The 46,363-nt window shown below is 60.4% G+C and carries 35 protein-coding genes and 3 pseudogenes; 24 read left to right on the forward strand and 14 right to left on the reverse strand.

Translation table 11 applies throughout. The features are described 5' to 3' along the window. Both GIW69_RS22795 and glnA read right to left on the reverse strand, forming a co-directional pair. Window positions 1-153 (reverse strand): DUF4124 domain-containing protein (locus GIW69_RS22795; protein ID WP_236485055.1); only part of this gene is annotated, 153 nt, incomplete at its 3' end. Window positions 154-379: 226 nt separating this feature from the next. Beyond that, window positions 380-1,786, reverse strand: a complete 1,407-nt coding sequence (gene glnA / locus GIW69_RS22800; protein ID WP_236485024.1) for a glutamate--ammonia ligase — start codon at window positions 1,784-1,786, stop codon at window positions 380-382. 327 nt (window positions 1,787-2,113) lie between these two features. Here glnA and thiI point away from each other — a divergent pair, with 327 nt between their 5' ends. Next, window positions 2,114-3,568, forward strand: a complete 1,455-nt coding sequence (gene thiI / locus GIW69_RS22805) for a tRNA uracil 4-sulfurtransferase ThiI (RefSeq protein ID WP_236485025.1) — start codon at window positions 2,114-2,116, stop codon at window positions 3,566-3,568. Between the two features lie 142 nt (window positions 3,569-3,710). Then, window positions 3,711-5,531 carry a translational GTPase TypA gene (typA, locus tag GIW69_RS22810; RefSeq protein WP_236485026.1) on the forward strand — a complete coding sequence of 607 codons (1,821 nt, stop codon included), beginning with the start codon at window positions 3,711-3,713 and terminating at the stop codon, window positions 5,529-5,531. A gap of 219 nt (window positions 5,532-5,750) precedes the next feature. On the opposite strand, the gene GIW69_RS22815 is transcribed toward typA, so the two are convergent. Continuing rightward, a complete protein-coding gene (locus tag GIW69_RS22815; protein ID WP_236485027.1) occupies window positions 5,751-6,188 on the reverse strand; it encodes a YkgJ family cysteine cluster protein in 438 nt (145 codons plus the stop codon). A gap of 258 nt (window positions 6,189-6,446) precedes the next feature. Between GIW69_RS22815 and GIW69_RS22820 the strand changes: the two genes are divergently transcribed. From GIW69_RS22820 to GIW69_RS22840, 5 genes and pseudogenes are all read left to right on the forward strand, one after another. Further along, entirely contained in the window at window positions 6,447-8,897 is a 2,451-nt protein-coding gene (locus tag GIW69_RS22820) for a glycogen/starch/alpha-glucan phosphorylase (RefSeq protein WP_236485028.1), read from the forward strand. A gap of 245 nt (window positions 8,898-9,142) precedes the next feature. Then, window positions 9,143-12,346: a DUF2339 domain-containing protein gene (locus GIW69_RS22825; protein WP_236485029.1), complete on the forward strand. Its 3,204-nt coding sequence runs from the start codon at window positions 9,143-9,145 to the stop codon at window positions 12,344-12,346. Further along, window positions 12,343-13,716, forward strand: coding sequence for a DUF3999 domain-containing protein (locus GIW69_RS22830; protein WP_236485030.1), 1,374 nt, complete (start codon window positions 12,343-12,345; stop codon window positions 13,714-13,716). The genes GIW69_RS22825 and GIW69_RS22830 overlap by 4 nt, the downstream gene beginning before the upstream one ends. A 306-nt stretch (window positions 13,717-14,022) precedes the next feature. After that, entirely contained in the window at window positions 14,023-15,033 is a 1,011-nt protein-coding gene (locus GIW69_RS22835) for a class 1 fructose-bisphosphatase (protein ID WP_236485031.1), read from the forward strand. Window positions 15,034-15,036: 3 nt separating this feature from the next. Then, window positions 15,037-15,639: pseudogene (locus tag GIW69_RS22840) on the forward strand (DUF924 family protein). Between the two features lie 132 nt (window positions 15,640-15,771). Here the strand turns inward: GIW69_RS22840 and GIW69_RS26465 are convergent. Both GIW69_RS26465 and GIW69_RS26470 read right to left on the reverse strand, forming a co-directional pair. Further along, complete coding sequence (locus tag GIW69_RS26465) at window positions 15,772-16,536, reverse strand: methyl-accepting chemotaxis protein (RefSeq protein WP_496570949.1); 765 nt, start codon at window positions 16,534-16,536, stop codon at window positions 15,772-15,774. Between the two features lie 93 nt (window positions 16,537-16,629). After that, a pseudogene (locus tag GIW69_RS26470) lies at window positions 16,630-17,826 on the reverse strand (HAMP domain-containing protein); the annotation flags it as partial. A 123-nt stretch (window positions 17,827-17,949) separates the two neighbouring features. On the opposite strand from GIW69_RS26470, the gene GIW69_RS22850 reads away from it, so the two are divergent. Both GIW69_RS22850 and GIW69_RS22855 read left to right on the forward strand, forming a co-directional pair. Beyond that, window positions 17,950-18,204: an outer membrane protein assembly factor BamE gene (locus GIW69_RS22850; RefSeq protein WP_236485033.1), complete on the forward strand. Its 255-nt coding sequence runs from the start codon at window positions 17,950-17,952 to the stop codon at window positions 18,202-18,204. Window positions 18,205-18,233: 29 nt separating this feature from the next. After that, window positions 18,234-18,803 carry a lipocalin family protein gene (locus GIW69_RS22855; protein WP_236485034.1) on the forward strand — a complete coding sequence of 190 codons (570 nt, stop codon included), beginning with the start codon at window positions 18,234-18,236 and terminating at the stop codon, window positions 18,801-18,803. A 48-nt stretch (window positions 18,804-18,851) separates the two neighbouring features. Here GIW69_RS22855 and GIW69_RS22860 read toward each other — a convergent pair whose 3' ends face one another. Beyond that, window positions 18,852-20,216 carry a formimidoylglutamate deiminase gene (locus GIW69_RS22860; RefSeq protein WP_236485035.1) on the reverse strand — a complete coding sequence of 455 codons (1,365 nt, stop codon included), beginning with the start codon at window positions 20,214-20,216 and terminating at the stop codon, window positions 18,852-18,854. A 146-nt stretch (window positions 20,217-20,362) separates the two neighbouring features. Between GIW69_RS22860 and hutC the strand changes: the two genes are divergently transcribed. From hutC to mdoH, 15 genes are all read left to right on the forward strand, one after another. Continuing rightward, on the forward strand, window positions 20,363-21,073 hold the full coding sequence (hutC, locus tag GIW69_RS22865) for a histidine utilization transcriptional repressor HutC (RefSeq protein WP_236485056.1): 711 nt from the start codon (window positions 20,363-20,365) through the stop codon (window positions 21,071-21,073). Continuing rightward, window positions 21,070-21,639, forward strand: a complete 570-nt coding sequence (locus GIW69_RS22870) for a HutD family protein (protein ID WP_236485036.1) — start codon at window positions 21,070-21,072, stop codon at window positions 21,637-21,639. The genes hutC and GIW69_RS22870 overlap by 4 nt, the downstream gene beginning before the upstream one ends. Before the next feature lie 448 nt (window positions 21,640-22,087). Next, on the forward strand, window positions 22,088-23,773 hold the full coding sequence (gene hutU / locus GIW69_RS22875; protein ID WP_236485037.1) for a urocanate hydratase: 1,686 nt from the start codon (window positions 22,088-22,090) through the stop codon (window positions 23,771-23,773). Window positions 23,774-23,924: 151 nt separating this feature from the next. Further along, entirely contained in the window at window positions 23,925-25,397 is a 1,473-nt protein-coding gene (locus GIW69_RS22880) for a purine-cytosine permease family protein (RefSeq protein ID WP_236485038.1), read from the forward strand. A 69-nt stretch (window positions 25,398-25,466) separates the two neighbouring features. Beyond that, window positions 25,467-26,435, forward strand: a complete 969-nt coding sequence (locus GIW69_RS22885; RefSeq protein WP_236485039.1) for an ABC transporter substrate-binding protein — start codon at window positions 25,467-25,469, stop codon at window positions 26,433-26,435. An 85-nt stretch (window positions 26,436-26,520) separates the two neighbouring features. Continuing rightward, entirely contained in the window at window positions 26,521-27,372 is an 852-nt protein-coding gene (locus GIW69_RS22890; protein WP_236485040.1) for an ABC transporter permease, read from the forward strand. Next, a complete protein-coding gene (locus GIW69_RS22895) occupies window positions 27,369-28,199 on the forward strand; it encodes a quaternary amine ABC transporter ATP-binding protein (protein WP_236485041.1) in 831 nt (276 codons plus the stop codon). The genes GIW69_RS22890 and GIW69_RS22895 overlap by 4 nt, the downstream gene beginning before the upstream one ends. A gap of 199 nt (window positions 28,200-28,398) precedes the next feature. Further along, a complete protein-coding gene (gene hutH, locus GIW69_RS22900; protein ID WP_236485042.1) occupies window positions 28,399-29,922 on the forward strand; it encodes a histidine ammonia-lyase in 1,524 nt (507 codons plus the stop codon). 114 nt (window positions 29,923-30,036) lie between these two features. Beyond that, a complete protein-coding gene (hutH, locus tag GIW69_RS22905) occupies window positions 30,037-31,569 on the forward strand; it encodes a histidine ammonia-lyase (protein WP_236485043.1) in 1,533 nt (510 codons plus the stop codon). 100 nt (window positions 31,570-31,669) lie between these two features. After that, entirely contained in the window at window positions 31,670-32,875 is a 1,206-nt protein-coding gene (gene hutI / locus GIW69_RS22910; protein WP_236485044.1) for an imidazolonepropionase, read from the forward strand. 10 nt (window positions 32,876-32,885) lie between these two features. Then, a complete protein-coding gene (gene hutG, locus GIW69_RS22915; RefSeq protein WP_236485045.1) occupies window positions 32,886-33,689 on the forward strand; it encodes an N-formylglutamate deformylase in 804 nt (267 codons plus the stop codon). A gap of 215 nt (window positions 33,690-33,904) precedes the next feature. Further along, window positions 33,905-34,876 carry a prolyl aminopeptidase gene (pip, locus tag GIW69_RS22920; RefSeq protein WP_236485046.1) on the forward strand — a complete coding sequence of 324 codons (972 nt, stop codon included), beginning with the start codon at window positions 33,905-33,907 and terminating at the stop codon, window positions 34,874-34,876. Next, window positions 34,873-35,310 (forward strand): D-aminoacyl-tRNA deacylase, encoded by a 438-nt coding sequence (gene dtd / locus GIW69_RS22925; RefSeq protein ID WP_236485047.1) that lies wholly within the window; start codon window positions 34,873-34,875, stop codon window positions 35,308-35,310. The genes pip and dtd overlap by 4 nt, the downstream gene beginning before the upstream one ends. A gap of 321 nt (window positions 35,311-35,631) precedes the next feature. After that, window positions 35,632-37,461, forward strand: coding sequence for a glucan biosynthesis protein G (locus GIW69_RS22930; protein WP_236485048.1), 1,830 nt, complete (start codon window positions 35,632-35,634; stop codon window positions 37,459-37,461). Further along, complete coding sequence (mdoH, locus tag GIW69_RS22935) at window positions 37,454-40,024, forward strand: glucans biosynthesis glucosyltransferase MdoH (RefSeq protein WP_236485049.1); 2,571 nt, start codon at window positions 37,454-37,456, stop codon at window positions 40,022-40,024. Before GIW69_RS22930 ends, mdoH begins: the two co-directional genes overlap by 8 nt. A 206-nt stretch (window positions 40,025-40,230) precedes the next feature. Here mdoH and GIW69_RS22940 read toward each other — a convergent pair whose 3' ends face one another. From GIW69_RS22940 to GIW69_RS22975, 8 genes and pseudogenes are all read right to left on the reverse strand, one after another. Then, window positions 40,231-42,147, reverse strand: coding sequence for a methyl-accepting chemotaxis protein (locus tag GIW69_RS22940; RefSeq protein WP_236485050.1), 1,917 nt, complete (start codon window positions 42,145-42,147; stop codon window positions 40,231-40,233). 145 nt (window positions 42,148-42,292) lie between these two features. After that, window positions 42,293-43,000 carry a 16S rRNA (uracil(1498)-N(3))-methyltransferase gene (locus tag GIW69_RS22945; RefSeq protein WP_236485051.1) on the reverse strand — a complete coding sequence of 236 codons (708 nt, stop codon included), beginning with the start codon at window positions 42,998-43,000 and terminating at the stop codon, window positions 42,293-42,295. Next, entirely contained in the window at window positions 42,997-43,791 is a 795-nt protein-coding gene (tatC, locus tag GIW69_RS22950; protein WP_236485052.1) for a twin-arginine translocase subunit TatC, read from the reverse strand. The genes GIW69_RS22945 and tatC overlap by 4 nt, the downstream gene beginning before the upstream one ends. Window positions 43,792-44,046: 255 nt before the next feature. Next, window positions 44,047-44,508 (reverse strand): Sec-independent protein translocase protein TatB, encoded by a 462-nt coding sequence (tatB, locus tag GIW69_RS22955; protein WP_236485053.1) that lies wholly within the window; start codon window positions 44,506-44,508, stop codon window positions 44,047-44,049. Window positions 44,509-44,518: 10 nt separating this feature from the next. Beyond that, window positions 44,519-44,797 (reverse strand): twin-arginine translocase TatA/TatE family subunit, encoded by a 279-nt coding sequence (locus GIW69_RS22960; protein ID WP_085683998.1) that lies wholly within the window; start codon window positions 44,795-44,797, stop codon window positions 44,519-44,521. Window positions 44,798-44,822: 25 nt separating this feature from the next. After that, window positions 44,823-45,155 (reverse strand): phosphoribosyl-ATP diphosphatase, encoded by a 333-nt coding sequence (locus GIW69_RS22965; RefSeq protein ID WP_003220849.1) that lies wholly within the window; start codon window positions 45,153-45,155, stop codon window positions 44,823-44,825. Continuing rightward, window positions 45,148-45,549, reverse strand: a complete 402-nt coding sequence (gene hisI / locus GIW69_RS22970) for a phosphoribosyl-AMP cyclohydrolase (RefSeq protein WP_236485054.1) — start codon at window positions 45,547-45,549, stop codon at window positions 45,148-45,150. Before hisI ends, GIW69_RS22965 begins: the two co-directional genes overlap by 8 nt. 118 nt (window positions 45,550-45,667) lie before the next feature. Then, window positions 45,668-46,363: pseudogene (locus tag GIW69_RS22975) on the reverse strand (ubiquinone biosynthesis regulatory protein kinase UbiB); the annotation flags it as partial.

Genomic DNA, 46,363 nt, shown 5'->3' on the forward strand with positions numbered 1-46,363 from the left:
GTTGAGGGGGGGGAGATCCACGGGTTGCGCGGGTACACCGTCAGGCGCGTGATCGCTGTAGACCGTGTTGCCGCTGGCATCGATGTATTTGTAGATCTGCGCGGCGGTGGGCAGGGCGATCAATAGCAGCAGGAATAAAAAACCACGACCCATGGATTCGACCGATAACGATGAGATTGGATACCAGCATAGGTCAGTCGCAGCGTCAGGCAAAAAGCAAAGTCAAAAGATCACAGCCTTCGGCAGCGCCTGCATGAGCATGCGATCACCCCATGGGAGCTGCCAAAGGCTGCGATCCTTTGATCTTTAGCGTGCGCAAAAAAAAGACCTCCCGAAGGAGGCCTCTTTTTGTCACGCCGCATGACGCGGCGCTACCGGATCAGCAGCTGTAGTACAGCTCATATTCCAGTGGGTGTACGAAGGTACGAACCTTGATTTCTTCTTCGGATTTCAGCGCGATGTAAGCGTCGATGAAGTCGTCGGAGAACACGCCGCCCTTGGTCAGGAACGCACGGCCCTTGTCCAGCTCTTCCAGGGCTTCTTTCAGGCTGCCGCAAACTTGTGGGATCTCTTTCGCCTCTTCAGGCGGCAGGTCGTACAGGTTTTTGTCGGCAGCATCGCCTGGGTGGATCTTGTTCTGGATGCCGTCCAGGCCAGCCATCAACAGTGCAGCGAACGCCAGGTACGGGTTGGCAGCCGGATCCGGGAAACGTGCTTCGATACGACGGCCTTTAGGGCTGTTGACGTAAGGAATGCGGATCGAAGCGGAACGGTTGCGAGCCGAGTAGGCCAGCATCACCGGGGCTTCGAAACCTGGCACCAGACGCTTGTAGGAGTTGGTGGCCGGGTTGGTGAAGCCGTTCAGGGCCTTACCGTGCTTGATGATACCGCCGATGAAGTACAGCGCGGTTTCGGACAGGCCGGCATAACCTTCGCCAGCGAAGGTGTTCTTGCCATCTTTGGAGATGGACATGTGGACGTGCATGCCCGAACCGTTGTCGCCGTACAGAGGCTTAGGCATGAAGGTCGCGGTGCGGCCGTAGGCATCAGCCACGTTGTGGACAACGTACTTCAGGGTTTGAACTTCGTCGGCCTTCTTCACCAGGGTGTTGAACTTGACGCCGATTTCGTTCTGGCCGGCAGTCGCCACTTCGTGGTGGTGAACTTCAACGGTCTGACCCATTTCTTCCAGTGCGTTGCACATGGAGGTACGGATTTCGTGGTCATGGTCGAACGGCGGAACCGGGAAATAACCACCTTTTACGCCTGGACGGTGGCCGCGGTTGCCGCCTTCCACGTCCTGGTCGGACATCCACGAACCTTGCTCGGAGTAGATCTTGAACATGGAGCCGGAGATGTCGGACTTGAATTTCACTTCGTCGAAGATGAAGAATTCTGGCTCTGGGCCTGCGAAGACGGTGTCACCGATACCGGTGGTCTTCAGGTATTCCTCGGCGCGGTGAGCGATGGCGCGCGGGTCGCGATCGTAACCTTGCATGGTCGACGGTTCGATGATGTCGCAGACCAGGATCAGGGTCGGCTCTTCGGTGAACGGGTCGAGAACGGCGGTTTCGTCGTCCGGCAGCAGGATCATGTCGGAGGCTTCGATGCCTTTCCAGCCAGCGATGGAGGAGCCGTCGAACATCTTGCCGACTTCGAAGAAGTCGTCTTCCAGCGCATCGCGAGCCGGCATGGTCACGTGGTGCTGAGTGCCTTTGGTGTCCGTGAAGCGCAGATCAATCCACTTGACGTCATGATCTTTGATGAGTTGAACCGACTTCGACATAGTGTCCTCCGGGTGAATTAGGGCGGGTAGTGGATGCCCTTAATAATGGTGATGCCGGCGCGAATACTCTGCCAAGGCAACCTGCCTCACAAGGGAGCAAATTGCATGCCAGTGCCCCAGCATGGGTTTTTTGCCCCAAATTCACGCTTATAAGGCGGCGAAATGGTTAAAGGAAGTAAATCCCGCCCTCTAATGTAGCGTCCCGAATCAAAAGTGACCTTTTTTGGTGCGTGCAAAACCTTCTGCATATTAACTGGTTAAACCTTGAGCAATTTCCGCTATAATCCGCGCCCCCCTTTTTCGGCTGGCCCAGCGCGCGCTGTTTTCATGAAACTAATCGTAAAAGTCTTCCCCGAGATCACCATTAAAAGCCGACCTGTCCGGATGCGTTTCATCCGTCAGCTGGCCAAGAACATCCGTGCCGTGCTCCGCGATCTGGATCCGGCTGTGGTGGTGAACGGCGTGTGGGACAACCTCGAGCTGGAAACCCGCGTTGAAGACCCCAAGGCCCTGAAAGAGATGGGCGAGCGCCTTAGTTGCATGCCGGGCATCGCGCACTTCCTGCAGATCGACGAATACCCGTTGGGCGACTTCGACGACATCGTCGAGAAGTGCAAGCAGCACTATGGCGATGCGCTGGCCGGGAAGATTTTTTCGGTGCGCTGCAAGCGTGCGGGCAAACACCCGTTCAGCTCGATGGACGTCGAAAAATACGTCGGCAGCAAGCTGCGTCGCGAGTGCGGTGCAGCCGGAATTGACCTTAAAGCGCCGGAAATCGAAGTCCGTTTCGAAATTCGCGACCAACGGTTGTTTGTGATCCACAGCCAGCACAACGGCATCGGCGGCTACCCGCTCGGCGCCCTCGAACAAACCCTGGTGCTGATGTCCGGCGGCTTTGACTCGACGGTTGCGGCTTACCAGATCATGCGCCGTGGCCTGATGGCGCATTTCTGCTTCTTCAATCTGGGCGGGCGTGCGCATGAATTGGGCGTGATGGAAGTCGCGCACTTCATCTGGAAGAAGTACGGAAGCTCGCAACGCGTGCTATTTGTCAGTGTGCCGTTCGAAGAAGTGCTGGGTGAAATTCTCGGCAAAGTCGATAACGGTCATATGGGCGTCGTATTGAAGCGTATGATGTTGCGCGCTTCGTCCGCCATCGCCGACCGGCTGCACATCGATGCACTGGTCACCGGCGAAGCGATCTCGCAGGTGTCGAGCCAGACGTTGCCGAACCTGTCGGTGATCGACTGCGTGACCGACAAACTGGTGCTGCGTCCGCTGATCGTCGCGCACAAGCAGGACATCATCGACACGGCCAACGAGATCGGCACCGCCGACTTCGCCAAGCATATGCCGGAATACTGCGGGGTCATCTCGGTCAACCCCAAGACCGCTGCCAAACGCTATCGCGTGGAGCACGAAGAGAAAGAATTCGACATGGCGGTGCTCGAGCGTGCGCTCGAAAACGCCAAACTGGTGCCGATCGATCGCGTGATCGACGAGTTGGGCCAGGATTTGCAGATTGAAGAGGTCGGCGAAGCATTGGCCGGTCAGATCGTGATCGACATCCGTCACCCGGATGCCGCCGAGGATGACCCGCTGGAGCTGGCCGGCGTAGAAATACAGACGATGCCGTTCTACGCAGTGAACGCTCGTTTCAAGGAACTGGACCCTACTCGCCAGTACCTGCTGTATTGCGACAAAGGCGTGATGAGTCGCCTGCATGCCCACCATTTGCTCAGTGAGGGACATGCCAATGTGCGCGTTTATCGACCGAGCTAAGTGCCCGGGGCTGTTTGCCTGTGGCTTGCGTCACCGGCCCCCCGACGCCGCCGTCAAGCTGTAACGGCAAGGCCTGACTCTACTGTTAATCGCTGCAACCCGTTGTTGTCAGCACACCGAATCCTCTGATCGAGATACACAAGTGATCGAAAATCTACGCAACATCGCCATCATTGCTCACGTTGACCATGGTAAAACCACCCTGGTAGACAAACTCCTGCGTCAATCCGGCACTCTGGAGCGCAACGAGCTCAACGACGAGCGCGTGATGGACTCCAACGACCAGGAAAAAGAACGCGGTATTACCATTCTGGCGAAAAACACCGCCATCAACTGGAACGGCTACCACATCAACATCGTGGACACCCCGGGCCACGCCGACTTCGGCGGCGAAGTTGAGCGCGTAATGTCCATGGTTGACTCCGTGCTGCTGCTGGTCGACGCCCAAGACGGCCCTATGCCGCAAACCCGTTTCGTGACCAAGAAGGCTTTCGAAGCCGGCCTGCGTCCGATCGTGTGCATCAACAAGGTTGACCGTCCAGGCGCGCGTCCGGACTGGGTTCTGGATCAGATCTTCGACCTGTTCGACAACCTGGGTGCCACCGAAGAACAGCTGGACTTCAAAGTCGTCTACGCCTCGGCCCTGAACGGTATTGCCGGTCTGGACCACAACGACATGGCTGAAGACATGACCCCGCTGTACCAGTCGATCGTCGACAACGTACCTGCGCCGTCCGTTGACCGCGATGGTCCGTTCCAGATGCAGATCTCCGCTCTGGACTACAACAGCTTCCTGGGTGTTATCGGCGTTGGCCGTATCGCTCGCGGTACTGTCAAGCCAAACACGCCGGTTGTTGCTATCGGTGCCGACGGCAAGAAGCGTAACGGCCGTATCCTGAAGCTGATGGGTCACCACGGTCTGCACCGTGTAGACGTTGAAGAAGCGGCTGCCGGCGACATCGTCTGCATCAGCGGTATGGACTCGCTGTTCATCTCCGACACCCTGTGCCACCCGGACACCGTCGAGGCGATGAAGCCTCTGACCGTTGACGAGCCAACCGTTTCCATGACCTTCCAGGTCAACGACTCGCCATTCTGCGGTAAAGAAGGCAAGTTCGTGACGTCCCGTAACATCAAGGAACGTCTGGACAAAGAGCTGCTGTACAACGTTGCACTGCGCGTTGAAGAAGGCGACTCGGCTGACAAGTTCAAGGTTTCCGGTCGTGGTGAGCTGCACCTCTCGGTACTGATCGAAACCATGCGTCGCGAAGGCTTCGAAATGGCTGTAGGCCGTCCGGAAGTGATCATCCGTCTGGTTGACGGCGTGAAGCACGAACCGTTCGAAAACGTCACCATCGACCTGCCGGAAGAATCCCAGGGCAAGGTGATGGAAGAGATGGGTCTGCGTAAAGGCGACCTGACCAACATGGTGCCGGATGGCAAAGGCCGTGTGCGTCTGGAATACAACATCCCTGCTCGTGGTCTGATCGGTTTCCGTAACCAGTTCCTGACCCTGACCAACGGTGCTGGCATCCTGACCTCGATCTTCGACCGTTACGACGTGATGAAGTCGGGCGACATGTCCGGCCGTCAGAACGGCGTTCTGGTTTCGGTTGAGACCGGCAAGGCGCTGACCTACTCGCTGGAAACCCTGCAGGCTCGTGGCAAGCTGTTCGTAGAACACGGCCAGGAGATCTACAACGGTCAAATCGTTGGCCTGAACAGCCGCGACAACGACCTGGGCGTCAACCCTACCAAGGGCAAGAAGCTCGACAACATGCGTGCTTCGGGTAAAGACGAAACCATCGCTCTGGTTCCACCTGTTCGCTTCACCCTGGAACAGGCTCTGGAATTCATCCAGGACGATGAATTGTGCGAAGTGACTCCTAAGTCCATCCGTCTTCGCAAGAAGATCCTGGACGAAAGCGAGCGTACCCGCGCCGCCAAGAAAGCCAAGGCATAAGCTTTAGCCCGGCTTGAAAAAAAACGCCCCCGGTCGAGAGACCGGGGGCGTTTTTGTTTGTCTGGCGTTTATACGGTGTTTTTGCTGGCGCCTTCGCTGGCAAGCCAGCTCCCCACAGTGATTGTTGTCGTACACAAATTTCGTGTGCGACCGAAAAAACAGTGGGAGCTGGCTTGCCAGCGAAAGCGGCCGATCAGCCGCCGAAGACTTCAGAAATGATCAAAACTTCTCAATCGCGCGGAAATTCTGCTCGCGCACCACTTCTTTCGGCTTGTACGCGCAATACCCCGGGCGCGGCCCGATCTTCGGGTGGTTGCGGCAGGTATCCGGGCGCTTGTCATAGATGGTGCACAGGCGGCTCTTGCGATCCAGGTAATAGCAATCGTTGTTGCTCATACGCTGCAGGGTGAAGATCCCCGACTTCTGATTGAACCGCTCGACCAGACCGTCCTTTTGCAGGCGCTTGGCGATGTTCTTCGGCGGGTCGCCCAGTTCGAATTCGTCGACCACACCGATACGCACCAGATCCTTGATCTTCACCTCGACCGGCAACGTACAGCAACTCGACACGCAGGAGCCGCACATCGGCGCCGAATATTTCGCCCAGGTGTCGAGACGGTCGATCTCGGCAGCGGCAATCAGGTTGGGCTTCATCATCGGGTGTGTACCAGGCAGGATCATCAGGGCGCGCGATCATACCGGGACTGGTGGATTTTTGAACAACCTTTCGCCAGATTTTTTCCTGGCCGGTGCAAATCGCCGCAAACTCCGGCACGGCCCCTGCATTCATTAGGCCATGCGCCAAGGCAATGTCGCGCCATCTCACAGTCTCAGGAAATACTGCCGAACCAGAGCCCCGACCATCGGTCACACCGTCTAGGCTCTGACAATTCCCGCTCGCTCGAGGTCCTATTGATGACTCAAGAACCACTAGTTCGCGAAGCAGAGGTGGCCGCATTCCGCGATGCCGTCCTGACCAAGCTCACCTACGCGGTGGGCAAAGACCCGGATCACGCCTTCGACCATGACTGGTTCGAAGCCATTGCGCTGGCTGCGCGCGATCATATGGTCGAACACTGGATGGATCACACCCGGCAGATTTATCGCAAAGGCCAGAAGCGGGTGTATTACCTCTCGCTGGAATTCCTTATCGGCCGGTTGCTCTACGACAGCCTGAGCAACCTTGGCCTGCTCGACGTGGCCCGTGAAGCGCTGACTGAACTCGGTGTCGATCTGGAACGCATCCGCTTGCTGGAACCCGACGCGGCGCTCGGCAACGGTGGCCTCGGACGCCTGGCGGCGTGCTTCATGGAAAGCATGTCGACCCTCGGCATCGCCGGCCATGGTTACGGCATTCGTTATGAGCACGGTCTGTTCCGGCAGGCCATCGTCGACGGCTGGCAACAGGAGCAGACCGAGCACTGGCTGGACTTCGGTAACCCGTGGGAATTCGAACGGCCGGAAGTGGTGTATTCGATCGGCTTCGGCGGCAGCGTCGAAACCGTCACTGACCCCTCAGGCAAAACCAAACAAGTCTGGTCGCCAGCCGAAACGGTTCGCGCGATTGCCTACGACACACCAGTGGTCGGCTGGCGCGGGGCGAGCGTCAACACGCTGCGTCTGTGGCGTGCCCGCGCCATGGAAGATCTGCACCTGGAACGTTTCAACGCCGGTGACCACTTGGGCGCTGTGGCCGAAGTCGCCCGCGCTGAAAGTATTTCCCGCGTCTTGTATCCGGCGGACAGCACCGAAGCGGGGCAAGAGCTGCGTCTGCGTCAGGAATACTTTTTCGTCGCCGCGTCATTGCAGGATCTGTTGCGTCGCCACCGCAACATGCACACCTCGGTGCTGACCCTGGGCGACCACGCGGCGATCCAGCTCAACGACACGCACCCGTCGATTGCCGTCGCCGAACTGATGCGGCAACTGGTCGACGTCTACGACGTGGCGTGGGACGCCGCTTGGCAGGTCACGGTCGACACGCTGTCGTACACCAACCACACGCTCTTGCCGGAAGCACTGGAAACCTGGCCGGTCGGTTTGATGGAGCGCATGTTGCCCCGGCACATGCAGATCATTTACCTGATCAACGCCCAGCACATCGATTCGCTGCGGGCCAAAGGCATTCACGATTTCGACGTGCTGCGCGCAGTGTCGCTGATCGAAGAAGACAACGGCCGCCGCGTGCGCATGGGCAATCTGGCGTTCCTCGGTTCGCACAGTGTCAACGGTGTGTCCGGGCTGCACACGCAGCTGATGCGCAGCACGGTGTTCTCCGAACTGCACAAGCTCTATCCGCAGCGGATCAACAACAAAACCAACGGCATCACGTTCCGCCGCTGGTTGTACCAGGCCAACCCGGAGCTGACCTCGATGCTGGTCGATGCCTTGGGCGCGGACTTGCTCGACAACCCTGAAGAGCGTCTGCCCGACCTCGAACCGTTCGCCGAGAAAGCCGATTTCCGCAAGGCCTTCGCCGAACAACGCTTGCACAGTAAAAAGGCATTGGCCTATCTGATTCACGAACGCCTCGGGATTGCCGTGAACCCGGCGGCGATGTTCGACGTGCAGGTCAAGCGGATCCACGAGTACAAACGCCAGTTGCTCAACCTGATGCACACGGTCGCGCTGTATCAGGCGATTCGTGCCGAGCCGGAAGTCGACTGGGTGCCTCGGGTAAAAATCTTCGCGGGCAAAGCGGCCGCGAGTTATCACCAGGCCAAGTTGATCATCAAACTGACCAACGACATCGCCCGGGTGGTGAACAACGACCCGACCGTGCGCGGCTTGCTCAAAGTGGTGTTTCTGCCCAACTACAACGTCAGCCTGGCGGAAAGCATTATTCCGGCGGCGGACTTGTCCGAGCAGATTTCCACCGCCGGTTTCGAAGCCTCGGGCACCAGTAACATGAAATTCGGCCTCAACGGCGCGCTGACCATCGGCACCCTCGATGGCGCCAACGTGGAAATGTGCGAGCGCATCGGCGCCGAGCACATGTTCATCTTCGGTCTCAGTGCCCAGCAGGTCGAAGCGCGCAAGCAGAATCACGAGTTCAGCGCTGCGCCGGATATTGCCGCGTCCAGTCGCCTGAACGATGTGTTGCAAGCGATTCGTGGCGGGGTGTTCTCCCCGGATGACACGTCGCGCTACACCGGTTTCATCGATTCGCTGGTGGACTACGACCGTTTCCTGGTCTGCGCCGACTTCGACTCGTATTGGGAAGCGCAACGCCGCGTCGAGGCCCACTGGCACGACAGCAAGGCCTGGTGGCGTTCGGCGGTGCTCAACAGTGCGCGGATGGGCTGGTTCTCCTCCGACCGGACGATCCGTGAATACGCCACGGAAATCTGGAAGGCGCTGGAGTAAGTCCGCGCCCTACTCGATATACTGGCGCGCCGGAAAAGATCGCAGCCTTCGGCAGCCCCTGGAAATCAGGGGTTGCCGGCATTACCACTGTGGGAGCGAGCCTGCTCGCGAAGACGTCGTACCAGTCGATTGAAACGTTGACTGACACGATGCCTTCGCGAGCAGGCTCGTTCCCACACGTTTGTGCCTAGACTGACTGAATCACCGGATTCGCCCCGCTGCGGGGCCGCTCAGGGATATCGACCATGCAATGGATGTTCATGTTGATTGGGCTGCTGCTCGGTTGGCTGCTCGACGAGTCGTTCAGCGATGCGCTGCTCGGCGCATTGTTGGGGCTGGGCGTTGGCCAGGCGATCCGCATCGCTCGCCTCGGCGCGCAGGCGGCGGAGCAACAACGGCAGATTGACGCGGCCACGGTCGCCTTGCAGTTGGTTGAGCAGCGTTTGTTCTTGCTCGAAGGAGCCGGCGTGCAAACTCCGCCGTCAGCGGCGGACATCGTTCCTGTCAGCGAATCACCGGCAGTTGTTGAAAAAACACCCGCCACGGACCTGGTCTGGGAGTTGCCCCCCGAACTTCAATCGCCGCCGCCCCTGGCCGCTGAATCCAGCCAATCGCTGCCGGCGGATGTATGGCGTGCAGAACCGGTCAGCCGCGAACCAAAAAAACCTGCCGAACCCCATACGCCAAACTTCATCGAACGCGGCATCAGCGCCGCGCGCAACTGGCTGCTCGGCGGCAATACCGTGTTGCGGGTCGGTGTGGTGCTGCTGTTTTTCGGTCTGGCGTTCCTGCTGCGCTATGCCACCGAAGGCGTGGTCGTGCCGATCGAGTTGCGTTACGCCGGGGTGGCCGCCGCCGCGTTGGGCTTGCTGGCGCTGGGCTGGTGGTTGCGTCGGCGCAACAGCAACTATGCGTTGATCCTGCAAGGCACCGGCATTGGCGTGCTGTACCTGACGGTGTTTACGGCGATGCGGTTGCATCCATTACTCGAACCATCCGCCGCGCTCGGTTTGCTGGTGGTGGTGACGATTTTTTCGGCGGTCCTCGCCATCAAACAAGACGCTCTGGCTCTGGCCGCCGCCGCCGCGCTCGGCGGTTTTGCCGCGCCGATCCTGACGTCGACGGGCGCCGGCAGTCATGTCGCGCTGTTCAGTTACTTCGCGCTGCTCAATGCTGGCATTTTTGCCATCGCCTGGTTCAAGGCGTGGCGCCTGCTCAACGTGATCGGTTTTGTCGGCACGTTCGGCATCGGTTTCGCCTGGGGGATTCGTTCGTATACGCCCGAGATGTTGTGGAGTACCGAACCCTTCCTGATGCTGTTCTTCCTCATGTACTTGGCCATCGGCTTGCTGTTCGCCCGACGCAGGCTGCGTGACCTGCCGGATGCGCCGACGGACGACAGTCGCAAAGCGCTGTTGCACTGGTCGGCGCGCAAGGGCGACTACGTCGACGGTACGCTGCTGTTCGGCCCGCCGATCGTGGGTTTCGGTTTGCAATTCGCCTTGGTGCAACATCTGGAACTCGCCGCCGCATTCAGCGCTCTCGCACTGGGCATGATTTACATGGGCCTGGCCAAAGTGTTGATGGCCGGCCGGACCATGTTGCTGGGGGAAACCTGCCTGGCGCTGGGGGTGATTTTCGCCAGCCTGGCGATTCCGCTTGGGCTCGATGCGCATTGGACGTCGGCGGCGTGGGCGGTGGAGGGCGCGGGGATTTTCTGGCTCGGCCTGCGTCAGCATCGACCGTTCGCCCGCGCCTTCGCTCTGCTTCTGCAATTGGGCTCGGCGCTGGCGTTTCTCAGTGAACTGCGCGGCGGCGAGAGTAGCCTGCTTGATGGCGCACCGTTGGGCGCACTGATGCTCGGCGCCGCGCTGCTGTTCAGCTTTGTGCAATTGCGCAACGCCTCGGCCGAGCAGGCATCGGTTTGGGAGCGTCAGGGGCTGCCGGTGCTCGCCTGTCTGGGACTGACGTTTATCTATCTGCTGGCGCCGCTGTTTTTCTTCTCCCATGGCACGGCAATCAGTTGGGCGCTGGCGGGCGTGGTGACGGTTCTTGTCGGCGTGTATCTGCAATCGCGGACATTCCTGTTCACCGCGTTTGCCGTGCAGTTGCTCGGCGGGCTGGTGTTCATCCTGGCCGGGCCACTGGCCAGCGATGGCGCGACACCGTTGGCCCATGGCGGATTCTGGACGCCGCTGGTGCTCGGTCTGGCCGGGCTGATCGGTGCCTGGCGCTTGCAACGTGCCAATCATCTGTTCGACGGGCTTGATGTGCAGCGCCTGTCCGACGTCTTGCTGGTATGGGGCGCCGCCTGGTGGACGCTGGCGTGGGTCATCGAGGTGCTGCGTTTTGCCCCGGTGCAGCTGCAAGCCACATTGCTGCTGGCGGTGGCGGCGTTGAGTGTCGCGTTGTCGGCAGTGTTGGCTTTGCGCCTGAAATGGCCGTCGCTCGGTTTGCTGAGCACAGTGCTGACACCGGCGGCAGGGTGGGTGCTGCTGGGGGCGTGGCATTCGCGTTATCACCCGGCGGCGGATGTCGGCTGGCTGGCGTGGCTCGCGGTGTTTGCCGTGCACTTTGTCACCCTGCGACGTCTGGCGCCGATGTTGCCGGCACGGGCCTTGAGCGCTGCACACGTGCTCGGTTGCTGGCTGCTGATCGGCGTGCTGGCGCTGGAATTGCGTTATGGCTTGCTGATGCTGTCCGAGCGATACAACGCCTGGCGCTGGTTGGGTTGGGCGATTCTGCCGAGTGCGTATTTGCTGATGATGGCTGCGCCGCGCAACTGGCCGTGGCCAGTTTCGGCGTTCCATCGGGAATACCGTGTGTACGCCGCCGCGCCGCTGGCCGTGTTGATGCTCGGCTGGTTCTGGCTGGCGAACGCGTTCAGCGATGGCAGTGCCGATCCGTTGCCGTACGTGCCGTTGATCAACCCGTTGGAGTTGGGACTGTTGTTCGCGCTGTTCGGCGTTTATGTGTGGTCGCGCAGCGCGATAACGCAGCTGTCGATCCGCGCGGATTACGCCGACCATGGCGCCCGACTGATCGCCGGGGTTTCGCTGTTCGCGTTCTTCACGGCGCTGGTGATGCGCGCCGCCTACCACTGGGCTGGCGTGCCGTTCGAACTCGATCAACTGCTCGGTTCGATGTTGGTGCAGGCTGGGTTATCCATTGTGTGGACGTTGATGGCGCTGAGTTTGATGATCGGCGGTCATCTGCGCCATCGCCGCGAGGTGTGGCTGATCGGCGCGGCGCTGATTGCGCTGGTGGTGGCCAAACTGTTTTTTGTCGAACTGAGCAACCGTGGCGGCCTCGCCCGGATCGTCTCGTTTATTGGCGTCGGTGTGTTGCTGCTGGTGGTGGGTTATTTCGCGCCGCTGCCGACCAAACGTGCTGAAGCTTCACCGGAGGCGGAAAACCCGGCCCCGGAACCCGAAGGAGTGTCATCTTGAGTCGCACGTTGAACCTGGGTTGGTGGGGGTTGTTGGTGCTGAGCGTTGTCGGCACCGTGAGTGCTCAGGAAGAACCGGAGGACTTCGCCGCGCAAGTGCCGTTGTCGGTTTCGGGCAACGGCCCGTGGTATCGCCTCGAATTGCCGTTGAGCGTGCAATTGCAGGCACGCCAGACCGATCTGAGTGACTTGCGCGTGTTCAACGCCGCCGGTGAGCCCCAGGCCTACGCATTGGCCTGGGAATCGGCGCAGACCCGCGATGACGGTCAACTCAATGACGTGAAATGGTTTCCGCTGTACAACGCCGCCGATGCCACCGAGCGTGCGCCGAGTGTGCGTGTGCAGTCGAACGCCAACGGCACGCTGGTCGAAGTGCAGCCGTCCGACGAACTCGAGGCGGGGGAAGAAGTGCTGCGAGGCTGGTTGCTCGATGCCAGCGCTATCAAGGCGCCGTTGCAGCAATTGATCCTCGACTGGACCAGCGAGCGCGACGGCTTTCAGCGTTTCAGCATTGAGGCCAGTGACGATTTGCAAAAATGGCAATCGTGGGGCGAAGGCCAGGTCGCGCGGCTGACCTTTTCCGATGAGCGGATCGAACAACACGAAGTGACACTGCCGCGACGCTCCGCGCGCTACTTGCGTCTGCTGTGGGACTCGCCATCCTCGGCACCGATCTTGACGGCGGCGCAGCTGAAAAGCAGCGATCCGCGTGAGTTGCCGTCGCCATTGGTCTGGTCTGAAACGTTGGCCGGCAGTAGCAGCAAACCAGGCGAATACACTTGGCAATTGCCGAAGGGGCTGAATGTCGAGCGGGTGCGGATCGAGTTGCAACAGGCCAACAGCCTCGCGCCGGTCAGTCTGTCGGCCCGACGTGAAAGCAGTTTGCCGTGGCAGGAGGTCCGCGACGGTTTGCTTTATCGCCTGAACCAGAATGGTCAGGATGTCGTCCAGAACGAATTGGCGTTGTCCGGTCAGACGGTGCAGCAATTAAAGTTGACCGTGGACGAGCGCGGCGGTGGACTTGGTGAGCAGGCGCCGAGTCTGAAATTTGCCGTGCGCGCGACGAATGTGGTGTTTCTCGCTCGTGGTGAGGGGCCGTACAGCCTGGCACTGGGCAACTCGAGCGTGAAAGCGGCGAACCTGCCGTTGGCGACGCTGGTGCCTGATTTCACCCCGGCGAAGTATGCCGCGTTGGGCACGGCCTCGGTGCAGGGCGAAGCCATTGCCAGGCAAACCACAACGACCGCCACCGTGGCAGTGGCAAAGACCAACTGGAAGAAAATCGGTTTGTGGGCGGTGTTGTTGCTCAGTGTGGTGTTTTTGGGGGCGATGGCGTTCAGCCTGTTGCGCAAACCACCGGCCAGATCCTGAGAATGGCTGGCGCTGCGCGCCATTCGCTGGCAAGCCAGCTCCCACAATGATCTCGGTCGTTCACATCTTTTGAGTACACCGAAGAATCTGTGGGAGCTGGCTTGCCAGCGATGAGGCCATCAACCCCACCCACATGCCACCGATTACGACTACGCTCAATCCGATACCTGAACTCTCTCCAATCAATCACGTCTGATAGCAGGAATCGCGCCCCTGACGCGCGTTACCGGCGTCATTGCTCGCTACGTTTTCAGACTCCCTGTAAACTGCGCGGGTTTTTAGCCCCCCATTCCACCGGAGCCGTCCATGTCCCGCGTTACCTTGAGTCGCTATTTGATTGAGCAGACCCGCAGCAATAACACTCCTGCCGATCTGCGCTTCCTGATCGAAGTGGTGGCGCGTGCCTGTAAAGAGATCAGTCACGCCGTATCCAAAGGCGCCCTGGGCGGTGTTCTGGGGAGTATGGGCACTGAGAACGTGCAAGGCGAAGTGCAGAAGAAGCTCGACGTGATTTCCAACGAGATCCTGCTCGAAGCCAACGAATGGGGCGGTCACCTGGCCGGCATGGCGTCCGAAGAAATGGACAATGCCTACCAGATCCCGGGCAAATACCCGAAAGGCGCGTACCTGCTGGTTTTCGACCCACTGGACGGCTCGTCAAACATCGACATCAACGCCCCGGTCGGCACCATCTTCTCGGTACTGCGCTGCCCGAACGAATACCTGAGCCAGAACGAGCCGCTGAACGAGAAGGCTTTCTTGCAGCCAGGCACTCAGCAAGTGGCCGCCGGCTACGCCATCTACGGCCCGCAAACCATGCTGGTGCTGACCTTGGGCGACGGCGTCAAAGGCTTCACGCTGGATCGCGAAATGGGCAGCTTCGTGCTGACTCACGAAGACATCACCATCCCGACGTCCACTCAGGAATTCGCGATCAACATGTCCAACCAGCGCCACTGGGAAGCTCCGGTTCAGCGCTACGTCGGCGAACTGCTGGCCGGTGAAGAAGGCCCGCTGAAAAAGAACTACAACATGCGCTGGGTGGCCGCGATGGTCGCCGACGTGCACCGCATCCTGACCCGTGGCGGTCTGTTCATGTACCCGCGCGACAGCCGCGAGCCATCCAAGCCGGGCAAACTGCGCCTGATGTACGAAGCCAACCCGATGTCGTTCCTCGTCGAACAGGCCGGCGGCGCATCCACCGACGGCCACCAGCGCATCCTCGACATTCAGCCGGAAGGCCTGCACCAGCGCGTGGCGGTATTCCTCGGCTCGAAAGAAGAAGTCGAACGCGCCACGGCTTACCACAAGGCGTAAACCATGAACGCGCCCTGGCAACCGTTGCTCGATTGGTGGTTCGGACAGGCCGAATCACCAAACGATATTTCGGCTGAAAAGGGCAAGTTGTGGTTCGGTAAACGCGACAGCCAGGACCTCGAGGCGCAGACGCGTTTCGGGGTCTTTGTCGAACAGGCCCTGGCCGGCGAATTGACCGAGTGGACGCAATGTCCCGACGGTTGGCTGGCGGTGGTGCTGCTGCTTGATCAACTCCCGCGAATGATCTTTCGCGACACGCCCAAAGCATTCTCCGGCGATCTGCGCGCGCAGAAACTCGTCGCCTAAGGTGTCGCTGCGGATTTTGACCGGCAGTTGAAGCCGATCCAGCGGGTGTTCGTTTATCTGGTGTTCGAACACTGCGAAAACCTCGCCGTGCAGAACGAAGCGGTGTCCAGGTTCATGGAGTTGGTGGCTGAACAGCCGGAAGGGGAGCGGGCGGTGTTTGCCGACAACCTGGACTATGCCGAGCGGCATCAGAAAGTGATTGCGCGGTTTGGGCGGTTTCCCCATCGCAATGCCGTGTTGGGGCGGGTGTCTACGGCTGAGGAAATTGAGTTTCTTTCGCAGCCGGGTTCACGGTTCTAAACCTTCAGCGCTGCTGCTGACGTCATCGCGGGCAAGCCCGCTCCCACAGTTTTTGTGGTGGAACACATATTGTGTAAGCACCGACGATACCTGTGGGAGCGGGCTTGCCCGCGATGAGGCCGGAACTGCAGCTTAAATCCGGAAACTACCCACCAACTGCTTCAACCGCGCCGCCTGCTGTTCCAGATCCGAACACGCTCGCAACGTTGCTTGCAGGTTTTCCACGCCTTCCTGGTTCAGCGTGTTGATTTCGTTGATGTCCACGTTGATCGACTCAACAACCGCCGTCTGCTCTTCTGTCGCCGTGGCCACCGATTGGTTCATGCCGTCGATTTCGCCGATGCGCTGGGTCACGCTGCCCAGGCGCTCGCCGGCCTGGTTGGCGATGCCGACGCTGCTTTCGCTCTGGCGCTGGCTGTCGGTCATGGTACTGACCGCCTGACGTGCGCCGACTTGCAGCTCTTCGATCATCTTCTGCACTTGCTGCGCCGAATCTTGCGTCCGGTGGGCGAGGTTGCGTACCTCGTCCGCCACTACCGCAAAACCGCGACCGGCTTCACCGGCACGGGCCGCTTCGATGGCCGCGTTCAGCGCCAGCAAGTTGGTTTGCTGGGAGATGCTGGTGATCACTTCCAGAATCTGGCCGATGTTCACCGTGTTGCTGTTCAGGGTTTCGATGTTGGCGCAGGAGTCGCTGATCTTTGCCGATAACTGCTGCATCGCATCGATGGTTTTATCCACCACGTGCTGGCCGTCGACCGCCAGGCTGCGTGCATCGCTGGAGTGTTGCGAGGCGAGGGCGGCGTTCTGGGCGATTTCCTGGGCAGCGGCGCCGAGCTGGTTGATCGCGGCGGCCACGCTGCTGGTACGCGAGGCTTGCTGGTCGGAGTTGAACATTGACGAGTTCGACGCTGCGACCACGCGCAGGGCGACCTCATTGACCTGGCCGGTGGCCGAGGACACTTCGCGAATGGACGTGTGGATACGCTCGACGAAACGGTTGAACGAGGTGCCCAGCGCACCGAATTCATCGTTGCCGTGGATGGTCAGGCGTTTGGTCAGGTCGCCTTCACCTTCGGCGATGTCATGCATGGCGCGGCCCATGGTCAGCAAGGGTTGCATCAGCACGCGGATCAGCATCCCGAGCAGAACAATAATGATGACCACGGCGATGACCATGGCGATCAGCGCCGAGGTGCGGAATTCGCTGAGCATCGAGAACGCCGTGTCCTTGTCCAGCACCAGCGCCACGTACCAGTCAGCCGACGGCACGCCGTTGACGTGCGTGAAAGAGATGAACTGGGTCTTGCCGTCGAACTCGACCTCTTTCAGGCCCGCGCTGACCTTCGGCGTGTCGTTCGGATACGCCTCGGCGAGGCTCTTGAGTACCAGTTTGCTGTTTGGGTGGATCAGGATCTTGCCGTCGGCGCTGACGATGAACGCATGGCCGTGGCCGCCGAAGCTCAGCGAGTTGATGATCGCGCTAACGCTGGTCAAGTCGATGTCGGCACCGGCCACGCCGATCATCTGGCCCTGACGTTGTACGGGCGTCGCGACGGTGATCACCAGTTTGCCCGACGAAGCGGCAATGTACGGTTCGGTGACAATGGTCTGACGAGCGCTGTCGGCCGCTTTGTACCAGCCACGGGCACGCGGATCGTAATCCGGCGCACGGTTACCGGCCGGGACGGAGAACATCACGCCGTCAGCACCGCCGAAATAGCTGAGCTGGAAGTTGCCGGTGTAGGCGGGCAGGTCGATGACGCGCTTGAGGCTGGCTGTGGCGTTGCCGTCGGCGACGATCTGCTGGGACATCGATTGCAGCAAGTGGATGCGGCTTTCCAGCCAGGTCTGGATATTGCTGGTCGTCAGGCTGCCAAGTTCCTGCATCGAGGTTTCGGTGCTGCTGCGCAAGGTCTCGCGCTGGCGATAATCGTTGAACAGGATGAAACAGGCGAATGCAACGGCCACCACAAGGGCGGCAGCCAACAGGATCTTGTGGCTGAATTTCATGTTTCTGGTCATTGATTGAACTACCGCGAAGGGACGGGTCAGGAATCGGGCGGCAATTTGCCATAGTCGAAGGCGTTGCGCTGCTCTTATTTCGACTGAAAGGCGCCAAAGATTAGGCGTTTTCGGACGAAAAGCGATGAAACGTCCTACAGGCTGACAAAGTGTCTGATTCATCGATCGAATGCCGGACGGGCGGGTGAACAAATAGCCATCTGGTCAGGGAACCAGATAGGGGTTTTCTCTTCTAAGGTTCTGGTCGGCACCATGCCGACCCCCTTTCGCTCCAGGAGTTTCACCATGTCGCTGCGATCCATCGCCCTGCTTTCGTTTTGCGTGTTGTTGGTCGCATGCAGCAAGGTCAATCAGGAAAACTACTCGAAGCTCTCCGCCGGTATGGCTAAAGCCGAGGTTGAAAGCTTGCTCGGCAAACCCGCCGATTGTTCGGGCGCGCTCGGTATGTCCAGTTGCACCTGGGGCGACAAAAACAGCTTTATCAGCGTGCAGTACGCCGGTGACAAAGTGCTGATGTTTTCCGGCCAAGGCCTGAAGTAAACCGGGGCCAAGCGTCCACGGGAGAAAAAATGAAGCGGTTACTGATTGTTCTTTTTGCCGGCCTGGTTTTGGCTGGCTGCGCCACACACGGTGACGATCCGTTGGCGCCCAAAACTGTCAACAGCGTCAACCTGGAGCGCTATCAGGGCACTTGGTACGAGCAGGCGCGTTTGCCGATGTTTTTCCAGCGCAACTGCGCGCAGTCCGAAGCGCGCTACAGCCTCAAGCCCGACGGCAATATCGCGGTGTTCAACCGTTGCCTGACCGAAGACTGGACATGGGAAGAAGCCAAAGGCACGGCTTATCCACAGGTGCCGGGCAAGACCGACAAATTGTGGGTCGAGTTCGATACCTGGTTTTCGCGCCTGATTCCGGGTTTGGCGAAGGGCCAATACTGGATCCTCTACGTCAGCGATGACTACAAGACCGCCCTTGTCGGCGACCCGAGCCGCCGATACCTCTGGCTGTTGTCGCGCACCCCGACCATCAACGGTGTGGTGCGTGAAGAATTGCAGAGCAAGGCGCGTCAGCAGGGTTACGACACCACGCGCCTGATCTGGCGAGCGTCGGATCAGAAGATGGCCAAAACCTCGAACTAGCCGCGCGCAATGATCGTTCGCACGCTCTGCGTGGGAACGATCAATCAATTAACCGAGCAACTCGCGCAACACCTGGGTAAACGCACGAGCGCTATCTTCTTCCCCGGCATGTCGTCCATCGCGCACGACCCATTGGCCGTTGACCACCACGTCACGCACCTGGCGATCACTGCCAGCGAACAACCAGCGATTCAGAATCCCGTCGCCCGACGCGGTCGCCAGATACGGATCGTTGCCGTCCAGCACAATCCAGTCTGCCCGTTTGCCCACCTCCAGCGCCCCGATTGGCTGGCCCAACGCCTGAGCACCGCCGTCCAGCGCTGCGTCATACAGCGTGCGCCCGACCATCGGTTGCTCCGCGCCATACAAACGGTTTCGCCGCTGATCGCGCAAGCGCTGGCCATATTCCAGCCAACGCAATTCTTCCACCACGCTGAGCGACACATGGCTGTCGGAGCCGATGCCCATGCGCCCGCCCTGAGCAAGGAAGTCCACCGCCGGGAAAATCCCGTCGCCCAGGTTGGCTTCGGTGGTCAGGCACAGGCCGGCAATCGCGCGGCTCTTGGCCATCAGCGACACTTCTTCGGCGTTGGCGTGGGTCGCATGGACAAGGCACCAGCGCTGGTCGACCTCGGCGTTTTCATACAGCCATTGCAGCGGACGACGGCCGCTCCAGCTCAGGCAGTCGTCAACTTCCTTTTGCTGCTCGGCGATGTGGATGTGCACCGGGCACTGCTTGTCACTGGCTGCCAACACCTCGCTGATCTGCTGCGGCGTGACCGCGCGCAATGAGTGGAAACACAATCCAAGGGACTGCGCCGGTTGCCCGGCGAGCAGCGGTTGCAGGCGAGATTGCAGCTTCAGGTAGTGTTCGGTGCTGTTGATGAACCGGCGCTGGCCGTCATTCGGGGTTTGCCCGCCAAAACCGGCGTGGCTATAGAGCACTGGTAGCAAGGTCAGGCCGATGCCGGCGGAACTCGCCGCCTGGCTGATGCGCAACGCCAGCTCGGCCGGATCCGCGTAGGGCTGGCCGCTGCTGTCGTGGTGCACATAGTGAAATTCGGCGACCGAGGTGTAACCGGCCTTGAGCATTTCGATGTACAGCTGTCGAGCGATGACCCCGAGCTGATCCGGGCTGATTTTTCCGACGAGCCGGTACATCAGATCGCGCCATGTCCAAAAGCTGTCATTCGGATTGCCGGCCACTTCGGCCAGTCCCGCCATCGCTCGCTGGAAGGCGTGGGAGTGCAGATTCGGCATTCCCGGCAGCACCGGGCCGCTCAACCGTTCGGCGTCATCTGCGGTGGAATCGGCCAGTATTTTCGTCAATACGCCGGCGGCATTGACCTCAAGACGTACATTGTTGGCCCATCCACTAGGCAGCAGCGCGCGTTCGGCAAAGAAGGCGGACATGGTTCGTAACCCCGTCGTGTTTTATTTGTATATACATATACAGACGTTTGCCTGCTCGGTAAACTCCGGCAAGCTATCGACTTCTAACCGCAGAACAGGGATCAACCGTGCCGACTCCGCCCCCCGTCTCTCCGTTGGCCGCGAACATGGGCGACAGTCCGGCGCCCCTGTACGCCCGCGTCAAACAGATGATCACCCAGCAGATCGACAGCGGAAACTGGCCGCCCCACTACCGCGTGCCGTCGGAAAGCGAGCTGGTCAGCCAGTTGGGCTTCAGCCGCATGACCATCAACCGTGCCCTGCGCGAAATGACCGCCGACGGCCTGTTGGTGCGCATGCAAGGGGTCGGCACCTTCGTCGCTGAACCCAAGAGCCAGTCGGCGCTGTTCGAAGTGCACAATATCGCCGATGAAATCGCCTCCCGTGGTCATCGCCACACCTGCCAGGTGATCACCCTGGAAGAAGAGGCCGCCGGCTCCGAGCGCGCGCTGGCGCTGGACATGCGCGAAGGGCAGAAGGTGTTCCATTCGTTGATCGTGCATTACGAAAACGGCATTCCTGTGCAAATCGAAGACCGGTTCGTCAACGCGCTCGTCGCCCCGGACTACCTCAAGCAAGACTTCACCCTGCAAACGCCCTACGCGTACTTGAACCAGGTTGCGCCGCTGACCGAAGGCGAGCATGTGGTTGAAGCGATCCTCGCCGAGCCGTCCGAGTGCAAATTGCTGCTGATCGAAAAGGGCGAGCCGTGCCTGCTGATCCGCCGTCGCACTTGGTCGGGCCGTCAGCCGGTGACCGCTGCGCGTCTGATCCATCCGGGTTCGCGTCATCGTCTGGAAGGGCGGTTCCATAAATGACTGTGCTGAAAGTTTTGCGTGCCGAGGGCTACCCGCGCATGCCGTGGAAAAACGGCGGCGGCAGTACCGAGGAAATCACCCGCGACGCCGGCACCGGCCTTGATGGTTTCGGTTGGCGCCTGTCGATTGCCGACATTGCCGAATCGGGCGGATTCTCGACATTCGCCGGTTACCAGCGGGTGATCACGGTATTGCAGGGTGACGGTATGTCCTTGCGCGTTGATGGCCTGGATGCGCGGCCGTTGTTACCGCTCGACCCGTTTGCCTTCAGCGGCGAAAGCAAAGTGACATGCACATTGCTTGGCGGGCCGATCCGCGATTTCAATCTGATCTATGCGCCGCAACGTTACATGGCGCGTTTGCAGTGGCTGGACGGTGAGCAACGGTTTTTAAGCGCGGCGCAAACCGTCGTGGTGTTCAGTGTCAATGAGTTGCTGGAAGTGCGCGTCGATGGCAGCGCCTCTCAACTGGGTCGACATGATTGCCTGCAACTGGACGGTAACACTGGCCTTGTAGAAGTTTCCGTCAATGCTTCGTGCTGTGTGATTGAGCTGACTGCACGCTGATTTAGAAACGGTAAAAGATCGCAGCCTTCGGCAGCGCCTTCAGGGTTATCGCAGATCCCCGTGTAGGCGCTGCCGAAGGCTGCGATCTTTTGCTTTTAAACGTTCCCCAAAGCGCACCATCTTGTTACCGAACGCCCCAGCGTGGCGCAAAACACGCCGATGTAACCCTCCGCACCGACCCTCGAAAATCCCTTTCCGAAAATTTCATCCACGCCTCAACCCTTGATTCAGGCGACCTCCAGCCTTTTCCAGATTCTTTCCTGAACACCCATCCAACAAGTTGGCCGCTTGATTGCATATGCTTGTATGTACAAGTAAAGACGTATGCGTATGAGTCGCCAGAGACTCCCCGCAGCGTCCACTGATTCGCCTGGAGCGCAACGATGCGCACAGGCTCGCTTGCCCACTGCCAGGGTTGGTTTGGATAGATTGCCGAGGAGTGTTTTTCGTGACTGACAATAAGACCACCAAGTTTCGTGACGTAGAAATCCGTGCCCCGCGCGGTAACACGCTGACCGCCAAGAGCTGGCTGACCGAAGCGCCGCTGCGCATGTTGATGAACAACCTCGACCCGGAAGTCGCCGAGAACCCGAAAGAACTGGTGGTTTACGGTGGCATCGGTCGCGCCGCGCGTAATTGGGAGTGCTACGACAAGATCGTCGAAAGCCTGACCCACCTGAACGACGACGAAACACTGCTGGTGCAATCGGGCAAACCGGTCGGCGTGTTCAAGACTCACAGCAACGCTCCGCGTGTGCTGATCGCTAACTCCAACCTGGTGCCGCACTGGGCCAGTTGGGAACACTTCAACGAACTCGACGCCAAAGGCCTGGCCATGTACGGCCAGATGACGGCGGGCAGCTGGATCTACATCGGCAGCCAGGGCATCGTCCAGGGCACTTACGAAACCTTCGTCGAGGCCGGTCGCCAGCATTACAACGACAACCTCACCGGTAAGTGGGTTTTGACCGCCGGTTTGGGCGGCATGGGCGGCGCGCAGCCATTGGCCGCCACTCTGGCCGGTGCGTGCTCGCTGAACATCGAATGCCAGCAGGTGAGCATCGATTTCCGTCTGAAGAGCCGCTACGTCGATGAACAAGCCAAAGACCTCGACGACGCGCTGGCACGCATCGCCAAATACACCGCAGAAGGCAAGGCGATTTCCATCGCGCTGCTGGGTAACGCGGCCGAAATCCTGCCGGAACTGGTCAAGCGCGGCGTGCGCCCGGACATGGTCACCGACCAGACCAGCGCCCACGACCCGCTCAACGGTTACCTGCCGGCCGGTTGGAGCTGGGACGAATACCGCGCTCGCGCCAAGACCGAACCCGCTGCCGTGATCAAAGCCGCCAAGCAATCGATGGCCGTGCACGTCAAAGCGATGTTGGACTTCCAGAAAATGGGCGTGCCGACTTTCGATTACGGCAACAACATCCGTCAAATGGCCCAGGAAGAAGGCGTGGAAAACGCTTTCGACTTCCCGGGTTTCGTACCGGCCTACATCCGTCCGCTGTTCTGCCGTGGCATCGGCCCGTTCCGTTGGGCGGCGCTGTCGGGCAACGCTGAAGACATCTTCAAAACCGACGCCAAGGTCAAAGAGCTGATCCCGGATGACGCTCACCTGCACAACTGGCTGGACATGGCCCGCGAGCGCATCAGCTTCCAGGGGCTGCCGGCACGTATCTGCTGGGTCGGCCTGGGCCTGCGCGCCAAGCTCGGTCTGGCGTTCAACGAAATGGTGCGCAGCGGCGAGTTGTCGGCGCCGATCGTGATCGGTCGCGATCACCTCGACTCCGGTTCGGTCGCCAGCCCGAACCGTGAAACCGAATCGATGCAGGATGGTTCCGACGCCGTGTCCGACTGGCCACTGCTCAACGCCCTGCTCAACACCGCGAGCGGCGCGACCTGGGTTTCCCTGCACCATGGCGGCGGCGTCGGCATGGGCTTCTCGCAGCACTCGGGCATGGTGATTGTCTGCGACGGCACTGACGAAGCGGCCGAGCGTATCGCTCGCGTGCTGCACAACGACCCGGCCACCGGTGTCATGCGCCACGCCGATGCCGGTTACCAGATCGCCATCGACTGCGCCAAGGAGCAGGGCCTGAACCTGCCCATGATCACCGGCGCCAAGTAACACAAATCCCTGTGGGAGCTGGCTTGCCAGCGATAGCGGTGGCACTGCTGGAACAGATGTTGAAGGTGCCGACGTCATCGCAGGCAAGCCAGCTCCCGCAGGATTCGAGCGAGCCGGACAAAGCAATTAAACAATCCACAGAGGTTGAACCATGGCTGTTAACACCGATCGTGCAGGCAACAAACCGTTGATCGAGAAACGCTCGATCGACTACATCCCGGAAGCGGAAAGACACGGTCGTCTGTTCAGCCAGTTCACCCTGTGGATGGGCGCCAACCTGCAAATCACCGCGATTGTCACCGGGGCCTTGGCCGTGGTGCTGGGCGGTGACGTGTTCTGGTCGCTGATCGGTTTGCTGATCGGGCAATTGCTCGGCGGCGGTGTGATGGCGTTGCACGCGGCGCAAGGGCCGAAGCTGGGCTTGCCGCAGATGATCTCCAGCCGCGTGCAGTTCGGCGTTTATGGTGCGGCGATCCCGATTGTGCTGGTGTGCCTGATGTACTTGGGCTTCACCGCGACGGGCACCGTGTTGTCTGGTCAGGCGCTGGGTCAGTTGTTGGGTGTCAGTGACAGTGTCGGCATTCTGATCTTCGCCAGTGTCATCGTGCTGGTCACAGTGCTCGGTTATCGGGTGATCCACTGGATCGGCCGGGTCGCCAGCGTCATTGGGGTGATTGCCTTTGTTTTCCTGTTCTGGCGCCTGATGAGCCAGACCGACGTCGGCGCGCTTCTGCAAATCCGTCACTTCAGCTGGAGCAGCTTTCTGCTGGCGGTGTCGCTCGCGGCCTCTTGGCAGATCGCGTTCGGCCCTTACGTGGCGGACTATTCGCGTTACCTGCCGAGCAAGACTTCAGCGGCGAAAACGTTCTTCGCCGCCGGTGCCGGCTCGGTCATCGGCGCACAAGTCGCAATGATCCTCGGTGTGTTCGCCGCCGCTTCCGCCAACGGCCAGTTCGCCGGTCATGAAGTGGCTTACATCGTCGGTTTGGGCGGCACCGGTGCCACCGCCGCGTTGCTTTATTTCAGCATCGCGTTCGGCAAGGTCACCATCTCCACGCTGAACTCCTACGGCAGTTTCATGTGCATCGCGACCATCATCAGCGGGTTCCGTGGCGACCTGAAGGTCACGCGCCTGCAACGGCTGCTCTTCGTGTTGGTCATCGTCGGAGCCGCGACACTGATGGCGTTGCTCGGCCAGCACTCGTTCCTCGGTGCGTTCAAGTCGTTCATCCTGTTCCTGCTGGCGTTTTTCACACCGTGGAGCGCGATCAACCTGGTGGATTACTACTGCATCACCCGCGAGCGTTATGACGTGCCGGCGCTGGCCGATCCGAACGGTCGCTACGGTCGCTGGAACCTTCTCGGCATCAGCGTCTACGTGTTCGGTGTGCTGGTGCAGTTGCCGTTCATCTCGACCAAGTTCTACACCGGCTCGCTGGTGGCCACGCTGGGCGATGTGGATATTTCCTGGATCATCGGTCTGGTGCTGCCCGCCGTCGTGTACTACCTGTGCGCGAAAAAATGGCACAGCGCGGTGCCCGATCAGCTGATTCTGCCGGTCGAGCAGGACAGCGTTGCTGCCCCTCAAACAAGTGCAACAGGTCGCGCTGCGGCGCAGGCCTGACGGGACGTGGACAGGGCTGGATGCCTCTTGACTGCCGTAAGCCCATTCATGATTAGGAGCGTCACAACAATGAAATCGAACAAGACCCTGCTGACCACATTGCTGTCCATGGGCCTGCTGGCCAGTGCCGGCGCCACCCAGGCGGCCGGTTGGTGCGAATCGGGCAAACCGGTGAAATTTGCCGGCCTGAACTGGGAAAGCGGCATGCTGTTGACCGACGTTTTGCAAGTGGTGCTGGAAAAAGGCTACGACTGCAAGACCGACAGCCTGCCGGGCAACTCCATCACCATGGAAAACGCTCTGAGCAGCAACGACATCCAGATTTTTGCCGAAGAATGGGTTGGTCGAAGCGAGGTCTGGAACAAGGCCGAGAAGGCCGGCAAGGTCGTCGGTGTCGGCGCCCCCGTGGTCGGTGCGATCGAGGGCTGGTACGTGCCGCGCTACGTGATCGAAGGCGATGCCAAGCGCAAGCTTGAACCGAAAGCGCCGGATTTGAAAAACATCGCTGACCTGGGCAAATACGCGGCCGTGTTCAAGGATCAGGAAGAGCCGTCCAAGGGCCGTTTCTACAACTGCCCGGCCGGTTGGACCTGTGAGCTGGACAACAGCGAAATGCTCAAGAGCTACGGTCTGGAAAGCAGTTACACCAACTTCCGCCCGGGTACCGGCCCTGCGCTGGATGCCGCCGTGCTGTCGAGCTACAAGCGTGGCGAGCCAATCCTTTTCTACTACTGGTCGCCAACGCCGCTGATGGGCCAGGTCGATCTGGTCAAGCTTGAAGAAAAAGCAGGCGTCGACAAGCGCGTGACCATCAAGGTCGGCCTGTCTAAAACCTTCTACGAACAAGCGCCGGAGCTGGTCGCCGTGCTGGAAAAGGTCAACCTGCCCATCGATCTGCTCAACCAGAATCTGGGTCGCATGGCTAAAGAGCGGATCGAGTCGCCGAAACTGGCGAAGATCTTCCTGAAGGAACATCCTGAAGTCTGGCATGCGTGGGTCAGTGAAGACGCAGCCAAGAAAATCGACGCGGCGCTGTAAATCGATCGCTCCCGGCCCACCGCGAGGCGGGCCGGGGTATTCGCTGCACTACGCTTGATTGAGTTTCCTGATTGAGAGCCGCCTTATGTTTCCCGAAAGCTTTACTTTTTCCATCGCCGACTGGGTCAACGGTTGGGTCGATTCGCTGGTCACCAACTACGGTGATGTGTTCCGCCAGATCTCCGACACGCTGTTGTGGGCCATCGTCAACCTTGAAGGCCTGCTGCGCGCTGCACCGTGGTGGCTGATGCTGGTAATCGTTGGCGCTGTGGCCTGGCACGCGACGCGCAAAGTGCTGACCACGGCAGTGATCGTCGGGTTGCTGTTCCTGGTCGGCGCCGTCGGCCTGTGGGACAAGTTGATGCAGACGTTGGCGCTGATGATGGTGGCGACGATCATTTCGGTGCTGATCGGCATTCCCCTGGGGATTCTTTCGGCGCGCAGCAATCGCCTGCGTTCGGTGCTGATGCCGCTGCTCGACATCATGCAAACCATGCCGAGTTTCGTGTACCTGATTCCGGTGCTGATGCTGTTCGGACTGGGCAAGGTGCCGGCGATTTTCGCCACGGTGATCTACGCCGCGCCGCCGCTGATTCGCCTGACCGATCTGGGCATCCGCCAGGTCGACGGCGAAGTGATGGAAGCGATCAACGCATTCGGCGCCAATCGCTGGCAGCAACTGTTCGGCGTGCAACTGCCGCTGGCCCTGCCGAGCATCATGGCCGGGATCAACCAGACCACCATGATGGCCCTGTCGATGGTGGTGATTGCCTCGATGATCGGTGCCCGTGGCTTGGGTGAAGACGTGCTGGTGGGCATTCAGACCCTCAACGTCGGACGCGGGCTTGAGGCCGGTCTGGCGATCGTGATTCTCGCAGTGGTCATCGACCGCATTACTCAGGCATACGGTCGTCCACGGCATGAGGTGAGCAAATGAGCAACGCAACCGTGAGCAAGATCGAAGTCAAAAACGTCTTCAAGATTTTCGGCAATCGTTCCAAGGATGCGCTGGCGATGGTTGGCCAGGGCAAGACCAAGGATCAGGTATTGAGCGAAACCGGTTGCGTGGTCGGGGTCAACGATTTGTCCCTGAGCATCGCCACCGGCGAAATCTTTGTGATCATGGGCCTGTCCGGTTCCGGCAAATCCACCCTGGTGCGCCATTTCAATCGTCTGATCGACCCGACCAGCGGCGCGATCCTGGTGGACGGCGTGGACATCCTGCAATACGACATGGACGCCTTGCGCGAATTTCGCCGGCACAAGATCAGCATGGTGTTCCAGAGCTTCGGCCTGCTGCCGCACAAGACCGTGCTCGACAACGTCGCCTACGGCCTGAAAGTGCGCGGCGAGACCAAGCAAATGTGCGCCGAGCGCGCGCTGCACTGGATCAACACCGTGGGCCTCAAAGGCTACGAAAACAAATACCCGCACCAACTCTCCGGCGGCATGCGTCAGCGTGTGGGTCTGGCTCGCGCCTTGGCGGCGGACACCGACATCATTTTGATGGACGAAGCGTTCAGTGCCCTTGATCCGCTGATCCGTGCGGAGATGCAGGATCAATTGCTGGAGCTGCAAAAGACGTTGCACAAGACCATCGTTTTCATCACCCACGACCTCGACGAGGCCGTGCGCATCGGCAACCGCATCGCGATCCTCAAGGACGGCCGGTTGATTCAGGTCGGCACGCCACGGGAGATTTTGCATTCGCCGGCGGACGAGTACGTCGACCGGTTCGTGCAGCGGCGCGCGGCGGTGGTTTGATATGAGTTATGCAGTGCGTTGACTGGCCTCATCGCTGGCAAGCCAGCTCCCACAAGGATTGTGTGAACGCCAAAGACCTCTGTGGGAGCGGCAAGCCAGCTCCACAGAGATTGGGTGAGCAATGGAGCTCCCCAGTGGGAGCAGGCTTGCCAGCGATGGGGTCGGTACAGCTGCATCAATATTACGGTTGAGGTTTTAGATGTCGAAGGCTGAAAAAATCGTTATCGCCGACGCCCCGTTGCGTTGGCAGGATGTGGTCGCCGTCGCCCGCCATGGCGCGCCGCTCGAATTGTCGAACAGCGCTTGGGCGCGCATCGACAATGCCCAGGCCATCGTTCAGCGCATCGTCGCCAGCGGCGAGCGCGCTTATGGCGTCAATACGGGCCTTGGCGCGCTGTGCAACGTCTCGCTGCAAGACGAGCAACTCAGCCAGCTTTCGCGCAACACGCTGCTCAGCCACGCCTGTGGCGTCGGCGCGCCACTGCCCGACGAGCAGACCCGCGCCATTCTCTGCGCGGCGATCCTCAATTACAGCCAGGGCAAATCCGGAATTCACCGCCAAGTGGTGGAAGCGCTGCTGGCGTTGCTCAATCGCGGCATCACCCCGCAGGTTCCCTCGCAAGGCTCGGTGGGCTATCTGACCCACATGGCTCACATCAGCATTGCGCTGATTGGCGTGGGCAACGTCAGCTATCGCGGGCAGATCGTTTCGGCGCAGCAAGCGCTGGCCGAAGAAGGCCTGCAACCGGTGCAACTCGGCGCGAAAGACGGGTTGTGCCTGGTCAACGGCACGCCGTGCATGAGCGGTCTCAGTTGCCTGGCGATTGCCGACGCTAAGCGCCTGCTGCAATGGGCCGACGTGATCGGCGCCATGAGTTTTGAGGCCCAGCGCGGCCAGATCGCTGCGTTCGACGCCGAAATCATCGCGCTCAAACCGCACCCGGGCATGCAACAGGTGGGTTTCAACCTGCGTGCCTTGCTCGAGGGCAGTGAAGTGATTGCCGCAAGCAAAGGCATTCGCACCCAAGATGCCTTGAGCATCCGTTCAATTCCGCAAGTGCACGGCGCCGCCCGCGATCAACTGGCGCACGCAATCAAACAAGTGGAAACCGAACTCAACGGCTGCACTGACAACCCGTTGCTGCTGGGCACGCCGGACGATTTCCGCGTCATGTCGCAAGCCAACCCCCACGGGCAGTCGGTGGCGCTGGCAGCGGATTTGCTGGCCATCGCTATGGCCGAAATCGGCTCGATTGCCGAGCGCCGTCTGGATCGCCTGATCAACCCGCTCGTCAGCGGTTTGCCGGCGTTCCTCGTGGCCAATCCGGGCGTGAACTCCGGGATGATGATCGTGCAATACGTCGCCGCCTCGCTGTGTGCGGAGAACCGTCAACTGGCGCAACCGGCGGTGCTCGACAACTATGTCACCTCGGGCTTGCAGGAAGACCATCTGAGCATGGGCACCAACGCCGCGCTGAAGCTGCACCGCGCGCTGGAAAACTGCACGCAGATTCTTGCCATCGAGTACCTGCTCGCGGCCCAGGCTTTTGAATTCCTCAAAGAGCAACGCTTTGGCCACGGCACGAATACCGCGTGGCGACTGCTGCGCGAGCGCGTTCCCGCCTATGACCAGGATCGCTGGCTGGCACCGGACATCGCCGTCGCCGCCAGCGTCCTGAAAGACCCGAATCTGCTGCACAACGCTTTACCGAATCTGCACTGAACAACACCTGCCAGCGTGCCAAGGCGCGGATCGCCCACAAGGCGAAATGCGACGGATAACGGAGTGCTCCGGAGCGACTGGCAAGCCAATAAAAACTCTCAAAAGGAGCACGAAATGACTGCCTTGAATCTGATTCCCGGCCAATTGAGCCTGGCTCAATTGCGTGACATCTATCAGCACCCGGTCACGCTGACTCTCGACCACAGCGCCTCGGCGCAGATCGAAGCCAGCGTCGCCTGTGTCGAACAGATCCTCGCCGAAAACCGTACCGCTTACGGCATCAACACCGGATTCGGTCTACTGGCCTCGACGCGTATTGCCAGCGAAGACCTGGAAAATCTCCAGCGCTCACTGGTGTTGTCCCACGCCGCCGGTGTCGGCGAGCCGATCAGCGATGCGCTGGTGCGCTTGGTGATGGTGCTCAAGGTCAACAGCCTCAGCCGTGGTTTTTCCGGCATCCGCCGCGTGGTGATTGATGCGCTGATTGCGCTGATCAATGCCGAGGTCTATCCGCACATTCCGCTGAAGGGTTCGGTGGGCGCATCCGGCGACCTCGCGCCGCTGGCGCACATGTCGCTGGTGCTGCTGGGCGAGGGCAAGGCGCGCTACAAGGGCGAATGGATGGAAGCGACCGAAGCGCTGAAAGTTGCTGGTCTGGCACCGCTGACACTGGCGGCGAAAGAAGGTCTGGCGCTGCTCAACGGTACGCAGGTATCCACCGCGTTTGCATTGCGCGGGTTGTTCGAAGGAGAAGATCTGTTTGCCGGAGCGCTGGCGCTGGGCGGTCTGACGGTTGAAGCGGTGCTGGGCTCGCGTTCGCCGTTTGACGCGCGCATTCATGCCGCTCGCGGGCAGAAAGGCCAGATTGACGCTGCTGCCGCGTATCGCGACTTGCTCGGTGAGCGCAGCGAAGTGTCCGAATCGCACCAGAACTGCGACAAGGTGCAGGATCCTTATTCTCTGCGTTGCCAGCCGCAAGTCATGGGCGCCTGCCTGACCCAGTTCCGCCAGGCCGCTGAAGTGCTGGCGGTCGAAGCCAACGCCGTGTCCGACAACCCGTTGGTGTTCGCGACGGAAGGCGATGTGATTTCGGGCGGTAACTTCCACGCCGAACCGGTGGCCATGGCGGCGGACAACATGGCCTTGGCCATCGCCGAAATCGGCTCGCTGAGCGAACGGCGTATCTCGCTGATGATGGACAAGCACATGTCGCAATTGCCGCCGTTTCTGGTGGCCAATGGCGGGGTGAACTCCGGGTTCATGATTGCCCAGGTGACCGCTGCGGCGCTCGCGAGCGAGAACAAGGCGCTGGCGCATCCGCATTCGGTGGATAGCCTGCCGACGTCGGCGAACCAGGAAGATCACGTATCGATGGCGCCCGCCGCTGGTAAACGCCTCTGGGAAATGGCCGAGAACACGCGCGGGATTCTCGCGGTGGAATGGTTGGCGGCGGCGCAAGGGCTGGATTTGCGCAACGGTCTGAAGACCTCGGCGAAGCTGGAAACGGCGCGGGCGATTCTGCGTAAAGAAGTGGCGTTCTATGAGAAGGATCGCTTCTTTGCGCCGGACATTATTGCGGCGACTGAATTGCTGGCGTCGCGGTGTTTGACTGACCTGATTCCGGCGAAGCTTTTGCCTAGCCTGTAAAGGCCCCTTCGCTGGCAAGCCAGCTCCCACAGGTACAGCGTTGCTCCCTGTGGGAGCTGGCTTGCCAGCGATATGATTTTGAACAAGACGAGGACTTGGGATGAAAACCCTCTGGCAACACTGCCACGTCGCAACCATGGCGCAGGGTGTCTATTCGATCATCGAAGACGCCGCCATCGTCACCTCGGGCGCGCACATCGAGTGGATCGGCCCGCGGGCTGAACTGCCGGCCGGCGAATACCCGACGGTCAACGATCTGCAAGGCGCGTGGGTCACCCCCGGCCTGATCGATTGCCACACCCACACCGTGTTCGGCGGCAACCGCAGCGGCGAATTTGAAAAGCGCCTGCAAGGCGTCAGCTACGCCGAAATCGCAGCGGCCGGCGGCGGCATCGCCAGCACCGTGCGCGCTACCCGCGAAGCCTCGGAAGATGAGTTGTTCGCTAGCGCTGCCAAACGCTTGAAAAGCCTGATTCGCGATGGCGTGACTACGGTTGAAATGAAATCCGGCTACGGCCTCGATCTGGCCAATGAACGCAAGACCCTGCGGGTCATCCGTCGTCTCGCCGCCGAGCTGCCGATCAGCGTGCGCAGCACCTGCCTCGCTGCTCACGCGTTGCCGCCGGAGTACAAGGGTCGCGCCGACGACTACATCGAGCACATCTGCGCCGAGATGCTTCCGGCGCTCGCCGCCGAAGGGCTGGTTGATGCCGTGGACGCGTTCTGCGAATACCTGGCGTTCTCGCCGGAGCAGGTCGAGCGCGTGTTCATCGCCGCGCAGAAACTCGGCTTGCCGGTGAAGCTGCACGCCGAGCAACTGTCGTCGCTGCATGGCTCTAGCTTGGCCGCGCGCTACCACGCGCTGTCGGCCGATCACCTGGAATTCATGACTGAGGAAGACGCCATCGCCATGGCCGCTTCCGACACTGTCGCGGTGCTGTTGCCGGGGGCGTTTTACTTCCTGCGCGAAACCCAATTGCCGCCGATGGACGCCCTGCGCAAACACGGCGTGAAGATCGCTATCGCCACGGATCTTAACCCCGGCACTTCGCCGGCGCTGTCGTTGCGCCTAATGCTCAACATGGCCTGCACCTGCTTGCGCATGACCCCGGAAGAAGCCATCGCCGGCGCCACGATTCATGCCGCGCAAGCATTGGGCATGGCCGACACTCACGGTTCGCTGGAAGTTGGCAAGGTTGCTGACTTTGTCGCCTGGCACATTGATCGGCCGGCGGATCTGGCGTACTGGCTGGGCGGCGATCTGGACAAACGCGTCGTGCGTCACGGCGTCGAAACGAATCTGTAGGAGAGCGGTTGTGGATAAGGTTCTGAATTTCAAACAAGGTCGCGTGCCGCTGCTGATCAGCATGCCCCACGCCGGACTGCGCCTGACGCCGACGGTAGAGAAAGGCCTGATCGCCGATGCGAAAAGCCTGCCGGACACCGACTGGCACATTCCGCAGCTGTACGATTTCGCCGAGGCACTGGGCGCCAGCACGTTGGCTGCCGAATACTCACGGTTCGTCATTGACCTGAACCGGCCGTCCGACGACAAGCCTTTATACGTAGGCGCTACCACCGGTCTGTATCCGGCGACGCTGTTCGACGGCATCCCGCTATTCCGCGAAGGACTGGAGCCTTCGAAAGAAGAACGCGCGACGTATCTTGAGCAAATCTGGACGCCGTATCACCGTACCCTGCAAGACGAACTGGCGCGACTGAAGGCCGAGTTCGGTTACGCGCTGCTGTTCGACGCGCACTCGATCCGCTCCATCATCCCGCACCTGTTCGAAGGCAAACTGCCGGACTTCAACCTCGGCACTTTCAACGGCGCCAGTTGCGATCCGCAGTTGGCCTCGCAGCTTGAAGCGATTTGCGCGCAGCACGGCGATTACAGCCATGTGCTCAACGGTCGTTTCAAGGGCGGCCACATCACCCGGCATTACGGGAACCCGGCCGGGGACATCCACGCCGTGCAACTGGAGCTGGGCCAGTGCACCTACATGGAAGAGTTCGAACCGTTCCGCTACCGCGCAGATCTGGCCGAACCCACGCAGGTTGTACTGAAAGAGCTGCTGCAAGGCTTCCTCGCCTGGGGCGATAAACACTACAACGCCTAAACACTCTCCACGTGTAGGAGCTGCCGAAGGCTGCGATCTTTTGATCTTCTAAAACAAAAGCAAAAGATCGCAGCCTTCGGCAGCTCCTACACAGGGCTCGCTCGTTGCCGCTTGCTCTGGGGCATGCTCATTGACGTAAATCGGGTTTATGATGCCGGACGGCAGAATAATAGACGTCCCCCCTGGGATGACCTCGACCCCATACGGAGCACGCAATGCAGACATTGTTTCCGCAGATCAAACCCCACGCCCGGCACGATCTGGCTGTCGATGACACCCACACGCTGTATGTCGACGAAAGCGGTTCGCCGGAAGGCCTGCCGGTGGTGTTCATCCACGGTGGCCCGGGCGCCGGATGCGATGCACAGAGTCGTCGTTATTTTGATCCCAACCTCTACCGAATCGTTACTTTCGACCAGCGCGGTTGCGGCCGCTCCACGCCGCACGCCAGCCTGGAAAACAACACCACCTGGGACTTGGTCGCCGACCTTGAGCGCATCCGCAAGCATCTGGGCATCGACAAATGGGTGCTGTTCGGCGGCTCCTGGGGGTCGACCCTGGCGCTGGCCTACGCGCAAACCCATCCGGAGCGCGTACACGGTCTGATCGTGCGCGGGATCTTTCTCTGCCGTCCGCAAGAAATCGAGTGGTTCTACCAGACCGGCGCCAGCCGTCTGTTTCCCGATTACTGGCAGGACTACATCGCGCCGATTCCGCTGGACGAGCGTGACGACCTGCTCGGCGCGTTCCACAAGCGCCTGACCGGCAACGATCAGATCGCCCAGATGCACGCGGCCAAGGCCTGGTCTACGTGGGAAGGGCGCACCGCGACCCTGCGTCCGAACCCGCTTGTAGTCGATCGATTCTCCGAGCCGCAGCGTGCGTTGTCGATTGCGCGGATCGAATGCCATTACTTCACCAACAACGCCTTCCTTGAGCCGAACCAGTTGATCCGCGACATGGGCAAGATCGCCCATCTGCCCGGCGTGATCATCCATGGTCGCTACGACGTGATCTGCCCATTGGATAACGCCTGGGAACTGCACCAGAACTGGCCGAACAGCGAACTTCAGGTGATTCGCGACGCAGGCCACGCGGCCTCCGAGCCGGGCATCACCGATGCACTGGTGCGCGCGGCGAGCAACATGGCGCGCCGGCTGCTTGACCTGCCGCCGGAAGACGCATGAAGGGGCTTCTTCAACGCGTCAGCGCAGCGCGGGTTGAAGTGGCGGGAGAGGTGGTCGGTGCGGTGGATCAAGGGTTGCTGGTGCTGGTAGCGATCGAGCCCGACGATACGCGTATCAGCGCCGACAAACTTCTACATAAGCTGCTTAACTATCGGGTGTTCAGCGACGCCGAGGGCAAGATGAATCTGTCCTTGGCGGATGTCGGTGGCGGGTTGCTGCTGGTCTCTCAGTTCACCCTCGCCGCCGACACCAAAAGCGGGTTGCGACCGAGCTTTTCCACGGCGGCACCTCCGGCGCTTGGCGAAGAACTGTTCGACTATCTATCAGGCAAGGCGAAACAGGTGCATGGCACTGTGGCATCAGGTAGATTCGGCGCGGATATGCAGGTGCATTTGGTCAATGATGGCCCTGTGACGTTCCTGTTACAGACTTGAAAGCCCTTGAAACATGTTTTTCAGGGTATTTCGACTGAAAACAGGGGTTTTTCGCGATAAATACTTTGTTACCCCTGATGCGTTGTCACGCGGGCTACTAGATAATCGCGCGCTGCGGGGATCAGCATTCGTTGATCCATTTTGGCTTAGGTAGAGACTTGTCTGGATCCGATTGGGGAATCATTTTGCCCCAGCGGAGTCGGAACATTGCTCGCCAACTTGGCAAGGGTGCGCTGAAGGGTCGGTTTGTTTATGCCAAAAACCCTACAGGCACTTCATCTGGCCGTTGGTTTATTGATCTGTTTTCGGCGAGGGTTGCTCGTGATTGTTAGTCCCTGTAATGCACCAAAATTATCTGCCAAGCGCTTGCGCAGTGCTCTGGTAGCGGGCTCCGCGCTGCTCTGCCTGTTCAGTGCCGGCCAGCTGTGGGCATTCAATCTGGATGATGTGTCGGCCAAGGCGAAAGACCTGGCCGGGCAGAAGTACGAAGCCCCGCGCAGCAATCTGCCGAACGAATTCCGCGACATGAAGTTCGCGGACTATCAAAAAATTCGTTTCCGCACGGAAAAAGCTGAATGGGCCGACCAAAAGACCCCGTTCAAGCTGTCCTTCTATCATCAGGGCATGCACTTCGACACGCCGGTGAAAATCAACGAAGTCACGGCGAACAGCGTCGAGCAGATCAAATATGATCCGACCCGCTTCGATTTCGGCGATGTGAAGTTTGATCCCAAGGCCACCGAACAACTGGGCTATGCCGGTTTCCGTGTCCTGTACCCGATCAACAAGGCCGACAAGCAAGACGAAATCATGACCATGCTGGGCGCGAGCTACTTCCGCGTCGTCGGCAAGGGTCATACCTATGGTTTGTCCGCCCGTGGCCTGGCCATCGACACGGCGCTGCCTTCCGGTGAAGAGTTCCCGCGTTTTACCGAGTTCTGGATTCAGCAGCCGAAGCCGGGCGACAAGCACCTGGTGATCTTCGCACTGCTGGATTCGCCGCGTGCGACCGGTGCTTATCGTCTGATCCTGCGTCCGGGCAGCGACACCATTGTCGACGTCAAGGCGCGCATGTTCCTACGTGATCGTGTTGGCAAACTGGGCATCGCTCCGCTGACCAGCATGTTCCTGTTCGGCGCCAACCAGCCGTCGAAAGTGCTCAACTACCGTCGCGAACTGCACGACTCCAGCGGTCTGTCGATCCATGCCGGCAACGGCGAGTGGATCTGGCGTCCGCTGAATAACCCGAAACACCTGGCCGTAAGCAACTTCAGCGTCGAGAACCCGCGTGGTTTCGGTCTGCTGCAACGTGGCCGCGACTTCAGCCACTACGAAGACCTCGACGACCGCTACGACAAGCGCCCAAGCGCCTGGATCGAACCGAAAGGCGAGTGGGGCAAAGGCACCGTTGATCTGGTCGAGATTCCGACCGCCGACGAAACCAACGACAACATCGTTGCGTTCTGGAGCCCGGAAAAACTGCCGGAGCCAGGCCAGCCGCTGGACTTCGCTTACCGCATGCACTGGACAATCGACGAAGCGGCCCTGCACGCACCGGACAGCGCCTGGGTTAATCAGACCCTGCGTTCCACCGGCGACGTCAAGCAGTCCAACCTGATCCGTCAGCCCGACGGCAGCGTGGCTTACCTGATCGACTTCGAAGGCCCGTCGCTGGCGGCACTGCCACCGGATGCCGACGTGCGCAGCCAGGTCAGTGTTGGCGACAACGCCGAACTGGTCGAAAACAGCGTGCGCTACAACCCTGAAACCAAGGGCTGGCGTCTGACGCTGCGGATGAAAATCAAGGATCCGAGCAAGTCGACCGAAATGCGCGCCGCGCTGGCACAGACCGTCGTTCCGGCGGATCTGGCCAAGTCGCCGCTGCCGGCGTCGAACTCCTCCGTTGCCAAGGCCGATAAAGTCGCCGCCAAGCAGCAGGAGAAGGAAGACAAAGCCGCTGCAGCCGCCGCTGCCGCAGCAGGCGCCAAACCGGCCGATGCCAAAACGACTGCAGATGCCAAGGACAAGGCCAGCACCAAAGACGCCAAGCAGCCAGCTGCTGCTGACGCGGTCCCAGCCACACCGGAATCGGCATCGACTGATGTAGTCCTGACCGAGACCTGGAGCTATCAGTTGCCTGCCGATGAGTAACTCTCAAGTACAGCCAGAGACGCTTTCCGAGTATCTGGCGCATCTGCCGATGACCGACGCGCAGCGCGCGGAACTCGCGGGTTGCCAGTCATTCAGCGAGTTGCATGAACGCCTGTCGTCCTCGACGTTCGACGCCCCGACCGAGGCCGCCCAGGCTTCGGTGGGCAAGCGCCTGACTTTGAGCACGGCTGAAGAACTGCAGGAAGCGGAAATGCTGGTACTTGACGCCAGCGGTCGGGTCAGCCTCAAGGCGACCCCGCCCATTCGTCGTACCAAAGTCGTACCGGAGCCGTGGCGCACCAATATTCTGGTGCGTGGCTGGCGCCGTCTGACCGGTCGTACCAACCCGCCGCAGCCGCCGAAAGACGAGAATGTCTTGCCGGCGGCACGCTGGCGCACGGTCGGCTCGATCCGCCGTCACATTCTATTGGTACTGATGCTGGGCCAGACCATTGTTGCCGGCTGGTACATGAAAGGCATCATGCCGTATCAAGGCTGGTCGCTGGTCGATCTCGACGAAGTTCTGCATCAGCCAATCCTGCAAACCGCCACGCAAGTGCTGCCGTACGCGCTGCAAACCAGCATCCTGATTCTTTTCGGGATTTTGTTCTGCTGGGTGTCGGCCGGTTTCTGGACGGCGCTGATGGGTTTCCTCGAATTGCTCACTGGCCACGACAAATACCGGATCTCCGGTAAAAGCGCTGGCAACGAGCCGATTCCGAAAGACGCCCGCACCGCGCTGGTGATGCCAATCTGCAACGAAGACGTACCTCGGGTGTTCGCCGGTTTGCGCGCAACCTTCGAGTCGGTCGCCGCGACCGGTGATCTGGATCGTTTCGACTTCTTCGTCCTCAGCGACAGTAACGACGCCGATATCTGCGTGGCCGAGCAACAGGCCTGGCTGGATGTCTGCCGCGAAGCCAAGGGGTTCGGCAAGATCTTTTACCGCCGTCGTCGTCGTCGTGTGAAGCGCAAGAGCGGCAACCTCGACGACTTCTGCCGTCGTTGGGGCGGTGACTATAAGTACATGGTCGTTCTCGACGCCGACTCGGTCATGAGCGGCGAGTGCCTGACCAGTCTGGTACGCCTGATGGAAGCCACGCCGGACGCCGGGATCATCCAGACCGCGCCGCGTGCTTCGGGCATGGACACGCTGTATGCGCGCATGCAGCAGTTCGCCACCCGCGTGTACGGTCCGCTGTTCACCGCCGGTCTGCACTTCTGGCAGTTGGGCGAATCCCACTACTGGGGCCACAACGCGATCATCCGCATGAAGCCGTTCATCGAGCACTGCGCCCTGGCGCCGTTGCCGGGAACAGGTGCGTTCGCAGGTCCCATCCTGTCTCACGACTTCGTCGAAGCCGCGCTGATGCGCCGTGCCGGCTGGGGCGTGTGGATTGCTTATGACTTGCCGGGCAGCTATGAAGAATTGCCGCCCAACCTGCTCGACGAACTCAAGCGTGACCGTCGCTGGTGCCACGGCAACCTGATGAACTTCCGGCTGTTCCTGGTCAAAGGCATGCACCCGGTACACCGCGCGGTATTCCTGACGGGCGTAATGTCGTACCTGTCGGCGCCTTTGTGGTTCTTCTTCCTGGTGTTATCCACGGCGCTGCTGGCGGTGAACACGCTGATGGAGCCGCAATACTTCCTCGAACCCCGCCAGCTCTATCCGCTGTGGCCACAATGGCACCCGGACAAAGCGATTGCGCTGTTCTCGACGACCATCGTGCTGCTGTTCCTGCCGAAGCTGCTGAGCATCATCCTGATCTGGGCCAAGGGCGCGAAAGAGTTTGGCGGCAAGTTCAAAGTGACGCTGTCGATGCTCCTGGAGATGCTGTTCTCCATGTTGCTGGCGCCGGTGCGGATGATTTTTCACACGCGTTTCGTGCTCGCCGCGTTCCTCGGCTGGGCCGCGACCTGGAACTCGCCGCAACGTGACGACGACTCCACGCCATGGAGCGAGGCGGTCAAACGCCACGGTCCGCAGACACTGCTGGGCTTCTTTTGGGCGCTGCTGGTGATCTGGCTGAACCCGAGCTTTCTGTGGTGGCTGGTGCCGATCGTCGGTTCGTTGATGCTGTCGATTCCGGTGTCGGTGATTTCCAGCCGCGTTGGCCTGGGCCTCAAGTCCCGAGACGAGAGCCTGTTCCTGATTCCCGAGGAATACAATCCGCCGCAAGCGTTGCTCGCGACCGATCAGTACACCCACGAGAACCGTTATCACGCACTCAACGACGGCTTCATTCGCGCCGTGGTCGACCCGCAGCAGAACGCCCTGGCGTGCTCGCTGGCGACGTCCCGTCACGGTCAGGCCGAACCGATCGAATGGCTGCGCCAGGAACGCGTGCGCCACGCGATCAAGGTCGGCCCGGCCGGGCTGAGCAACCATGATCGCCTGCAATTGCTTAGCGACCCGGTGGCCCTGGCACGTCTGCACGAGCAAGTGTGGAGCGAAGGCCATGCCGAATGGCTGGATGCGTGGCGGGCGTCGGTGAAGGCCGATCCGCATGCACCGTTGCTGCCGTTGCAGCCTGTGGGCATGCAGGTGCAACCGGCCTGATAAAAAACCCCGCTGAAGAGCGGGGTTTTTTTGCAGCTTGAAAAAGCCCTCATCCTGGCCCTTCCGGGCGCCATCGCTGGCACGCCAGCGCCCACAGAATATGTGTCGATCTCAAATGCTGTGATCGGCCCCAATCACTCTGCAAACTGGCTTCCCAGCGATGGCATCACCTCGGTTCCGAGCGAGCCGAGGGTCTGCGCATCGATTTAAACCTTGAAACGTCCCACCAGCATTTGCAGGTGCGTACCCAGGCGCGCCAGCTCTACGCTGGACGCCGCTGTCTCTTCGCTCGCCGCCGAGGTCTGATCCGACACATCCCGCACGTTCAGCACGCTGCGGTTGATCTCTTCCGCCACGGCGCTCTGTTGTTCGGCCGCTGCGGCGATCTGCTGGTTCATCGCCTGAATGGCCGAAACGGTGCGGGTGATGCTTTCCAGCGAGCCGCCGGCACGACGGGTCAGTTCGACGCTGCTGTCGGTCAGGGTGCGGCTGTTGTCCATGATCGTTGCCACTTGCTGGGTGCCGTTTTGCAGGCCGACGATCAGCTCTTCGATCTCTTCGGTGGACTTCTGCGTACGCTGCGCGAGGCTGCGCACTTCATCGGCAACCACCGCAAACCCACGACCGGCCTCACCGGCACGGGCTGCCTCAATGGCGGCGTTGAGGGCCAGCAGGTTGGTCTGTTGGGCCACGGACTTGATCACGTCGAGGACACTGCCGATCTTGTCGCTTTCGCGCTTCAGCTCGCTCATGGCTTCGGTGGAGTGACCGACTTCAGCCGCCAGACGCTCGATCTGCGCGATGGCCTCACCGACGACTTTGTCCCCCTCGCGGGCCTGTTGGTCGGCGGCGACAGCGGCTTCCGAAGCCTCTTCGGCGTTGCGCGCGACTTCCTGCACCGTCGCGGCCATTTCGTTCATGGCGGTCGCCACCTGATCGGTCTCGATTTTCTGATTATTGACTCCGGCGCTGGTCTGCTCGGTGACGGCGGACAACTCCTCCGCAGCGCTGGCGATTTGCGTGACGCCCTCGCTGATGCCACCGATCAAGGTGCGCAGGCCTTGGGTCATGCTCTGCATCGAGCGTTGCAGTTGACCCAATTCGTCGCGGCGCTCGGACACCAGGTTGTGAGTCAGGTCGCCGGCGGCGACGCGCTCGGCGACGTTCAGGGTCTGGTTCAGCGGAATAATGATCTGACGGGTGATGACCCATGCGGCAAAGAGGCCGATCACAATCGCCAGCAGCGAGGCCAGCAACAGTAGGTTTTTCGCACGAGCCACGTCGCTGTCACGCACGATGGTTTGCGACTGCGTGAGCTTGCGGCTGACGTCGATCAGAATATCGCCCTGGGCGGTCATGTTGTTGAGGGCTTTGGCGTTGACGAGCTGAGAATCGCGGAACTGACTGACAGCGGCACGGTAGGCCTTGAGCGATTCAGCGGCCTGTTGCAGGTTGGCGATGTGCTCCTCGGGCAGTCGGGACGGCAGGCTGTCGAGGATTTTCAGCGCGGCTTCGATAGCATCAAGCGCCGGTTGCTCGGCATCTGCCCTGCCGCTGTAGGTGTAACCGCGAACCTGGTAGCGCGCTTGCTGCAACGCTTTGCTCAGGTCGATCACGCTGTTGAACTGGGCAACGCTGTCGCCTTGCAGCATGGATTTCTCGACGTCGGCGACCTTGGCCACAGCGTTGTCGGCGGTGGCGCCAAGCTTGCTGCGAGCGTCTTCGCGCTGCACGGTCGCTTGGGTCATGTCACCGAAAGCACGTTTGTACTCGGCGACGGCGGCCAGTTGCTGGTCGATCTTCGCGATGTCGGCAGGTTGCTCGATCATGCCGCGTGCGGTTTGCAGGCCGCTGTCGAGTTTGCCCAGCCATTCGTTCACCGCGCCCGGACCTTGTTCGCCACGGCGCATCTCATAAGCCACGCGGGCCAGACGCAAATCCTTGGTCATTTCGGCGAGGCTGGAAATGTAGCCCAGCTTGTCGCCACGGCTCATCACGCCGGTCAGGCCCGTCCAGCCGGTGAAGGCGATCAACAGGGTCAGGAGCAGCACCAGGCCGAAACCGATCCCCAGCTTGCGCTTGACGCTAACGTTTCCAAGACACTCGGCTAACCAACGGTACATGCGGGAGACTCCCTTCCTGATCACAACTGAATTGGACTTATGGGAGCTGTATCGGCGCGCTGCGACGCTTCTGAAGCGAGTCGGCGAACTGTCAGACAAAAGGCGCCCAGGTAGGAGCTACCGCAGGCAGGCAAGAGATGGCGTATCAGAACAGGCGCGCGAGGAGGGCGGTGACGGCGGTTTCGACGCGCAGGATGCGCTCGCCCAGTTGCACTGGTTGCAGACCGGACTTGCCCAGCAGATCGATCTCGTAAGGAATCCAGCCGCCCTCGGGTCCGATCGCCAGGGTCACCGGTTCGCTCAATGCACGCGGGCAGGGCGGGAAATGACCAGGGTGGCCGACGAGGCCGAGGGTGCCATCACTGATGGCTGGCAGGCGATCTTCGACGAAGGGCTTGAAGCGTTTCTCGATGATGATTTCCGGCAGCACCGTGTCGCGGGCCTGTTCGAGGCCGAGGATCAGTTGCTCGCGGATCGCTTGCGGTTCGAGGAACGGCGTCTGCCAGAAGCTTTTTTCGACGCGGTAGCTGTTGACCAGAATCACTCGTGGCACGCCCATGGTCGCCACGGTCTGGAACACCCGACGGAGCATTTTCGGCCGGGGCAGCGCGAGCACCAGAGTCAACGGCAGCTTGGCCGGTGGCGACTGATCGAGCACGACCTTCAACTCGGCTTCGCCCGCGTCCAGACGCAACACTTCGGCCGAACCCATGAGCCCGCCGATGCGCCCGACCCGCAAGCTGTCGCCGACTTCCGAACGGTGGACTTCCTGCATGTGGGTCAGGCGCCGGTCACGCAGGACGACGCGGTCGGCCGCAATAAAATCGGCTTCTTCGAGCAGCAGCAGGTTCATGGCTGGGTCGCTGGCGGCTGGTCGTTGTGGTCGTCGACGGTTTCGTCCGGGCGCTCGCGCTTGCTGACGAGGGCGCCGAACAGAATGCCGATTTCAAACAGCATCCACATCGGAACGGCCAGCAGGGTCTGGGAGAAAATGTCCGGCGGCGTCAGGATCATGCCGACCACGAAGCAGCCGATGATCACGTACGGACGAATTTTCTTCAGATATTTGACGTCGACCACGCCAATCCACACCAGCAGCACCACGGCCACCGGGATTTCGAACGCCACGCCGAACGCGAAAAACAGCGTCATGACGAAATCGAGGTAGCTGGCGATGTCGGTCATCATTTCGACGCCGGCCGGGGTGGCGGCGGCGAAGAATTTGAAGATCAACGGGAACACAAAGTAATAGGCGAATGCCATGCCGGTGTAGAACAGCAGGATGCTGGAAACCAGCAATGGCACCGCGACACGCTTCTCATGCTTGTACAGGCCCGGCGCGATGAAGCCCCAGATTTGATGCAGGATCACCGGTATTGCCAGGAACAGCGACACCATCATCGTGAGTTTCAACGGCGTCAGGAACGGTGACGACACGTCGGTGGCGATCATCGTTGCGCCGACCGGCAGGTACTGGCGCAACGGCGTCGAGACGAACGTGTAGATCTGCTGGGTGAAAGCGAACAGCCCGGCGAAGATGATGAAGATCGCCGCCACGCAACGCAGCAGGCGGGTGCGCAACTCGGTGAGGTGCGAAACCAGCGGCATGTGCTGGTCGTTTTCGGGGAGGCTAGGGCCTGTCATCGGTCATTTCCTGTGTCGCGCCGGCCCGTATTTGCGCAGGGCAAGGCGCGAGGCGCGTAGTTTGGCGTATCAAATAAGCGACGAGTAACGCAGCCCTGCGCAAATACGGGCCGGCCCTTCGGGTTGTGCCTGAAAGCGGGCCAGGCTGCGTTGTAGTCCTTGAAAAGGGAGCAAACATTTCCTGCGACCTACGCCTTGCCTGGCCCGCTTTCAGGCGACAACGCGGCACAGGAAATGACCGATGACAGGCCCTTGTCATGGGGCTCGCGGCGGCAATGTAGGGTCGTGAGGGGCCGGTGCCGTCGGCGCGGCGGTCGGGGCTATGTGTTCAACCGAGGTTTCTGCTGTGGCTGGCGCGGCTTCTGTCGGCGCTGCAACGGATGCGGGCGCCGATGTCGCCGGCACTACTGGAGTTGTCGGAGCCTGAATCGTCTGCTCCCCGACATGCTCGACCGGTGCAGGCTCTTGCTGAACCGGCGAAAATATTTTCCGCGCCTCCTGCTCCAGCGAAAGAATGTGTTCGTTGTGCAGTTGCCGACGGATCTCGTCGGCACCGATTTCACGTTCAACTTCCTGTTTGATCGCGTTGAAGCTGCGCTTTAGTCGTCCGACCCAGAGGCCAGCGGTGCGCGCAGCGCCCGGCAGACGCTCGGGGCCCAGCACCAGCAGGGCAACGAGGCCGACGAGCAGCAGTTCAGAGAAGCTGATACCAAACATTAGTCAGTGCTCACACGTCTTTGCGGATCGGCTCTTCGACTTTTTGCGCCTGCACATCGATGGTGTGAGGCGGGTTGGCCTGGGCGGTGGTTTGCGGCTGAACCGGCGGCACCGGTTGCGCAGGCGTCACGGTCGGATCCGCAGGTTTTTCGTCGTCGTTCATGGCTTTGCGAAAGCCCTTGATCGACTCGCCCACGTCAGTGCCGAGGTTTTTCAGCTTCTTGGTACCGAATACCAGCACCACGACTACCAGAATGACGATCCAGTGTTTCCAGTCAAAAATACCCATGTGGCAATTCCTCTCTAAAAATTGTTCAGGCGGACGGACGTGAGGCTTTCTCGACGTGTCCGGACAAACCGAAGCGGCGATCCAGTTCATCCAGCACCGCCTGCGGATGCTGCCCCAGTTGGGCGAGCATGACCATGCTGTGGAACCACAGGTCGGCGGTTTCGTAGATCACGTCGCTGCAATCGCCGCTGATCGCGGCGTCCTTGGCGGCAATAATCGTTTCGACCGATTCTTCGCCGACTTTCTCAAGAATTTTGTTCAAACCCTTGTGGTACAGGCTGGCGACATACGAGCTGTCGGCCGCCGCGCCTTTGCGCTCTTCCAGCACCTGAGCGAGGCGGGTGAGAGTGTCACTCATGTTTGTGTCCTGCGGAATAGATTGCATGCGGGTCTTTCAAGACCGGGTCGACGGTTGTCCAGTCGCCGTTTTCGAAGACACGATAGAAGCAGCTTTGACGGCCGGTGTGGCAGGCGATGTCGCCGATCTGCTCGACCATCAGGATGATCACGTCGGCATCACAGTCCAGACGCATCTCATGCAGGGTTTGAATATGGCCGGATTCTTCGCCCTTGCGCCACAGCTTGCCACGGGAACGTGACCAGTAAATGGCACGGTTCTCCGCAGCGGTCAGCTCAAGGGCTTCGCGGTTCATCCAGGCCATCATCAATACGCGTCCGGTCTTGTGATCCTGGGCAATCGCCGGCACCAGGCCATCGGCGTCCCATTTGATCTCGTCCAGCCAGTGGGTCATCTTCAGTTCCTGAAGCAGCTATGAGCGACAAGCTTGAAGCTGCAAGTTAGAGCAGGTTTGAGTTGTGCCGTGTTTTGGCGCTTGGAGCTCGAAGCTTATCGCTTGCAGCTCGATCCGGCTATCTTCGAACGACCAGATACAAGCCGACCGCCACCATGATGCCGGCCGGCCAATGGCCGAGTTCGTTCAATGGGCCGCCCACCAAAAGGATCGCGCCGCCCGCCAGATGGGTGCAGCCGAGCAGGCGCAGGAACCAGTCGTCCTTGCGTTTGTGCCACGGCGGGGGCGGATCGTAAGCGTGGGGTTGGGACATGCGTTCGAGCAGGTCGCGGGCCATGTTGGCCAGGTGCGGCAGCTGTTCGAACTGGCTCTGCACGTTGCCGAGCAGGGTTTTCGGGCTGACGCGTTCGCGCATCCAGCGTTCGAGAAAGGGTTGCGCGGTGTTCCACAGATCCAGATCCGGATAAAGCTGCCGGCCCAAGCCTTCGATGTTCAGCAGGGTTTTTTGCAACAGCACCAGTTGCGGCTGAACTTCCATGTTGAAGCGGCGCGCGGTCTGGAACAGGCGCATTAGCACTTGGCCAAATGAAATATCTTTTAACGGTTTTTCGAAGATCGGTTCGCACACAGTACGGATCGCCGCTTCGAATTCGTTGAGCTTGGTTTCCGCCGGCACCCAGCCTGAATCGATGTGCAATTGCGCCACACGGCGGTAGTCACGCTTGAAGAAGGCGAACAGGTTGCGTGCCAGATAATCCTGGTCTTCCGGGGTCAGGCTGCCGACGATGCCGCAGTCGATTGCGATGTATTGCGG

This window comes from Pseudomonas syringae (genome assembly GCF_021605415.1).
Lineage (GTDB): Bacteria > Pseudomonadota > Gammaproteobacteria > Pseudomonadales > Pseudomonadaceae > Aquipseudomonas > Aquipseudomonas syringae_S.

Coding starts and splice junctions, on each gene's coding strand:
- glnA (WP_236485024.1), bottom strand. CDS start 1,786: ATGTCGAAGTCGGTTCAACTCATCAAAGATCATGACGTCAAGTGGATT.
- hutH (WP_236485042.1), top strand. CDS start 28,399: ATGTCGAAGGCTGAAAAAATCGTTATCGCCGACGCCCCGTTGCGTTGG.
- GIW69_RS22835 (WP_236485031.1), top strand. CDS start 14,023: ATGTCCCGCGTTACCTTGAGTCGCTATTTGATTGAGCAGACCCGCAGC.
- hutH (WP_236485043.1), top strand. CDS start 30,037: ATGACTGCCTTGAATCTGATTCCCGGCCAATTGAGCCTGGCTCAATTG.
- GIW69_RS22825 (WP_236485029.1), top strand. CDS start 9,143: ATGCAATGGATGTTCATGTTGATTGGGCTGCTGCTCGGTTGGCTGCTC.
- GIW69_RS22850 (WP_236485033.1), top strand. CDS start 17,950: ATGTCGCTGCGATCCATCGCCCTGCTTTCGTTTTGCGTGTTGTTGGTC.
- GIW69_RS22890 (WP_236485040.1), top strand. CDS start 26,521: ATGTTTCCCGAAAGCTTTACTTTTTCCATCGCCGACTGGGTCAACGGT.
- tatB (WP_236485053.1), bottom strand. CDS start 44,508: ATGTTTGGTATCAGCTTCTCTGAACTGCTGCTCGTCGGCCTCGTTGCC.
- GIW69_RS22965 (WP_003220849.1), bottom strand. CDS start 45,155: ATGAGTGACACTCTCACCCGCCTCGCTCAGGTGCTGGAAGAGCGCAAA.
- GIW69_RS22855 (WP_236485034.1), top strand. CDS start 18,234: ATGAAGCGGTTACTGATTGTTCTTTTTGCCGGCCTGGTTTTGGCTGGC.
- GIW69_RS22940 (WP_236485050.1), bottom strand. CDS start 42,147: ATGTACCGTTGGTTAGCCGAGTGTCTTGGAAACGTTAGCGTCAAGCGC.
- GIW69_RS22885 (WP_236485039.1), top strand. CDS start 25,467: ATGAAATCGAACAAGACCCTGCTGACCACATTGCTGTCCATGGGCCTG.
- GIW69_RS22945 (WP_236485051.1), bottom strand. CDS start 43,000: ATGAACCTGCTGCTGCTCGAAGAAGCCGATTTTATTGCGGCCGACCGC.
- GIW69_RS22820 (WP_236485028.1), top strand. CDS start 6,447: ATGACTCAAGAACCACTAGTTCGCGAAGCAGAGGTGGCCGCATTCCGC.
- dtd (WP_236485047.1), top strand. CDS start 34,873: ATGAAGGGGCTTCTTCAACGCGTCAGCGCAGCGCGGGTTGAAGTGGCG.
- tatC (WP_236485052.1), bottom strand. CDS start 43,791: ATGACAGGCCCTAGCCTCCCCGAAAACGACCAGCACATGCCGCTGGTT.
- hutC (WP_236485056.1), top strand. CDS start 20,363: ATGGGCGACAGTCCGGCGCCCCTGTACGCCCGCGTCAAACAGATGATC.
- GIW69_RS22895 (WP_236485041.1), top strand. CDS start 27,369: ATGAGCAACGCAACCGTGAGCAAGATCGAAGTCAAAAACGTCTTCAAG.
- GIW69_RS22870 (WP_236485036.1), top strand. CDS start 21,070: ATGACTGTGCTGAAAGTTTTGCGTGCCGAGGGCTACCCGCGCATGCCG.
- GIW69_RS26465 (WP_496570949.1), bottom strand. CDS start 16,536: ATGTTCAACTCCGACCAGCAAGCCTCGCGTACCAGCAGCGTGGCCGCC.
- hutI (WP_236485044.1), top strand. CDS start 31,670: ATGAAAACCCTCTGGCAACACTGCCACGTCGCAACCATGGCGCAGGGT.
- GIW69_RS22860 (WP_236485035.1), bottom strand. CDS start 20,216: ATGTCCGCCTTCTTTGCCGAACGCGCGCTGCTGCCTAGTGGATGGGCC.
- GIW69_RS22880 (WP_236485038.1), top strand. CDS start 23,925: ATGGCTGTTAACACCGATCGTGCAGGCAACAAACCGTTGATCGAGAAA.
- mdoH (WP_236485049.1), top strand. CDS start 37,454: ATGAGTAACTCTCAAGTACAGCCAGAGACGCTTTCCGAGTATCTGGCG.
- thiI (WP_236485025.1), top strand. CDS start 2,114: ATGAAACTAATCGTAAAAGTCTTCCCCGAGATCACCATTAAAAGCCGA.
- hisI (WP_236485054.1), bottom strand. CDS start 45,549: ATGACCCACTGGCTGGACGAGATCAAATGGGACGCCGATGGCCTGGTG.
- GIW69_RS22815 (WP_236485027.1), bottom strand. CDS start 6,188: ATGATGAAGCCCAACCTGATTGCCGCTGCCGAGATCGACCGTCTCGAC.
- GIW69_RS22960 (WP_085683998.1), bottom strand. CDS start 44,797: ATGGGTATTTTTGACTGGAAACACTGGATCGTCATTCTGGTAGTCGTG.
- pip (WP_236485046.1), top strand. CDS start 33,905: ATGCAGACATTGTTTCCGCAGATCAAACCCCACGCCCGGCACGATCTG.